Here is a 45,430-nt window from a genome sequence, read left to right as displayed (position 1 = left end):
TTACGCGGTGATTGACGCGTGCTATGATCTGCGCGCTTGGCTCTTTGACATTGTAAATTATTTTGCAGCGTATGCGAACGGCAAGAGTTCGTCGATGCGGGCCTGCGGCCAGCCGTTGGCGATTTTGGTGAAGATGTCGGTGAGATAGTCTTCCGGATTGACATCATTGAGTTTGCACGTTGTCAGGAGCGAGGCGAACCGGGCCCAGCTGTGAGCGCCCTCGGCGTTGCCGGCGAACAGGCTGTTTTTGCGCAATATTGCAATCGGACGAATCGAACGCTCGACAAAATTCGAGTCGATTTCGAGCCTGCCGTCATCGAGATAGCGCATCAGGCCTTCCCAATGATTGAAGGCGTAATTGATATCCTCCATCAGCGTTGAACGCTGGGACAGAATCTCGCTTTGCGCCTTCAGCCATTTATGGAACTCTTCCATCAGGGGCTTGGCCTTTTCCTGTCGCACATCGCGCCGGTGATTTGGCGGCTTGCCGCGTATCGGGTCTTCGACCTCATAGATCCTGGCTATTTTCTGGACCGCTTCCTTGGCGATCGATCCGTATCCGTCCTTGATCTCGTCGAAGAACCGGCGGCGCAAATGCGCCATGCAAAATGACAGCGCGATAGGGCTGTTCTTTTGAGTGTCGTTGGCGACCGCCTTGTAAGAACTAAGCCCGTCGACCTGCACGGCGCCGCTCACGCCTTCGAGCACTTCAGCCGCGCTCCCCTTGCAGCGGCCCGGCTTATAAAAATAGGCGACTGCAGGCGGCTCATCGCCAGCGTAAGGCCGCGGATCGCGCGCCAGCGCCCAAAGCTGGCCTTTCTTCACCTCGCCATTGCCGGGCGCAAGCACCGGCATCGGCGTTTCGTCGCAAAAGAGCGGCTCGGACTGCTTGATGTCCATAACGAGGCGATCATAGACGGGCTGCACTTCATAAGCCGCGCGCCCGATCCAGTTGCACAGCGTCGACCGGTCAAGATCGACGCCGCTCCTCGCAAAAATATCGGCTTGCCTGTAGGCGGGAAGATAATCGCCGAACTTTGAGACCACCACATTAGCGATCAACCGCTCCGTCGGCAGGCCGCTTCTGATGATATGCGGCGCCGCCGGCGCCTGGACCAGCGCGTTCTCGCATTTGCGGCAGCCATAGCGCGGGCGGCGGGTGCGGATCACTCGCAGCCTTTGCGGCACGATGTCGAGCCGCTCGGAGACGTCTTCGCCGATGACGTGCAGGGCGCAGCCGCAATCGGCGCAGACGTTCGCTACCGGCTCGATGACCTGGTCTTCACGAGGCAGGCTCGCCGGCAAGGCGCCGAGATTGGCCTTGCGCGCCCGCTTTTCGGCGAGCGCCGGCTCAAACGCTTCCTGCGCCTGTTGGATTTCGCCGATCGCCTGTGCGGTGTCTTCAAGCAGCAGCGCCAGCTGATCGGCGTCGAGCTTTTCGGAACGCCGTCCATATTGGGCGCGATTGAGGACCCGCACATGATGGTCGAGCCGGTCGTTTAATTCCTGCAGTGACTGGACGCGATGTTTCAGGCCGGCGATCTCTTCGTCGCGTTCCGCAAGGCTGCAGTCGCGATCGGCGATTTCCGATGTGAGTTTTTCCTTTTCGGCCTGCGCTTCGACCGTCAGCGCAGCGATGATCGCCTTCAGCGCATCTGCATCGTCAGGAAGCTGATCAAGGCGAAAATCCATGCACATTAATGTGCGCTGTTTCGCTTTCTTTCCCAACAAGTTTTTGATAAACTCAAGCGATAATTTTAGGCTTTCTCGTTCGGCGCGCCGTATGCACTTTTCTCCAGTCAATGCCTTCCACAAGCGCGCTGAACTGAACCGGCGACAGCGACATCACGCCGTCATTAATCGGCGGCCAGCGAAACGACCGGTCTTCGATCTTTTTATGCACAAGCACGAGCCCGGAGCTGTCCCAGGTCAAAATCTTCACCGCGTGTGCGTTTTTCGGCCGGAAGATGAACGCCGCGCCGGAGAACAGATCAATCTTGGTGATTTCCTGGACGATCACCGACAGGCCCTGATGGCCTTTGCGGAAGTCGACCGGCTTCGCATAGAGATAAAAGCGCTTCGGCGCATGTCCGTTGATCATGGGCTGGTCAGCGCCGCCCGCGCAGCGCATCGAGCACGATATTCAACAGCACCCGGTCCGTCCGCGGGAGAACCCGCACCGTCGCCCCGCCGACCTCTATCTCAATCGGCGAGCTGTTATCACGGTCAAAACGGCGCGCACGCCCCGAACGATAACGATCTTCGCCCCGCGGCTGGTCGCCGGCGTCATCATCCACAACGACCTCAACAAAATCTTCACGCCGCGCGCGGCGGCGATGGTCACGTTCGGGATTCCGCTCATGGTCGGAATGCGTTCTATCACTGGTCAAAATCAAATGCCTCAAAGCGGAAATTCATCAATGAGACAATGATGGCCCACGCCGACCGTCAAGAACAGGTGGGGTCCGGGCGTCGCTTACCGCCCAATTGTTGTAGACGAATTTGGACGGTTACAGCCGATAGATAAAGTTGAAGCACTGCCCGGTCGATATAAAATCTACAATTTGCAAGTGGCGGGTTTCCAAACATATATTGCAGGCGGTTATCGCGTTCATAATCAATCAACTTTGATTGAAGATTTTGATATTGATGGTGACGGGCTCGCTGACATCAAGACTCGCCTGACTTTAGGAGAGAATGGCGAATTAATAGCTGAAACGGCAACTAAAGATCCCGGCAATCAAGATAAGATTCTATACCAAAAACGAGTTCACTTAGTTGCGGACAGCGAAGGAAATAGCACCGTAATCAATATAGCTACCCGACTTTTAGGGGAAAGATTTGTTGACGAAGACAATGATGGTGTGGATGATAATCAGGAATTACGCGACGCTATACTAAATTTTGGCGACTCCGATAATTCAGCTGCGCTTTTTGACGCTATAGATAATAGGCCAAGTGAGAAACAGTTAGAGAAGCTGTTTATTGAAGCTTTTGCCGAGGATGAGGGGCGGCGGAGCGTTATCGCCGAAGGAAATGAAGTCGGCGAACAGTTTGGTTCTGAGCTTGGTAATATCGTTAGCCTCAAAAATCCTTTTCTCGACAATATTGTCGATGCTGCTCTTGTGACGCTAGGCAAAAATCTAGGTGAAATTATTGCGAATGGTGGGGTCACGGCTACCTTCGATTTGAGCGGCACGAAGGGGCAAACCTCTCCAGATGGATCGCCCATACCTGAAAGCCTTCTTGATGGCATACCGGCAGAGTTGCTTAACGGCATCGTTGACGCCACGCAGGGGCAAATCAGTTCTTTCCTTGCGACCCGCTTTGTGGCGACGCTGGGTGTTGAAGGTTTTGTCGGCGAATTTGCGGAGGGGTTGAGCGCGGCGGCGGTCGATTCTCTTATCGATTCCGCCCAGTCAATTATCGCTGTCCGAAACGATCCAGAAACGACGGATGCAGAAAAGGAAGCCGCGGAAGCGGCTCTCGTCAGTGATCTTAAATCGGCGCTGAGAGACAGCGGGGAAACTCTTCTTGTAAATGAGTTCACCGAACAGATCGACGGGCTTCTGGGGCTTTCGGGCACGGCTGAAAACTTTGCCGGCGTTATCATTGATCCGCTTATTGAAGAAGCCATTGATCGTGCGCTTGATGCGATTTACGAAGACAAGGCGGATGAGGCTTCGCTGTCGGCGAGGTTCCAGGCAGCAGCGGCTGAGGTGGCTTCGTCATATCTCAGCGAATTCATTCTTAATGGCATAGGCCTTGAGGGCGATTCTTTTGCGGAGCAATTTGGCGCCGCACTTGTCAATCAGTTTGCAACCAATGTCATAAACGGGACGCTTGGCATTGATGATGCGCAGCTATTCGATTCCGGCGGCGTCAATTTCGATCAGATATTCAATAAAATCCCTGAGATGAGCGCGCGGCTGATTATTTCCAGCCTGACAGACAAGCTTGGACTCGATGGAGTTGGCGCGGTTCTGTTCAATGAAATCGGCACTGAACTTATCACGACGATTGGCAACAACGCCATAAACGGCAATGCGGACCTGCTCGAAGGCTTTAAAGTTGATGATCTGGGCCCTAAGCTTGGGCAAGTCGCTGTCTCTTTTGCAAGCACTAAACTTGCGGCGGAAATCGCGAACAATCCTGCTGGAGAGTTAGGCGCGAAAATTGGCGGCCTTGTCGGTTCGACAATTGGCAATCTGCTCCCCGGCGGATCGCTGGTTTGGGAGCCTGTGTTAAAGATCATCGGCGCTGTGATCGGCAATCTTTTCGGCACGACGCCGCGGTCCGGCGCGGACCTTGTCTATAACCGACAGATAGGCGAATTTGTTGTCGGCGCCTCCTATAAGAAAGGCAAAGGGGACCGCGAACTTGCCGAGCAAATCGCAGGCCAGGCCGGCGAGACGCTTAATTCCGTTCTGGCCGCTGTCGGCGGCGAACTGCTCAATCCGGCTGAGATTACGCCCGGTCATTACGGCACCTACAAAGACCGTTATCAATATCGTGAGAACGGTCGCGAGGATGTCGCCGACAAATCGTTCACAAGCATTGAGGACCTTGTCTCCTTCGGCGTCTTGAACGCGCTTGAGGAGGTTGAGGTTCTCGGCGGCGACATATTCATAAAGCGCGCGTTTCATTCATCCCTGGAAGCGCAGGAAAACCCAAGCGGGCCGCGCGTCACCGGCGCTGAAGACAGCGCATTCGCCAAGACCGGAAATGACCTGTCGCTTCTGCTTGCCGATCTGACGGTCGCGGCGGACTATTCGGAGTATTTTGGCGACCCCGGCGTCATCAATGCGTTGATTACATCCGCGCCGGAAAGCGCGTTTTCGGTCGGATGGGCCATTACTTTCCAGAGGGCGCTGGAACTCGGCCTGCATCGCCGGGCGGCGTCGGACTGGACTGGCGGCTGGGACTTTTTCCTCAATGACCAGGACGCGGCTTCCGTCTCGACGCTGCAATTCGATGTGGATGACGCGACGGGCGAACGCCTGATCACCTTCACGGATTCGGAGTCGCAAACGAAGATCGTCGGCGACAATATTCCGTCTTCCGGCAAGGACGTTATTGAAGGGAGCGCCGCCGCGGACAGCATTGTCGTCAACGGCTCCATGCTCGATGCGACGCCGTCGAGCGGCGCCGTGACGGTCAATGGCGAAACGCCTGCGGAAGATTTCGATATCGACACCGCCGCTGTCATTCACGGCGGGGACGGAAACGATACGATCTATGGCGGCGACCGCGGCAATGACCTTTACGGCGACGCGGGCGACGATGTGCTCTTCGGCGGCGCCACGGCCGACTGGCTGTTCGGCGGCGAAGGGAACGACACGCTCAGCGCGAACGCTGGCGACGACGGCAATTACCTCAATGGCGGCGCCGGCGCAGACAGCCTGATTGGCGCAGAAGGCTCTGACTGGCTTTCCGGCGAAACGGGCGCCGATACGCTTCTGGGCGGGGCGGGCGACGACGTCATCGATGGCGGCGCGGATATCGATACGCTGCGCGGCGGCGCCGGCGACGATCTCTATGTCTGGGAAGCCGGCGACGGCCCTGACGATTTCCTGGAAGGGGATGCCGACGCCCAGGCGAGCGCCGATCTTGCAGCGCGCATCGGCAATCTGGCGTCGCTCGATTTCTCATCCGGCGCCGGCGCTGCCTACCGCGTCAATGGCTATGCGCGCGGCGGCGTCGATACGCTGGTGCTGGGCGAAGGGATCGGTTTCGACCATCTGCTTTTCGAGCGGGTTTCCACCGGCGCGGCTTATGACGATCTTGTCGTGATCATCGACCTTGACCGCGATCCGGGGACGGCGGATGAGGAAATTGTTCTTACCGAATGGTTCGATCCGTTAAAGCGCGTTGAGTTCCTGCAGCTCTCGGATGGCCAGAAGATCAATCTTGGCGCTTTCGAAACCTTCATCCAGGGCACCTCCGGAAACGATACGCTGTTCGGCACCTATCGCAGCGATTTCATCAATGGCGCTGAAGGCGACGACAATATTTACCTTCTGAGCGGTGATGATTTCGGTGTTGGCGGAGCTGGCGCGGATATCATCACTGGCGATGACGATGACGATATTGTCGTCGGCGGCGATGGGGCGGACCGTCTTATGGGCGGCAATGACGATGACCGGGTCATTGGCGGGCGCGGCGGAGATGACGTCTATGGCGGGTCGGGAAACGACCTTATCGTCGGCGACGAAGGCGATGACACGCTGATCGGCGGTTATGGGGATGACATCTTTAAAATCGCGCGCGGCGAAGGGCGCGACACGGTTTATGATGCTCTGACGGATAATTGGGAAGCGGTGTGGACGCAGGCAGGCGGATATGAGCCCGGGTACACTCTGTTGGATGGGAAAGTTTTTGATGCAAACGACGATGTCGTTTTCGACGGGACAAAGTGGGTCGACCGCTGGCGTTATGACTGGACGACAAAAACGCTCGAACGGCATCTAGCGGATGGCGTCAATGACGGCGCCGATCAAGGGACTGACAGAATAGAATTTGGTCTCGGGATCAATCTCACAGACCTTTTCGCCGAGCAGGTTGGGGATGACCTCGTTATCGGCATAGCGAACGGCGGCGCGCCTCAAGACATTAATGACTTTGCTGACGGATTGACCTTCAAAGACTGGTTTTCACTTGGAGCGCCGATCGAGGAGTTTGCCTTTATTGGGGCTGGGCTGATCAAGCTCCGCGCTTTGGGAGCTGATATCGCCAGCGGCGATTATGCAATTGCCGCCGGTCTTGCTGACGGTGTGATTGATGGAGATGCCGGAAATAATATCGTCTTTGGGTCTGTCGGCGACGAGACGCTGCACGGGCTTGGCGGAGTCGACCTCTTGCTTGGACAGGCAGGCGAGGATGTATTGGAAGGCGGCGCCGGAGCCGATAACTTGCTCGGCGGCGGCGGAGACGATGTTCTCGATGGCGGCGCAGGCGCCGATATTCTCGATGGCGGCGCAGGTTTCGACATTGCTGATTACAGAAACGCCACGGGCGCCGTTTCAATCAATCTCGGTGCAAACATGGCTAGTGGGGCGGAGGCGCTAAATGACAGTTTCATCGATATCGAGGGCGTGTATGGCGGTGATTATGCGGACAGTCTGACGGGTGACGCCGGAGAAAACGAACTCGACGGCGGCGATGATGCGGATACGCTCAGCGGTGGTCTCGGAGCCGATACATATCTTTATCGGCTGGGTGAGGGGGGCGACACGATTGACGATGCGGGAGACGCCACTGGCGGGGACGTCAGAGATACGCTGATCTTAGAAGATATTCTCCTCAAGGATGTCGGCTTCGCACCGTCTGGTAGTGACTTGAATCTGAGTTTTGCGGGCTCGTTGGACGCCGTAACAATTTCAGATTTCACCGGTAATGGTGGGATAGAAGAGATTATTTTCGGCGACGGCGTTTCGGTCGCGCTGGATAAGCTCGCTGCAACGGCCGGTTCGGGAGACGATTTCGTCGTTGGCTCGACTGGCGCTGATACGCTCGAAGGTCTTGACGGCGCCGATACGTTGTCGGGCCGGGGCGGCGGCGATGTTTTAAACGGCGGCTTGGGCGACGATTATCTGGCGCCCGGCGATGCGGCGAGCGAGGTTGACGGCGGGGCCGGGGTCGACACGGTCTATCTTGGCGACCTCGCCGCGGGCGTCGACATCGATCTTGGGGTGAGCGGCTCCGGCGAGGAGACGTTTGAAGTCGTTTATGCGCTGAATGTCGGCGGTCCGGAATATGTGTCGCCGGTGACGGGAATCACCTATGCGGCGCATGTCGATCCGGTCGGAGGGTCGCTGATATTGCGGGATCAGGCTTCGTCTAACCCCGATATTTTCGATACCGATGAAGATGCGCTGTATCAGACTTACGGATACAGGAATGGGGAGGGCTTCGCCTACGAGGCGCCGGTCGGCGAGGCGGGCGAATACCGCGTCACGCTTAAATTTGCGGAGCTTTTCTATAATAGTATCGGATGGAGAATTTTCGATGTTGCGCTGGAGGGGCAAACCTATCCCGACCTTACGGACATCGACCTCAGGCTCCTGTCCGGCGAAAGGGGGTATGCGTATGACATTCAGGAAAGGGTCGCGGTCACGGACGGTTCGCTGACGATCGCTTACGAACTGGGTTCGGCGGACAGCCCTGTGGCCAACGGGTTCGTGGTGGAAAAGGTCGTGCCGGCCTCCGGGAGCGCGCAATACGCCAATGTTGAGAACATCATCGGCACGGCGCTCGCCGACACTATTGCGGGCGACGCCAATGCGAACCGTCTCGAGGGCGGGGACGGCGACGACACGCTCGCCGGCGCCGGCGGCGCGGACACCATCATCGGCGGCCTCGGTGACGATGTGGTCGATGGCGGCAGTGACGGCGATGTCTTGTATGGCGATGAGGGCGCAGACAATCTGTCCGGCGGCGACGGCGCGGACCTTATTTACGGCGGCGATGGGAACGATGCGATCACGGCTGGCGCCGGCGGAACAGTCATTGAGCAGGACGGCTCCGGTCAGGATGTTACGGTTGACGTCGCCAACTCTGTTTATGGCGAAGGCGGCGACGATACGCTGACGGGCGGCGATGACAAGGACAGTCTTGTCGGCGGCGCCGGCGATGACGTACTTTCCGGCGGCGCAGGCCTTGATACGCTTGTTGCGGATGGCGGCGACGACACGCTCGACGGGGGCGCCGACAGCGATATTTTCGTCATCGCCTCAACGGCGCAAGCCGATGGCGAGACGCGCATTGTCAATGCGGCTGGATATGACACGCTCGAGCTTGCCATTGCAGGCACGCCGGAAGAATTGTGGTTTACGCTTTCCGGCTCCGACCTTGTTATTGAGGCCATTGGCGATCCGAGCCGCACTGTTGTTGTCGAAAACTGGACGACAACAGGCCAGACAGGATTGAGGGAGAACACTGCGGACGGCGTTCGCACCATTTACTTGAATGGCCAGGCGATCAGCCATGGAGCCGTCACGGCGCTGGCGGATGCGCTTGCGGCGGTCAGCGCTGTAACGCCCGAGTCTTTTGCCGGTCTGGATGCAAACCAGCAGCAGGCGGTTCTTGACGCCCATGCGGCGGCGTGGCAATCGCGCGGCTCCTATCTCGACAATGAAACCCTGACTGGCGGCATGGGCGACGATACGCTCGCGGCTGACGGCAATCTCACCGGCGGCGCGTTTATTGACGGCGCTGAAGGCGACGACAGCATGACAGGGGCTGGCGAGAACGACACTATTTTTGGCGGCGACGGTGCCGATACGCTGTTCGGGCTGGATGGCGATGACCTTCTCGATGGCGGCGACGGTTCATCTGCGTCAATCGGAGAGCAGGGGCTTACTGCAGCTTTCTTTGGACTTCCCGGCTCCGTTAACAGCATGTCGGAAATTGATTTCGAAGCGGCGCCACTAGCCACAGAAGTTGTCACGTCTATTGATTATGCAAACGGTGGCTCAGCGTTTTGGTCTGGTGGCTTGATCAACGAATTTACGGCGCATTTCACAGGCGTCCTTAATGTCACGACGGCCGGAAATTATACATTTTATCTGTCATCAGATGATGGCTCCCAATTGTCCATTGACGGGTCAGCTGTTGTTGATAACGACAGCCCCCATTCATACCGCACTCAGTCTGCTACGGTATATTTGGAGGCAGGCTCACATGCTATTGATGTCCGTTATTTTGAGAATTATGGCTCGCAAGGTTTGAAGCTGGAGTGGGAGTCTGCGGATGCCGGAATAACAAGAGAGGTGATTTCCGGCTCCTCTTATGAAACCGACGTTATCGGCACTGTGGAAAGTGATGTCATTGATGGCGGCGCAGGCGCTGATACGCTTATTGGCTCTGGTTCCGATATTGTGACGGGCGGCGCCGGCTCGGATCTTTATGAAATCAGTGAAGCGGCTGCCGGTGTTGAAATCACGGAAGCTGCGGGCGCTGCGGCGGATGAAGACGTCATCCGGCTCGGCGCAGTTGCGCGTCTTTCTGATCTCGTCGCCGGCATGGGCGGCGTTTCAGCCAGCGGCCCGGTCGCCGCTGACGATCTGGTTCTTGCAAATGGCAAAGACGGCTCTTCTCACGCCGTTCTCAAAGATCATGCGACTTCTGCGGAAACGGTCGAATATGTCGAATTGGGCGACGGAAGCCGTTTCGCTCTGTCTGCTGACGGGTCTGCACAGAATGGTGTGAACACGCTGATTGCAGGCGCCGCCGGCGCGGAAACGCTGAGCGGCGCGTCCGGAAACGATGCTGTGTTCGGCAATGACGGGGCTGACAACCTGCTTGGGATGGGTGGTGATGACGCGCTCTTTGGCGGGGCCGGCGCGGACACGCTTGCCGGCGGCGATGGCGACGACATCCTTTATGGCGGCGCCGGCGCGGATTCGCTCGAAGGCGGCGCGGGCCAGAACTGGGCGAGCTATGAAGACGCGACATCCGCCGTCACCTATGACGGAGAAACGCCTGCGAACGGCGCCGGCGACGCGCAAGGCGACATTCTGGTCAATATTTACGGTGTGGAAGGATCGGACTTCGACGATCTCCTGCGCGGGGGCGTGTCATCAGCAGACGTTTTCGACGGCGGGGCCGGCGATGACACGCTTGAGGGCCGCGGCGGCGCAGACACGCTGATCGGCGGGGCTGGCGTCGACAGTCTCGACGGCGGGGACGGTTTCGACACCGCTGTCTTCGAGGGGCTGCGCAGCGAGTACGATGTTAACACAGATACCGGTGCGGTTACGCATATCGACACTCAAGTCGCCGATGTGATTACGAATATCGAAGAGCTACAGTTTGACGATATATCAGTCGAATATGGGCTTCTGGCCAATAACCCGCCTGAGATCGGCAATGACCAGGCGCTTCCGGATCAGTCAGTTCTGGTTGGCGATTTATATTCGTTTCTATTCCCCGGAGAGCAAGATCCCGGAGCCGCGTTCATCGATCAGGATGGGGATGCGCTGACCTATAGCGCGACTCTCGCGGATGGGAGCGCGCTGCCGGCATGGCTGTCATTCGATCCGCAGACGCGCAGCTTCTCCGGCGCGCCGCCTGTGAGCGATGCGAATACAAGTCTTGCCATTCGGGTCACTGCTTCCGACGATTATGCGTCTGCATATAATGATTTCGTTTTGAGCTTGAACGCCCGAGGGGTCGAAATCGAAGGTGGAAGCGGAAACGATACGCTGTCCTCGATCGGTGTAACCGGCGCGGACGAAGATACTTTACGAGGCTTCGCCGGGGACGACACGCTCATCGGCGGATCGGGCGGCGATCTGTTCGAAGGCGGCGCCGGCGTCGACAATGTCGATTATGGTGACTCCGCCGCCGCCGTGTCCGTCGACCTCGCTGCGAATACAGCCTCCGGCGGCGACGCCGAAGGCGATATGTTCACGGAAATTGAAGGCGTTTTGGGAACCGCCTTCGCAGACACGCTCGCCGGGGACGCAGGCGATAATGTTCTCGACGGACGAGGCGGCGACGATTCCCTTTCCGGCGGCGACGGCGCGGATACTTTGACGGGAGGCGCTGGAACCGACACGCTGCTGGGCGGCGCTGGCGACGACTATCTGGCGCCTGGGGATGCGGCGAGCGAAGTGGACGGCGGCGATGGCGTCGACACGGTCTATTTGGGCGATCTCTCCGAAAGCGTCACTATCGATCTCGGGGCGAGCGGCGGCGGCGAGGAGACATTCGAGGTCGTATATGCGCTGAACATCGCCGGCCCGGAGTATGTCTCGCCGGTAACGGGGATAACTTATGCGGCGCATGCTGACCCGGTAGAAGGTGCGATATCGCTACGCGATAGGTCTTCTTCTAACCCTGATATTTTCGATACGGATGAGGATGCGCTGTACCAGACTTTTGGGTTTAAATACGGACAAGGCTTCACCTATGAAGTTCCGGTCGACGAGGCCGGCGAATACCGCGTTACGCTTAAATTTGCTGAGCTTTGGTTTAATAGTGTCGGATCGAGAGTTTTTGACGTCACACTGGAGGGGCAGAGCGATCCTGACCTTACGGATATCGACATCAGGCTCCTATCCGGCGAAAGAGGTTATGCGTACGATATTCAGGAGAGAGCCACGGTCACGGACGGCGCCCTGACGATTGCGTACGAAGTGGGTTCGGCGGACAATCCTGTCGCTAACGCGTTCGTAGTGGAAAAGGTGACGCCGGCCTCTGGAAACTCGCAATACGCCAATGTGGAGAACATCATCGGCACTGGGCTCGATGATGCGATTACGGGCGATGCGGCGGCGAACCGCCTCGAGGGCGGGGATGGCGACGACACGCTCGCTGGCGCCGGCGGCGCAGACACCATCATCGGCGGCCTCGGTGACGATGTGGTCAGTTACGCCGGCGCTTCTTCCGGTGTGAATGTAGCCATTGACGGCGTAGCCGGGACCGGGGGCGCGTCAGGCGACGAACTTTATGAAGTCGAGCACCTTATCGGCTCGGATTACAACGATACGCTGGCCGGCAATGAGTTCAACAACACGCTGGAAGGCGGGCTCGGCGATGATGCGCTCTACGGCCTTGCCGCACGCGACTATATCTATGGCGGCGACGGCGCGGACTCGCTCTATGGCGGCGCCGGCGGCGACTTCCTTTATGGCGGCGATGGAAACGACCGCATCGAGGCGGGATCCGAAGGCGACCGTCTGCACGGCGAAGCCGGAAACGACACGCTGATCGGCGGCGACGGCAATGACGTTTATTTCTTCGGCCGCGACACCGGCCAGGATGTAGTCGATAATTACGACACGGATGGCGGACAGGACGTCATCACCTACGCGGATGATGTTTCGAACACCGATCTGTGGTTTGAAAAATCCGGAAGAGATCTTGTTGTTTCTGTTCTCGGAACGTCAAGCAATATCACCGTCACCGACTGGTTCAATCCGGATGATACGCCGGCGGAAGACTTTGTTGTCGACATGTTCCTAGCGAGCGAGCGTATCGCAGGCTTTGAGGTCAACGTTCCCGTGCTGCTCGGCATCATGGACGCTTATGGCGCTGCTCCGGCCGATTTTGCCAACCTGCCGCCAAATATCCAGAGTCAGATTGAGGCTGCCTGGGGCGCCGGTGCGCCGCCGACGATAATGACCACTGACGACCTCACCAACATCATCATCAGTGAAGACGATCCTAATCCGCCGGTCCTGACATTCACCGTCGGGGATGCCGAAGATTCAGCTGACCATTTGACGGTTACCGCATACACCACCGCTTCGGTTTTGCCGCAGCAGATCAGCGCCCAATATGTTGACCCGACAACGAGGCAGATCACCCTGGCGCCGCTCGCCGACGCTTTCGGCACGGCGGACGTCACGGTGGAAGTGGAGGATCTCAGCGGCAAAACTGACACGATCGATTTTACTGTAACGGTGGATGAAGCCGCCGATGCGCCGGATTTGATTTCGATTTCTTCTCCCGGAGGGAATGAAAACACAGCCATTGCTCTGAATATTGATGCCGCGCTTACGGACATGGGTGGAACGGAAGCTCTGGAAATCCAGATCGACGGGCCTGATACCGGTTGGACCCTCAACAATTTCCGCACCGACCTCGGCAATGGCGGCTACATCCTCGACCCCGAGGACCTTTCGGGCCTGACAATCACCCCGCCGGCGGACTCCGGCGCAGACATAGACCTGACGGTGACCGCGCGCTCAACCGTGCCGGCGAGCATCGATAATTCAAACGATACTGCGGAAACCTCAGATACTTTTACAGTCGTAGTGAACGGCGCGCCGACCGGGATTACGCTTAGCAATAATACAATTCAGGAGGGGATCGAAGGCGATACCGCCACCTATGGCGGCGTTGTCGGCGTGCTCTCTTCAGCCGATCCGGATGGCTCGGATACGTTTGGCTATTCAATTCAAGGCGGTCCCGACGCGGCGAACTTCGAGATCGTAAACAATCAGTTGAAGCTGAAAGACACGGTTTTCCTGGATTACGAAAATCCGGCGGATCAGGTTCAAGAGCTCACGATCCGGACAATGGATCAGGGCGGACTTTCCTTCGACGAGGACGTTACGGTCAATGTGACGCCTCGAGATGAGAAGCCGAGGCAGCCCTCTGCGGCGTCCGGGACAATAGCGGAGAATGACGCCGGTCTTGGGCTGGCGTTGACCGGTTCAACTGATCCTGATGGCGACGATGTCGATTACGCCTTTGTCCAGGGCGGCAATGCCGGCGGGTTCTTCGAAATCACGCAAGGCGCCGGCGACACGGCGACGCTCGGCCTCAACCAGGCGCTGGATTATGAGTATGTCCGAAATAACCTAGCAAGCCTCAGCTATATTAAGAGCGATGCGGGCGGCTATTATCTTGAGGTCGAATATCTTGCTACCGACTATGACGTAACGGCGCTTGATCAGGAATATCAGGTGACGGATGGGCGCGTTTCTACGCCCCAGACCGCGAAAGTCTATGTTACAGATGAAAATGAAGCGCCGGAGAACTTAGGCGTTTCAGATACTACGCACACTACAATCACCAGTTCATCCGGCGCGGGCGTGACGCTTTCTATGGATGAAGACAAAGCGAAACTTAATTGGGATATCGCTTATCTCAGTTCGGACGATCCCGATGTTTATGCGGCGGATACATCGTGGACGACTTCAGAATATTACTTCAAGAGCACAGCAGGAAATTTTTCCACAATCAGTCCTGACGGACGCTTCAAGATCATCAACAACAGAATAGAGGTAGCGAAGACGGCGTTGAATTACGAAACGCCCGGCGACAGATCGAACACCTATACGATTGCCGTGAAAGATGCAGCCGGTGAATATGATTCCGCCCAAGACAAGCAATTGACGGTTAATATTGAGGACGTAAATGAAGCGCCGGTAATCAACGACCAGTCCGTTTCCGTTAGCGAGAACACACCCGGGCCAGGTGTTGTGGGATCGTTCACTTTTTCCGACCCGGAAGGAGACGCCCTGACATTTACTAAGCTGCCAGCGGGGGACACTGAATTTGATGTCAATGATGATGGAGACATCATTTATACAGGAAGCGATCCTCTCGATTACGAAACTGACTCCTCTTATTCAATTTCCGTTGAAGTGAGTGACGGCAATAATGATCCTGTTATAGCGGCTATTACGATTAACATTATTGATGGAGATGATCTAATAGCAGTGCCTGGCCAACCATTATTCGATTTGTCATCAGAGGCGGTTTCCCAAGGTTATCACGAGGTTTTTATCAGTGATAACAGACGAATACGCTATAAATTAACGGACCCTGGCGGAGCTGATGTTGCCTATGCTGATGATGTTTTAGCTCTATGGGCGAATATCGCACCTGGATATTATCAAAATTCTACAACAGAATACCTTTATCGATCGGCTGGGACTGGTTTCCCGATAGTTATCGATCTTGGCTCTGAAGGAATTACGATAACACCTATAGGCGCTCAATTTATTGCATTCGACATCGATAATGACGGCTCCCGCCAGCGCACGGACTGGGTAGGCGCTGATGACGGTCTTCTCGTTCTCGACCGCAATGGCGACGGCGTCATCGATAATGGTTCCGAGATATCTTTCGTCGACGACCTTGCCGGCGCGACGACGGACCTTGAAGGGCTGGCCGCCTACGACTCGAATGCGGACGGGGTCTTCAACGCCGCCGATGAGCGCTTCAGCGAGTTCCAGATATGGCGCGACGCCAATCAGGACGGCGTCAGCCAGGCGGACGAGCTCTTCAGTCTCGCCGAGATGAACATCGCGTCGCTCGATTTAACCGGAACGCCCACGGGTATCGAGGTTGGCGATCCTGTCGACGCGCTGATCCTCAATACGGCGACTTTCACGCGGACGGACGGAACGACAGGCGAGCTTGCGGACGCCGTCTTCCGCTATTCGAGTTTCGAAGAAGAGGAAGATCCCTCGACGCCTGCGTCATTGCTCTCGGACTTGAATATTACGACGCAGGAGGAAGAGAACTTTACCCACGAAACCGGCGACGCCAAAGGGCCGGACCGCCGTGAGGGAAGGCGTTTCAATCGCCCTGCTGATCTCTCCGGTCCGGAAGCGGGGCGGAAGCGTTATGATCTTGACGGCATGCTGGCGGATTTGCGCCGGTTCACCGCGACCGATCCGTTTGAGGTCCATAAGCCGCTGATTGAGGCCGCCAAAGAGGCCACCACAGCGGCGCTTCAGACCGGCGCCGAGAGCGGCGGGCTCGATGCGTCGTTCTCCCGGCTCGTCCAGGCCATGTCCTCATTCGATAAGAGCATCGGTTATGACGGCGCGCATCGCTTCTACGGCAAGGACTCTGCAGCCTCGGAGCACGTCAATTTGACCGCTTCCTCAGTTTGATGCTTTGGGTAGGGCGTGGCGAAATGATCGCCGAGTTCTGCCACGGCTTGGCGAAGGCCCCGTGTTGCTGCACAATCCTTGCCGGTTTCTGCGGCGCCTTCAGGCAGCGTTAAGTCATGCGCATCCTCTTTCTGCACGATAATTTCCCCGCGCAATTCGGCGCGCTTGGAAAATATCTCGTTCATGAAGGGTGGGAGGTTTGGTTCGGCACGCAAAGAAAAGGGGCGTCTTTCCCGGGGTTTAACGTTTTCACCTATTCGCCGCACCGTGCGGTCACGAAGTCCGTTCACCCTTATGCGGCGAATTACGAACGCGCAGTGTTGGCAGGGCAGGCTGCGGCGCGCGCCGGGCTTGCACTAAAAAAGAAAGGTTTTATGCCGGACATTGTCATGGCGCATTCGGGGTGGGGACCTGGCCTTTTCGTCAAGGACATATGGCCGGACACCGCCTATATAGGTTACTTTGAATGGTATTACAGCGCCCAGGCGCCGGATGTCGCTTACCTCGCCGGGACGGGGCGCGATGCGGACGACGACTTGCGCGCGCGGGCGCGCAACGCCGCCATATTAATGGACCTTGCGCATTGTGACGGCGCCGTTTGCCCGACTGAATTTCAAAAAGCGCAGTTTCCTTCCTGTTTTCAGGAAAAGCTTGAAGTCTTTCACGATGGTATTGATACGGATTATTACAGACCGGCTTCCGGCGTTCGATTAAGACTAGGCGCCTTAGACCTAAGTCATACGGATAAAGTCATCACTTATGTCGCCAGAGGCATGGAGCCTTACAGAGGTTTTCCGGCCTTCATGAAAGCCTTGGAAAGAGTTTTAAAAGAAGAGCCCGAAGCGCACGCTGTGATTGTCGGCGAAGATCGCGTGGCTTACGGCAAGCAATTGCCGGCGGGAGAAAGCTACAAGCAAAAAGCGTTGAAGGATTGCAACCTTGACTGGGAGCGTGTCCATTTTACTGGCCTTTTATCCCGGGGCGATTACCTTAAGGTGCTGCAGTCCTCAGCCGTTCACGCTTATCTGACCATTCCTTTTGTTTTGTCCTGGTCCATGATGGAGGCAATGAGCGCCGGCTGCGCTCTTGTCGCTTCGAACGTGGCGCCGGTCAGGGAAGTCCTCTCGGAGGGGGAGGCGCTGTTAGTTGATCATAGAAACACGAATAAGATTGCCGATGAGATCATCGGGCTGCTTCGTTCTCCGGAATTGCGCGCGCGCCTGGGGGCGAACGCCCGCAAGAAAATTCTCGAAGGTTATGCGGCGAAAACGCTTTATCTGCTAAAACGAGACTGGCTTGAAAAAATGGCGGCTTCCGCTTCGCCCGGCCGGGCGAAAAAATTTCACTAAGGCCGGTTCAGGTTATTGCCTTTGCGCGGGCGGGCTTTTCGTTCGGATTGTGAACGAAGAGGGCGAGGAGCGCGAGAAGGCCGGCGCCGGTTCCGTAGACGAGGAAGATCGGCGAGAAGCTGCCGAAGGCGTCGCCGGTGACGCCCGTCAGCACGGGGCCGAGCATGGCGACCGTGGCGAAGAGATTCATCGCGCCGAGAATCGCCGGGGAGTGTTTGATGCCGAAATATTCGATGGCGAGCACTGTTGTGGCGAACAGCGTCATGCCGAAGGCGTAGCCTTCGAAGAGCGCGAAGATGACGGCGATGTTCCGGTCATGGGCGAAAGAAAGGGCGAGCATGCCCACGGCCTCCGCCGCAAGGCCGGAAATCAGGAGGTAGCGCGCGCGAAAGCGTTTTACGGCGACGCCGCCGGCGGCGCGCGCGAGGGCGTTCGATCCGGCGTGAAGGCTCAGCATGGCGCTGGCGAAGCCGGCGGAGAGCCCGAGCCCCGTCAGATGTGTGACCGCCCAACTCGACACCGAGACGCCGCAAAAGTAAGCGGCCATCAGCGCCGCGCCGATGAGGTAGAAACCGGGCGCGCGCAACGCCTCGCTCAAGGTCCAGTCGCGCGGCGCGGCGCGGTCCGCCTGGGGGTCGGCTTCCGGCGCCTGCGCCGCCGCGCTCCCCCCATGGCGCCCGCCCATGAACCGGCTGTCGGCGAAGAACAGAAAGGCGGCCGCCAGCATCAGCATCAGGATGGCGGCGAGGCGCCAGTAAAGCCGCCAGTCTTCGCCGCCGTCGATCAGCGAATGCGCCATCAGGGGACCGGCGACGCCGCCGGCGCCGCCCGCCGCAAGATAGGCGCCGATAAGGAAGTTGCGCCGGCGCGCCGAGACCGTCTGCGCGATGACATAAGTGCTCGGCACATTGGCGAGCAACGCGAAGCCCGCGCCCAGAAGCGAGCAGGCGATGAGATAGGCGGGAAGCGCCGTCGCCGCGCCGAGCAGGAAAAAGCCCGCCGCCATGGCGCCGGCGCCCGCCGCGTAATTGCCGCGAAGCCCCAGGCGTTTGAGGCTTTCCGCGGCGACCGGGCTGAAAAGCCCGGTGAAAAGCGCCAGCGCGGTGAAGCCGAAGCCCGCTTGCGTCCAGCTCCATTGAAGCTCCGCGCTCATCGCCGGCAGGACGACGCCGAGCGAGGCGAAGGTCGAGGCCGTGATGTGAAAGAAGATGAGGCAGAGGACGATATAGAGCCCCGCGGCCCGTTTGCTGACGAACATGGTTTTATTCCGGAGCGATTGTTTCGGGATTCAGGCGCGCCATGCCCCCCACCCGAAATTTTTTGCAAAAATTTCGACCTCCCCTCGAGGGGGAGGTGGAACGCTGTATACGCCGCAGGTCTGCCTCCCCCTGGAGGGGAGGCCGAAACTGCTGGCGCAGTTTCGGGAGGGGGGAAGACAGAAAGCACATCATCTAAAATGCAGCCTTGAGTGTGATGGTGAATTCGCGCCCGCGTCCCGGCAATACGCCGACTTCTTCATAGACATTCTGAACGGGCAGGAAGTGACGCTTGTCGAAAAGATTGTCGATATTGGCGATGAGCGAAACGTGGCCACGTTCGTAAAAGAACGCCGCCTTGGCGAGGACGTAATCGGGAAGACGGATGGCGTTCTCGATCTTGCCGCCGGTCTCGCCCACATAAACCCCGCCGAGCGATGCGCCGAAGGCGCCGAGTTTCGTTTGCGGGCCTGTGTAAGTGACGAACCCGGAGGCGAGCCATTCCGGCGCGGTGTTGCGCTGGTAGCCGTTCTGCAACTCCGCGAGGCAGGAGGCGTTGAGCGCCGCGAAAAGCCCGCCATAACCGTCTGCGGGCGCGAGCCCTGCGCGCGTTGGCGGGATAACCACGAATTCGCCATTGCCCGAACCGCACGCGCCCGGCGCGCCGATGCGCGTTTTCTGCCAGGTGACGGCGGCGTTGACGGAAAACTCGTCGGAGAGGAGATATTTCACCTCCGCCTCGACGCCTTTCGAGGTTTCCTCGTCGAGATTGCCGAAGGGGTCCGACCGCTGGCGCGTCTGGCGATAGAAAGCGAGAGAGCCGGCGAGGTCGCGGCGCGAGAGTTTCATGCCCGTCTCATAGAGATTGGAATCGGCGATGAAATTTTGCTGGTCGATGCGGTCGACTTCAATGCCGCCGCCGTCATTGGTTTCGAGCGCGTTGTTCTCCGCGAAGGTCCCGTAGATAGAAACCGCATCCGTCGCATCGTAGCGCAGGGAGATTTCGTAGCTTGGCTGGAATTCGTCGTCCTTGAACCGTGCGAACCCAAGCGCCGGATTGAAGATCGTATTCCCGGTATTGATCGCAGAGGCGGTGAACCGGTCTAGGCGCGCGCTCGCAAGCAGGTGCAGGCGCTCGTAAAAGGCGATGTCGCTGACCGCGAAAAAGGCGAGGTCGGTGGTTTTCGATGAGAGATCGGTGTCCCAGCCGATGCCGTTCGGCTCCTCAGAAAACGGATCGTCGAAAATATCGCCGCCTGTGGGCCCGGCGGTGAGGTCGCGGCGGTCGACGGCGAGATAGCCGGACAAAAACGTCTGGCGGGTTTCATTGTCGTAAGCGCGGTAAGAGGCGCCGAGCAGCGCGTCGATTGCGACCGGCCCGGCGCTGACGTCGAAACTGTAACTGCCGCGCAGCTCATAGACATCGGCGACATATTCCGCCGCGAACCCGTAGCTGACGTAAAGGTCGCTATCCATGGAGTCGTAAAAGCCCTGCAGGCGCAGCGTGTCGTCTCCAAGCGACCAGGCGAGATCGGCGTATGCAGTGACGGTTTGCGCGTCGGCGATGTCTTCGTCCGCGATGTAAACAGTGCGCGGGGACAGCGTTGCGGTTCCGAGGCCGTCATCGAGCGCAAAAGCGGGCGAGGGGAAGACGCCGTAATCGACGAGCTGGCGGATATTCGAGGTTCCAAAGAACGTGCCGACTGCCGCGTCCACTTCGTCCGGGGTCAGCTTGCCGTCGCCATTTGCATCCGTCAGGTCCGCATCCCGCCCGGTGATGTAAGTTCCGCTGTCGATGAGGTCCTGGGTGACGCGGTTCCAGCCGATGGTCTGCTTATAGCCGTTCGATGAAAAGTAAGCGCCGCCGAGCTCCGCGTCGAAATTGTCTTTCGACAGGGTGAAGGCGGATTGAACGAGCGTTCGTTCCGGCGATATGCCGCGATAGAAACTGTCGGAGTTTTCGTATTCCGCATGGGCGTAAAGTCCGGCGTCATAGGCGCCGAGATCGAAAGCGGCGCCGGCGTCGCCGCGGATGATGCGCTTGCCGTATGAGCCGAGCGTTCCCTCGAGCGACAGGAGACGGCCTTCCGCGGCAACCGCTTTCGCCGTGCGCGCGGTCAGCGGCGTGATGTTCAAAAAACCGCCGACGCGGCCCGCGCCATAGACCGCCGGGGTCGGGCCCTTGACGATTTCGATGCGTTCGCTGGCGCCGAGCGGCGTCGGAAACGTGCCGGGATTTTCGACGCGCTTGAAGCCTTTGAAATAGGTGTCGGCGCGGTTGCCGCGGAGCGAGACCGACCCCGGCACGCCGAAGAAACTCCCCGTAAAGGTTCCGGGCGCAAAGGCGGCGAGATCGTCCACGGTCTCGATGGAAAAGCGTTCGATCAGCGCATCGGCGATCACATTCACCGAGCGCGGCGCATCCGCATAGGAAAGATCGAGCCCCATCACCGCGCGGCTGTCTTCAAGCTCCACGAGCTCGAGCGGGTCTGCGGTGACGATAATCTCGTCAACGGGCTCTTGCGCCAGCGCCCCGCTCGACAGCAACGCCGCTATGGTGAAACTCAATCCCGCCTTACGCATCGCAACTCTATCCCCTGCGCCAAAGAGCGCTAAATCAAATTTGCCCAAAGGGCGTCGTCAAAACCGCGCCTTTAGGGGGCGCATTCCGAAATCGGGGATGGAGGAGGGAAGGCGGGCGAAGGCCCGAATCGACGCATGTCATCCATGCAGCGGAACGGAGTCCGCCTCACACGCATGGCTGAAAGGCAGGCGCAAATGCACTGTCCTTTCCGCGTCAATCTTCTCTCATCCGGACTATGACCGTCGGCTCCGGGCTCTCACCGGAATCCTGCTTTGGCGTTTGAGGGCGTCCGCCCTTGCTTCGCCTCGGCTCGCGGGCTCGTCGAAAGAGTAAATCTTTCGCATTACCGCCGGTGGGGACTTTCACCCCGCCCCGAAGATTTCTATGTCGCGGATTGCTCCGCGAGGCCTATATAACCCTGAGACCGCGCCGCGGCAATGACCGTCATACAGTTAAGGACCTGCTCATGCTCTCATCCCGCCGCCAGCCAGCCGAATGGGCCCTCCATGACGCCGTCTGGATCGGCTGGCCGAGCGCCGCCGATCTCTGGGAGGACGATCTCGGCCCCGCCCGGGCGGAGGTCGAGGATTTGATCCGCGCCGTTCTCTTCCCAGGCGGAGACGGATCCGGGGCGCGCGGCGAACCCGTTCATCTGCTCGCCCGCGGCGCCGACGCCATCGCCGCGGCGGAAATCATGCGTGAACGCCTGCCGGAGCCGGCCCTCCTGACAATCCACGATGCGCCCATCGGCGATATCTGGCTGCGCGATACGGGCCCGGTCTTCGTGAAAGAGGAAAGCGGCGCGCTCGCCGCCAGCGCCTTCGCCTTCAACGGCTGGGGCGGGAAATACCGCCTGGCGAAGGATGACGAGATCGCGAGGATCGTCGCCGAACTGGCGGGCGTGCGGCTGCGCCGGTTCGATGAGTTCACCGGCGAGGGCGGGGCGCTCGAAACCGACGGCGAGGGGACGTTCATCACCACACGCCAATGCCTTCTCAACGCCAACCGCAATCCGGGCCTGAGTGAAAAAGACGTCGAGGCGGTGCTGAAAGCCGCGCTCGACGCCGAAAAAGTCGTCTGGCTCGATGAAGGCCTCGCCGGCGATCACACTGACGGCCATGTGGACAATCTCGCGCGTTTCGTCGCGCCGGGCAAAGTCGTGTGCATGCGCCCCTGTGGCGAAGACGACCCCAATGCTGACGTCCTTGCGGCGATCGAGAAAACGCTCGCCGCCGCGACCGATGCGGCCGGCCGCAAGCTCGAGGTCGTCACTGTTCCTTCGCCGGGCCGGGTCGAGCTCGACGGCGAACCCGCCGCGGCGAGCCACATGAATTTCTACATCGCCAACCAGTCAGTCGTGATGCCGGTCTATGAAAAGCTTACCGGCAAGGCCGCGCCGGGCCACGATGCGGCGGAGATTTTAAAGGAGCTCATTGACCGGCCCTATTTCTGCGCCGTCGATTCTTCGCACATCCTGACCGGCGGCGGATCTTTTCATTGCATCTCCCAGCAGCAGCCTTCGCGGCAGGAAGATCGGATCAGGCGGTGAAGCGTTCCAATCCTGCGGCGAAGCGTTGCGGCGGCGGCCATTCCCGCTTGCCTCCCGCTCCGCAGCCTCGCAGGATGCGCCCAAATAGGGGCCGCCCGGCGTTTTCCCGGCGGCCGGCCCCCTGTCGACTTTCGGGGGAAGCCGAGTGACCGGATCAAGAAAGGAGCCGCGGCGCATGCGGATAGAAACACTTATATCGACTCTGGCCCTCATGACTGTGCTGAATGGGTGCGCACAGAAAGAGACGGTCGAGACGAAAGCAGAAGACGATAAAGCAGTGGAAATGACCGAACAGGTGAACGAAGACATTGGCGACCTTTTCGCGGACATTCCGCGCGCGAAAACGGACAATGCGGCGGCGAATGTTTTGCTGGCGCCTTTTTCCGGGCCTTATGACGGCGCGCCGCAATTCGACGACGCCGAGCTTTCCGGTCTGAAGCCGGCGATGAAAGCGGCGATGGAAAGAAACCTCGCCGAAGTCGACGCCATCACGGACAATCCCGAGCCCCCGACATTCGCCAACACGATTGTCGCGCTTGAAAAAACCGGCGAAGCGCTCGGCCGGGTTTATTCCTATTGGGGCATCTGGTCGTCCAACATGTCGACGCCGGAATTTCGCGACATCCAAGAGGAAATGGCGCCGAAGCTTTCCGAATTCTTTTCAAAGATAAACCAGAACGAAAAGCTCTTCGCGCGCGTGAAGGCGGTTTACGAAGGCGAGGAGATGGAGCGCCTTTCGCCGGAACAGCAGCGCCTCGTCTGGCTCGTCTATGACGGCTTCGCCTCCAACGGCGCGACCCTGAAAGGCGAAGCGAAAGAACGCTACGCCGCGATCAACAAGCGCCTCGCCGAGCTGCACACCAAATTCGCCAACAATGTGCTTCACGACGAAGAATCCTATGCGGTCTATTTCGATGAGGACGAGGCGGGCGGCCTGCCGTCGGACTTTCTGGCCGCCGCGAAAGACGCCGCCGAGCGGATGGAAGGCGAAGGCGACTACGCTGTCACCAACACGCGTTCGTCCATGGACCCGTTTCTCACCTTCGCGGACGACCGCGACCTCAGGCGCCAGGTCTGGGAGATGTATTACAGCCGCGGCGATCATGGCGGCGAGTATGACAACAACGCCCTCATCGCCGAAATCCTGCAGTTGCGCGATGAGCGCGTGAAGCTTTTAGGGTATGACAATTACGCCTCATGGCGCTTGCAGAACCGCATGGCGAAAACCCCGGAAAACGCGCTCGCGCTCATGGAGGCGGTGTGGCCGGCGGCGGTCGCGCGCGTCCATGAAGAAGTCGCCGAGATGCAGGAGATCGTCGACGCGGAAGGCGGCGATTTTAAAATCCAGCCCTGGGACTACCGCTATTACATGGAGAAAGTCCGCAAGGCGAAATACGACCTCGATTCCGACGAGGTGAAGCAATATCTCCAACTCGGCAAGCTGCGCGAGGCCATGTTCATGGTTGCGGGCGAGCTCTTCAATTTCAAGTTTACGCCGATTGAAGACGGCGTCGTGCCGGTCTGGCATGAAGACGTTCATGTCTGGGAAGTGACGGACAGGACCTCGGGCAAACATATCGGCCTGTGGTATCTCGATCCCTTCGCGCGGCCCGGCAAGCGCTCGGGCGCCTGGGCGTCGGGCTTTCGCAGCCACGACACGCTCGACGGCGTCGAGAAGACCGTGCTCGCCACCAACAATTCGAATTTCGTCGAAGCCGCCCCGGGCGAGCCGGTGCTGATTTCATGGGACGACGCGGAAACTTATTTCCACGAATTCGGCCATGCGTTGCATTACCTCTCGTCAAATGTGGATTATCCGACCTTGAACAGCGGCGTGCGCGACTACACCGAATTCCAGTCGCAATTGCTCGAACGCTGGCTGTCGACCGACAGGGTCATCGACAATTATCTTGTCCATCACGAAACCGGCGAGCCTATGCCGGAAGAGCTGGTGAACAAGATCAAGGCGGCGGCGACCTTCAAGCAGGGTTTCGACACCACCGAATATCTCGCTTCGGCGCTCGTCGACATGCGCTATCACACGGTCGATCCGGCCGGCATCGATCCCGACAAGTTCGAGCGCGAAACGCTCGCCGAGCTCGGCATGCCGGACGAGTTGCCCATGCGTCATCGCTCGACGCAGTTCGGCCATATCTTTTCCGGCGAAGGCTATTCCGCCGGCTATTACGGCTATATGTGGGCGGACGTGTTGACCGCTGATGCGGCGGAAGCCTTCGCCGAGGCGCCGGGCGGATTCTATGACAAGGAGCTGGCGAAAAAACTCGTCGATAAGCTTTTCGCCCCGCGCAACGCCATCGACCCCGCGGAAGCCTATCGCAAGTTCCGCGGCCGCGACGCCAAAATCGATGCCCTGATGCGCGATCGCGGCTTTCCGGTCCCGGGCGGCGGCGACGGCGAATCGACGATTGAGTAGGGCGTATTTTATCTCTCCCTGATGGGGAGAGGTGGGAATTCGTTTACGAATGCCGGGTGAGGGGGAAGGGCGGTCGCTTTTTGCACCTTCGCATCTCCCTCATCCGGCCCTTCGGACCACCTTCTCCCCAACGGGGAGAAGGTATTTTTGTTAATGCCCGCCCCAGACTTCTTTCACTCTATGGTCGCGCCCGCAGGAGTGGCGGTAAAAGCCGTAGCGGATTTTGTTCTTCTTGTAATAATCCTGATGATAGCCTTCGGCCTTCCAGAATTGATTTAGCTCCACAAGAGGCGTCACAACCGGTTTGCCCAGTTCTTTCTCCGCCGCTTCTTTCGCGGCTTTCGCGGCGCCGTATTCGTCCGCATTCGCATAAAAAACGGCCGTCGTATAGGAATGACCCCGGTCGCAGAACTGGCCGCCATCGTCGAACGGATCGATATGACGGAAGAAATAGTCGACAAGCTCGCGATAGCTCACGACTTGCGGGTCGTAAGGCACGCGCACCACTTCCAGATGGCCTTCATGATTGCGATAGGTGGGGTTTTGTTTGACGCCGCCGGCATAACCGGAAACCACGTCGCCGACGCCGTCGAGTTTTTCAAAATCGGCCTCCATGCACCAGAAACAGCCGCCGGCGAAAACGGCGCTGGCGGTCTTTGAACCGTCTTCTGCAAAAGCATTGCTCTGGCCGAAAAGAACGGCGACAGCGAGAGTGATGAGGGCGTTTCTCATAAAGCCGATCTCCTTTGCGCTTTCCCATATGCGAAAAGCCGACGCGCCGCGCCAGTCACGATCCGCGGCCTCGCGGGATTGTTACGGCGCCGCTTTCGAGGTGGTATAAAAATCTGTTAAAAAACAAACACCTCTGGCGATTGCCTCAGCCATGGCGCCCGGTCTATGTCTGGGCGGTTAGCCATCATGAGAGCCATTCATGAACCTACGAATTTTCTGCGCCGGCGCTGCTCTGGCCGCGCTCGCCGCCTGCAACCAGAACCCTTCCGCCGATCAGCAACCGAGTAAAGAAGAGAGGCCCATGTCCGAGCGCGACCCCTTCGCCGAAGCGCGAACCATTGAGGCGCCCGCCGTTGAGAAACGGCCGGTCGAGACCACCCAGCACGGGATCACACGCGTCGACAATTACGCCTGGCTGCGCGACGGCGAATGGCAGGAGGTCTTGCGCGATCCCTCGACGCTCGAGCCGGACATTCGCAAAGTGCTGGAAGCGGAGAACGACTATTACGCCGCGGTCACCGGCGATCTTGAACCCTTGCGCAAAAAACTCTTCAAGGAAATGCGCGGGCGCATCAAGGAAGACGACAGCACCATTCCGGCGAAAGACGGCGACTGGCTTTACTGGAAAAAGTTCCGCGACGGCGGCGAATATCCGGTGTTCATGCGCAAACCTGTCGCCGGAGGAAAAGAGCAGACGCTCTATGACGGCGACGCCGAACGCGGGGAGTCGGCGTTTTTCTCTATCGGCAGCGTCGAGCACAGCCCCGATCACAAGCTGGCGGCGATTGCGACGGACCGGCTTGGCTCGGAATATTATTCCATCGCCGTGCGCAATCTCGAAACCGGCGAAGACCTGCCCGACCGCATCGAGAGCGCGGATGGCGGCGGCGCGGTCTGGACCGCAGGCTCCGACGCCTTTTTCTATGTGGAGCGCGACGACAATCAGCGCCCCAAACGGGTGAAGCTGCACAAGCTCGGCGACGATCCGGCTACGGACGCCGTCATCTATGAAGAGCCCGACGACGCGATGTTCCTCGCCATCGATAAGAGCCAGAGCGGGGACTATGTCTTCATCACCTCCGCCAGCCAGGTCACCTCGGAAGTGCGCTTCGTAAAGGCGGACGCGCCGGACGCCGCGCCGCAGCTCATCGCGCCGCGCGATAATGGCGTTGAATATTACGCCGAGCATCATGGCGATGAGTTTTTCATCATGACCAACGCCGACGATGCGGTCGATTTCAAGATCGTCACCGCGCCGGTCGCATCGCCGGGCCGGGCGAACTGGAAAGACTGGCTCGCCCACAAAGCCGGAAGCCAGATCGTCACTTTCACCCTCTACAAAGATTACCTTGTGCGCCTCGAACGCGAGAACGCCCTGCCGCGCATCGTCATTTCGACTTATGACGGCGCGAGCCATACGGTGTCTTTCGGCGAAGCGGCTTATGCGCTCGGCATGGAAGCCGGTTACGAATACGACACGGATGTCTTCCGTTTCACTTATGAATCGCCGTCAACGCCGGAACAGACTTACGACTACAATATGGCGAGCGATAAACGCACGCTCCTGAAGACCCAGGAAGTGCCGAGCGGTCACGATCCCTCGCTTTACGTCGTCGAGCGCATCGAGGCGGACGGCGAAGGCGGCGCGAAAGTCCCGGTGACGATCCTGCGCCTTAAAACGACGCCGAAAGACGGCTCCGCCCCGGCGCTGCTTTACGGCTACGGCTCTTACGGCATTGCGAGCGCTGCGGACTTCTCCACCAACATCCTGTCGCTCGTGGACCGCGGCGCGGTTTTCGCCATCGCTCATGTGCGCGGCGGCGCCGACAAGGGCCGCGGCTGGTATCTCGACGGCAAGCTGGCCAAGAAGATGAACACCTTCACCGATTTCAATGCGTCGGCGCAGGCGCTGATCGACAATGGCTATGCGTCGAAAGGCAGGGTCGTCTCTTACGGCGGCAGCGCCGGCGGGCTTCTTGTCGCCGCATCGGTGAATTTAGAGCCCGATCTTTACGGCGGCGTCATCGCCGCCGTGCCGTTCATCGACGTCATTAACACCATCTCCGACGCCGATCTGCCCCTGACGCCGCCCGAATGGGAGGAATGGGGCAACCCGATCAAAAGCGCCGAGGAATATGGCTGGATCGCGGAATATTCGCCTTACGAGAATATCCAGCATACGGACTATCCGCCGATCATGGCGACGGGCGGGCTCACCGATTACCGCGTCACCTATTGGGAGCCGGCGAAATGGATCGCGCGCCTGCGCGATGATGCGAGCGGCGGGCCGTTCGTCCTGCGCATGAATATGGGCGCCGGCCATGGCGGCTCGGCGGCGCGTTTCGAGCGTCTCGACGAGCGGGCGCATCTTTACGCCTTTGCGCTGAAGGTCTGGGGGCTCGAGACGGCGGAGCCGGTGAAGCACGGGAAGTAGTTTCCGAACCGCTCATCCCCGCGCAGGCGGGGATGAGCGGAGAAGCTAACCCCGCCGCGGCTTGGCGTTCGCCTTGCTGCGCCTTTTCTTTTTGTTTGCCGGTTTGTCTTTGGCCGCCTTGGCGCCTTTTCCCTTTGACGCGCCGCGCTTCTTCGCCGCCGCTTTCCGGCCGTGGCCCGGCTTCGACGGTTGGCCGACCGTGCCTTTGCGTTTCGGCGCGCCGGGCAGGGGATCGGAGAGCATCTCGAAGCGAAGACCGCCGGTCAGCGGCGCGGCCTCCTCTAGCCTCACCTTCACCGCCTGGCCGAGGCGGTACATCCCGCCCGTGGTCTCGCCGATGACGGCGTGGTCTTTCTCCTCGAAACGGTAGCGCTCGGCGCCGATGGAGCGCATGGGGATGAAGCCGTCGGCGCCGCTCTCGTCCAGCATGACGAAGAGGCCGAATTTGGTGACGCCGCGAATGCGCGCTTCGAATTCGGCGCCAACGCGGTCTTCGAGATAGCCGGCGAGATAGCGGTCGTTCGACTCGCGCTCCGCAGCGATGGAGCGGCGTTCGAGATCGGAAATCGTCTCGGCGATCTTGGGGAGCGCCTTCGCCTCTTTTTCGGTCTGGCCGTTGGGGCCGAGCTTGAAGGCTTTGACGAGCGAGCGATGCACGGTGAGGTCGGCGTAACGGCGGATGGGCGAGGTGAAATGCGTGTAGCGCCCGAGATTGATGCCGAAATGGCCAATATTTTCCGTGTCGTAGATCGCCTGTTTCTGGGAGCGTAAGACGACTTCGGAGACCATTTCTTTCTGGTCGCGCTCTCCGGCGATTTTCAAAAGCTGGTTGAAATTCGCCGGCCGCACCGCACCCTTTGAAAGCGAGTAATCGAGCGTGTCGAGATAATCGCGCACGGACTCAAGCTTCTCTTCATCCGGCTCGTCATGCACGCGATAGATCAGCGGCGTCCTGGCGCGCTCAAGCGCTTCGGCGGCGGCGACATTGGCGAGGATCATAAACTCCTCGATCACCCGGTGCGCGTCGAAGCGCTCGCGCTTGACGACTTTTTCAACGTCGCCATTGTCGTCGAGAATGATCTTGCGTTCGGGCAGGTCGAGATCGAGGGGCGCGCGTTTCGCCCGTTCTTTCATGCGCGCATGGAACGCGTCGTAAAGATGCGTGACGACGCTCTTCAGCTCTTTCGAAGCCTTGCCGCCTTCGCTGATCGCCTGCGCGTCCTCATAAGAAAGCCGCGCATGAGAGCGCATCATGGCGCGCATGAAACGGTGGCTTTTTTTAACGCCGCCTGCCGTGATCACCATCTCGACAGCAAGGCAGGGCCGGTCCACATCCGGTTTTAAGGAACACAGATCGTTTGACAGCCGCTCTGGCAGCATCGGCACGACGCGGTCGGGCAGATAGGTTGAGTTGCCGCGTTTCAGCGCCTCCTTGTCGAGAGCGGAGTCCGGCTTTACGAAATAGCTCACATCGGCGATGGCGACGGTGACGCGAAAGCCGCCTTGATTGTCCGGATCGTCGTCGGCTTTCGCGAACACCGCGTCATCATGGTCTTTCGCATCCGCCGGATCGATGGTGATCAGAGGCGTTGCGCGCAGGTCGGTGCGCTCGCCGAGATCGGGAAGCTTCGCTTTTTCTGCTTCTGCGAGAACTTCGGGTGGAAAATCCGTGGGGATGCCGTGATTGGCGAGGGCGATCAGGGAAAAAGCGTGCTTGTCGTCGATATGCCCGGCGATGGAGCGGATGCGCGCTTTTTTCGGCCCATAGCCGCGCTTGTTCTTGGTTTCCACCCAGACGAGATCGCCATCCTTGGCGCCGTGAGCGTCGCCTTCGTCGATGGTGAAAGTGTCGCGCGCCCGGCGCTCCACCGGTTCGGCGACTCCGCCGCGCCGTCTTTCGCGATAGACCGCAAGAAAACGGTGCGCGCCTTTGCCAATGGCCTTGATGACGCTGGCGTCGTAACCGTCGTCGCCCGCCGGGAAGAGCCGTGCGAGAAGGCGGTCGCCGACGCCGGGGGGCGGCTTTACTTTCGCCGCGCGCCGCGCCGACAGGCGGATCATGGGCGGCTCGGTTTCGCCGCGCCAGTTCGCCGGCATGCACAGAAGATCGCCGTCATCGTCGACGGACATGACGTCGATGGGCGCCACGGGCGGCAGCGTGTCCGCGCGTTCGATGCGCTTGCCGCCTTTCACATTGATCGATCCGTCCGCGTCCATCTCTTTGAGGAGGGCGCGCAGGTCGGCCCGCGCCTCGCCCTTGACCCCGAACGCCCGCGCAATATCGCGCCGCGCGGTTTCGCCATCGGCGTTTTCCAGATAGGCGATGATGTCTTTTTTCGAGGGAAGGCCGCCGGATTTGCGGGGCGAAGAGGGTTTTGCGCGTTTGGCCAAATGACGTCTTTCATAGAGCGTTTATAGAAACACCCATTCGGTAGCATGGTTTGGCAGGCAGCGCGAACGCTATTACCCTCCCACAGTCAAAGGGTTGTGGCGCTTGCCGTCGACAATGATCTCGTAATGGAGATGCACCGCCGTGGCGTTGCCGGTGTCGCCGGTGCGCCCGATGGGCTGGCCGAGCCGCACCCGCATGCCGGGTTTAAGGCCCCGCTCATAACGGGAGAGATGCGCATAGCGGGTTTTCACCCCGCCGCCATGATTGATGAGGACCGTCCGGCCATAGCCGCGCAGGGAGCCCACAGACTCGACGACGCCGTCGCCGCCGGCGCCAATGAGCGCCGGACGCCCGGTGTAAAGATCGAGCCCGTAATGGAAGGACCCCGCGCCGCCGCGTCGCGGCCCGAAGCCGGAGGAGACGCAAGACTTGACCGGCGCGCGCAAGAGCCGCTTTCCCCTGACGCTTGCTTGCGGGTCGAAATTCGCAATGCGCCGGCTCGTGTCCGTTGCGGGCGCGTTGGAAATGACGACGCCGCGGCACAGGGAGAGCGAGGAAAACTGATCGGGAAAGGCGCCGCCGCGCGATGACGGGGACGAGGCGCAGGCGGCGGCGAGCGCCGACAACGCGCCTGCGGCCCAGAAACGGGCGGCGACATTTACGATCCGCCTCATGCTCATTCCCCGGATGCTACGCAATCGATCCGGTTAAAGCGAGAGAAGGATACGGGAGTCTTAAAGCGGCCGCGGAAAATGCGCCGATCCTTCGAGACGCAAAAAATCCTTCACCCTGAGGAGGCGCTTTGGCGCCGTCTCGAAGGGCGAAGGATTTTTTGCTCCTCAGGATGAAGCTTTGGTGGCTTTTCCCGCCGCCGGAAAGGCTTTGATTTAACTCGAATAATCGTCGGAAAGGACAAGCAGCTCCCCGTTTTCGGCGATCTCGATGTCGACAGCCGCGCCATCAACGTCGCCTTCGAACTCGTATACGTAAACGCCGCCGCCATCGCGAACGGAGAGTTCGATGTAGTCGGCGCGGAATCCGGGCGCTTCTCTTTGCAGTGTTGTTGCAACGGCCTCCGGAACGTCTTCCATGGAGACTTCCATTTCGATTTCTTCGAGTCGGCCGTCTTCGGTCACGTCGATTTCGATGTGGCATCCATTGTGGTCTTTCGCTTCGAATTCATAGATGGCGACGCCGTTTTCGACTTCGATGCTGACGCGGTCGAAGTCGACGCCGGGCGCGGTGTTCATGGCCGTGTCGAGGACGAGATCCGGCACGTCCTCCATGGCGATTTCGGTCCCGTCCTGCGCGAAGGCAGGCGCGCAGAAGGCAAGAGTTGAGATGAGCGTTAAGGCGCGGGGCATGGGCAAACTCCTCAGTCGGGTTTGATCAAGTGAGACGGCCAAACGAGGCAGTCGGGGCGTGCCGTCTCGCCGCGCGGGATAGGGGGAATTGATGACGGTTCGGCGATAGTTTCGCGAACAGCGTGTGAATTTTTCTGGCCTGCGTGAGTGGGATAAATTCAGGAGTAACAGCAAGTTAGGATATGTGAGGCCGGCGCCTTGAAGAAATTCGAAAGCACTCTGTCACAAACGGCCGCGCCGTCTCGTCTTGTTCTCAAAATGGAGGCGAAGATGGTGAAGAAATGGCTTGCCGCGGCGCTTGCCGCGACGGCGATCGGCAACGGGCTTTTCATGATTGCGAACGCCGGCGGCTGGTACGAAACCGCGCCGGGAGCATCGGACACCGGTCCTTTCAATCCCCATTTCATCTGGGATGTGGGTATTGCGTTTTCCGTGGCCGGGCTGGGGCTCGCGGCGCGCGCCTGGCGCGCGCGTTATTGGCCGGCGGCGCTCGCCGGCGCCGGTTTTCTTGCCGGGCACGGCGCCGTCCATGTCGCCGGCCTTTTGGGCGGACATGCTCATTATCCTTTGTTCGAACTGGCCGGCATTGTCATTCCGGCGTTTCTTTCCTTGTGGGTTGCGCTGCCGGGAAAAGGAGAAAATCATGCTTAAATTTCTGGCGTCGAAAATGATAAGCCGCTTCGAGCGTCGATATGATTATGACGTTTCCTATATGCGGTACTTGCTGGATGTGTCCCCGGCCGCGTTTTTCAGATTCAATCGCGTCGGCGCCATGGCGCGGCAGGGCGAAAGCGCGCCGGCGGAAGCGTTGTTCGCGGCGCGCTTATGCGGCGTGCTGGCGGAGGATTGCGGGCCGTGCGTTCAGCTAATCGTAAGCATGGCGCAAGACGCCGGGGTCGATGCGGCGGATCTTTCGGCCATATTGCAGCGAGACGCCGACGCCATGTCGCCCGCCGTGCGCATCGCTTTTGATTTCGCCGATGCCGTGCTTTGGCGAAATGGCGGGGACGACGCCGCTCGCGAGGCGGCGCGCCGTGAATGGGGCGACGCCGGCATCGTTGATTTGACCTTTGCGCTGCAGGCGAGCCGGCTTTATCCCATGGTCAAGGCCGGTCTTGGCTTCGGAAAAACATGTCGTCAGGTGACGGTGGAAGGCGCGCCGGTGGAGGTTGTCAAACACGCAGCATGACGCGCCGGGAAGACACATTCGTTTCACATCGCGGCCGGTTGCTGGGGCTTGCCTATCGCATGCTCGGCTCGATGAGCGACGCGGAAGACACCCTTCAGGATGCGTGGCTCAGATTCTCGCAGGCGCGGGAAACCGATATTCGCTCCGCCGAAGGCTACCTCGTCACCATCGTGACGCGTTTATGTCTCGACCGCTTAAAGTCGGCGCAAAGACGCCGGGAGCGTTATGTCGGCCCCTGGCTGCCGGAGCCGGTCGTCGACACCGACGCCATGACGCCGGAAACCATGCTGGAGTTTGCGGACGATCTTTCATTCGCGCTTCTCTTGACGCTCGAAAGGTTGTCCCCGCCCGAACGCGCGGCTTTTCTCCTGCATGATGTTTTCGGCGCGTCATACGGCGCCGTCGCCGAGGCGCTGGACAAGACGGAAGCGGCCTGTCGCCAGCTTGCTGCCCGGGCCCGCAAGGCGGTTCGTTCGGAGCGCCCGGATTCTAAGGCGCCTGCCAAGCAGCACGAGGCCTTGCTGGCGCAGTTCGCGGCGGCCACGGCGAGCGGCGACATTACGGCGCTGAAGCATATGCTCGCCGACGACGCCGTGGCCTATGCCGACGGCGGCGGAGTGAAGATTGCGGCGCTCAATCCTATTTACGGCGCCGAACGAGTCGCCCGGTTTTTCGCGGGCGTTTTCAAAAAAGCGAATGCCGAAGGCATTTCCATGCGCGCCGAGTTTGGCCGCATCAATACATTGCCCGCCATACTGACTTATGCAGACGGAACGCTGGACCAGACCATGAGCATCGACGTGAAGGACGGAAAAATCGCCGCCCTTTATGTCGTGCGCAATCCGGAAAAGCTTAGCGCGGTTGCGGGGCGCGACGGCGCCTGAACGTAAAGCACGTGAAGCCGAGAGTCAGGCTTTCTTTTTCGTGGTTTTCTTTTTGGCGGGGGCTTTTTTCTTCGCGGGCGCCTTCTTGGCCGCGGTTTTCTTCGTCGCCGCTTTTTTCTTGGTCGCGGTCTTCTTCGTCGTCTTTTTCTTGGCCGCTTTCTTCTTGGCCTTTTTCTTCGCCGGCTTTTTCTCTTTGGCGGCGATCAGCTCCAGCGCCTGTTCCAGGGTGACTTTTTCAGGCTCGGTTCCGTTCGGCAGGGTGGCGTTGGTTTTCTGGTGTTTCACATAAGGCCCATAACGTCCGTTCATGACGTTCACCGGATCGCCGGTTTCCGGATGTTCGCCGAGTTCTTTTAAGGGCTTCGCCGCCTGGCCGCGCCCGGCGCGGGGATTGGCTTTCTTTTCCGCGATCAGGGTCACGGCGCGGTTGAGGCCGACCTCGAACACATCGTCGATGCTCGGCAGGTTCGCGTAGATCTTGCCGTGTTTCACGAAAGGCCCGTAGCGGCCGAGCCCGGCCTCGATGACTTCCCCATCTTCCGGATGCGGGCCGACTTCGCGGGGCAGGGACAGCATCATCAGCGCTTTTTCGAGATCCACGTCATCGACGGACCAGGTCTTCGGAAGCCCCGCGCGTTTCGGTTTTTCCTTCGAGCCTTTTTCCTGCTCGCCGAGTTGGAAGTAAGGGCCGAAGCGGCCGACTTTCAGCCAGACATCCATGCCGGTGTCTGGGTCCTGTCCCAAAAGCTTATCGCCGGATTCGGTGCCGTCTTCGCCTTCGCCGAGCGCGGAGAGCTGGCGGGTGTATGTGCAGTCCGGATAGTTCGAACAGCCGATAAAGGCGCCGAACTTGCCGGTCTTCAAAGACAATTGCCCGTTGTCGCATTGCGGACAGGCGCGCGGATCGGAGCCGTCTTCCTTTTTCGGAAAGATCAGCGGCCCGAGGGATTCATTGAGGGCATCGAGCACTTCGGAAATGCGCAGATCGCCGATGTCTTCGACGGCGGCGTGAAACTCAGACCAGAAGGCGCGCAGAAATTCTTTCCAGTCGCCTTCGCCCGCGGAGATTTCGTCGAGGCTTTCCTCGAGGTCCGCGGTGAAGTCGTATTCCACATATTTCTTGAAATAGTTTTCGAGAAAGGCGGTGACGATGCGGCCCTTCGAATCCGGGATGAAGCGGTTCTTGTCCATGGTGACATAACCGCGGTCGCGCAACACCGAGAGGATCGAGGCGTAGGTCGAGGGCCGGCCGATGCCGAGTTCTTCAAGGCGTTTGACGAGGCTCGCTTCGGAAAAGCGCGGCGGCGGCTGGGTGAAATGCTGGTCCGCCGCCACCTCGGAAACGCCGGCTTTCTCGCCTTTGGTCAGCTTCGGCAACACGCCGCCGCCTTCTTCCGCTTCCGGATCGTCCCGGCCTTCTTCGTAAAGCGCGAGAAAGCCGTCGAAGAGAATGACCGAGCCGGTGGCGCGGAGCCCTGTCTTCTTGTCCGCGGAGAGAAGATCGATGGTGGTGTTTTCAAGCCGCGCCGATTCCATCTGGCTCGCGATGGCGCGCTTCCAGATCAGTTCGTAAAGTCTGTATTCGTCGTCGCTAAGCCCGCGCACCTTGTCCGGCGAGCGGTCGAAAGCGGTGGGACGGATGCATTCGTGGGCTTCCTGCGCGTTCTTGGCTTTCGACTTGTAAACCCGTGCGGAGTCCGGGACGTAGTCCTTGCCGAATTTCGAGCCGACGGCCTTTCTTGCATCGGAAACGGCTTCGGGCGCCATGTCGATGCCGTCGGTCCGCATATAGGTAATGAGGCCTGTGGTCTCGCCGCCGATCTCGACGCCTTCATAAAGGCTTTGCGCCGTGCGCATGGTGCGCTGGGCGTTGAAGCCGAGTTTCCTCGAGGCTTCTTGTTGCAGGGTCGAGGTGGTGAAGGGCGGCGGCGGGTTGCGCCGGCCTGGCTTGGCCTCGACCGCGTCGACCGTAAAGCTCGCCGCCTCGACCGCCTTTTTGGCGCCCATGGCCGCGGCTTCGTCGCCGAGGGTGAATTTCTGGACCTTCTCGCCTTCATGAAGGACAAGCCGCGCTTCGAAGGGCGATGAATCCCCGGAAACCGCCTGCGCCTTCACCGTCCAGTATTCCTGAGGGATGAACGTCTCGATCTCGAGTTCGCGGTCGCAGATGAGCCGCAGCGCCACCGACTGCACGCGTCCCGCCGAGCGCGAGCCCGGCAGCTTGCGCCACAGCACCGGCGACAGCGTAAAGCCCACGAGATAGTCGAGGGCGCGGCGCGCGAGATAGGCGTCGACCAGGTTTTCGTCGATTTGGCGGGGATGGGCCATCGCCTCTTCGACCGACTTCTTGGTGATGGCGTTGAACGCCACCCGGTCGATTTTGATGTCTTTCAGCGCTTTTTTGTCAGCCAGCGTTTCGAGAAGATGCCAGGAAATCGCCTCGCCCTCGCGGTCGGGGTCAGTGGCGAGCACCAGCCGGTCCGCGCCTTTCACGGCGGCGGCGATGTCGTTCACCCGCTTTTTCGATTTGGCGTCGAGCTCCCAGACCATCTCGAAATCCTGGTCCGGCTTCACCGACCCGTCCTTCGAGGGCAAGTCGCGAATGTGCCCGTAAGAGGCGAGCACTTTATAGCCGGACCCCAGATATTTGTTGATGGTCTTCGCTTTGGAGGGGGATTCGACGATGACAACTTGCATGAGGGGCGGCGTCTCCGGGCGAAGATTGGCGAAACCAATGTGGGCGCGCCCTATGGGGCGGGCTCATGGCTCCTGTCAACTCTGACGGGAATGATCCTCGCCTCAACGTGGTAAACGATTTGTAAGGCTCCGCCAGGTTAGCGTGCCGTGCAAGGAAGCGCGCAAGAGGCCGCGAGAAGCGGCCGGGCGAGAGAGAAAATGGCGAAAAAACAGAGATTTAACCCGGATTATCTGGCTGCTGCTGCGGCCGCGGCGTCCAGCGAGGCGGCCTCGACGGCTTCCTATATCGCCGATCTCGCCGGCGAGCTGGAAAAACTTGCAGATGAGAACGGGATCGACGCGCTGGCCGATACGCTCCGGGCCGCGCGGATCGAAGCCCTGCGGTTTTCCGCGTTGAAAGTCGCCTGATCCGGCCTAATCCGTATTCAGAGCCTTTCTCCTCAGCTTGCGACAACCTTCGGGACGGGATGGACAGATGTTCGCCTGCGACAGGCCCGATGCCTCTAAGGCTCTGATTCTTACAGAGTAGAACCGGAAGCGTATCGGTTCGCATAAACGAACGTCTGATCTTTCTCCTTTCGGGGGACGGGGGTGTTTCTCACTCGGCTCTAAGCGAAAATCTCCCGCCTTCATGCTCGCTCGCCTCGCCGGAAAGGACGAGATCGAGGAGAATGTCGGCCACAAGCCCCGGCGGGGCGTCCGCCTCGCGCAGGATTTCATCCCGGTGGATCGGGGTGAAGCTTAAAATCTCCAGAATCTGACGGCGCAGAGAGGCCAGCGCCGCCGCATCGGGCTCGCCCATGCCATCCCCATCCGTCCAGTCGAAAAGATCGCGCCCGCCGGCCGCGACGCCGCGCGTTCTCTGCGCCAGCCCGTCGATAATGTCCTGCGCCGTCTCCACCAGCATCGCCCCGTCGCGGATCAGCCGGTTCGCGCCCTGACAGCGCGGGTCAAGGGGCGAGCCCGGCACCGCGAACACTTCGCGCCCCTGATCGGCCGCGAAATTGGCGGTGATGAGCGTGCCGGAGCGCGCCGCCGCCTCCACCACGACAACGCCCTGAGACAGCCCGGAGATGAGGCGGTTCCTTTTCGGAAAGTCCCGGGCCGTCGGCTGCGCGCCCATGGCGCATTCGGAAACGACCGCGCCTTCATGGGCGATGCGGGCCGTCAGCGTTTCATGTTCGGGCGGATAGACGACGTCGACGCCCCCGGCGACCACGGCGATGGTCCCGGTCTTGAGCGCGGCGTCATGGGCCGCGCCGTCAATGCCGCGGGCGAGGCCGGAGACGACGGCATAGCCCGCGCTTCCGAGATCGCCGGCGAGATTGCGCGCGATCTTGCGCCCGACGCCGGACGCGTTGCGCGCGCCGATGATCGCGACCGCCGGCTTGTCGAAGAGGCTCGCATGTCCGCGCAGATAAATCAGCGGCGGATGATCGGGGACGGCTTTCAGCGCCGCCGGATAATCCTCTTCGCAGGCCGCGATGAGGCGCGCGCCGTGTTTTTCCGCTTCTTTCAGTTCGCGCTCGCAGGCGCCGCGATCCGCCGGCTTCAACGGCGCGGCGCGGCCCGATTTGCGCGACAGCTCGGGCAGAGCCTTCAGCGCCTCTGCGGCGGTTTTGTATTTGGAGAGGAGGCGGTGGAAAGTGACCGGCCCGATAGTCTGGGTGCGGATGAGCTGCAGCCAGTCTAGGCGCTCCGCGTCAAGCACCGGCTTCCGCCGTTTTCTTGTCCGCGCCGATCTTCGGCTCCTCGCCGGAAAGAAGGCGCGCGATATTGGTTCTGTGACGGATGAAGATCAGGAGCGTCATGAAGAGCGCAGCCAGCGCATAGAACGGCTTGCCCATGGCGAACATGACGAAGGGCGTCGCCGATGCGGCGAAGAGCGCGGAGAGGGAAGAATATCGTCCGATAAAAGCGACGGCGAGCCAGGTCGCGCCCGCGAAAATCCCCGCCGGGAAATGCAGTGCGAACACCGTGCCGATAAAGGTGGCGACGCCCTTGCCGCCCTTGAAGCCGAGCCAGACCGGATAGCAATGGCCGAGAAACGCCGCCGCGCCGGCGACTTCCGGACGCCAGCCGAGGCCGTAAGCGATGATCACCGCAATCGCGCCCTTGCCGCCGTCGAGAATGAGCGTCGCCAACGCAAGGTCTTTCCGGCCTGTGCGCAATACGTTGGTTGCGCCGATATTGCCGGAGCCGATGGCGCGGATGTCGCCGAGCCCTGCGGCCCTCGTGATCACGAGCCCGAAGGGGATCGAGCCAAACAGATAGCCGAGAACGAGGGGGAGAAGGATGGTCATCGGAGCGGCCCAAACTACGAAGCTATTCCCTCTCCCCGTTGGGGAGAGGGCTAGGGTGAGGGGGATATGTCTATCCTATCGCTCTTGATATTTCTTCCCCCTCACGCGGATTTTCTTTGAAAATCCGACCTCTCTCCGAAGGGGAGACGTGAAGGATGGGGGCGCTACTCCTCGCGCGTCAACAAAGCGTCGAGGCAGGCCATGCGCATGGCGACGCCGTAAAAAACCTGCCTGAGGATCAGCGACAGATCTTCGTCGTCGGCGAGCTTGCCGCAGATCTCGACGCCCCGGTTCATGGGGCCCGGATGCATGACCCGCGCGCCCGGCTTGGCGAGCTTCAGGGTCTCGTGCGTGAGGCCGAATTCGTCGAAGAAGCCCTGCGCCAGTTGTTTGCCGTCGCCTTCCATGCGTTCGAACTGCATGCGGAGCGCCATGGCGACGTCGGCGCCCTCAAGACCGTCTTTTAGGTTGTCGAAGCGGGGAATGTCCGTGAACTGATCGTCCGGCGGCATCAGATGTTTCGGGCCGACAAAGCGCACCTCGGCGTTGAGGCGCTGGAAGAGCCGCGCATCGGAGCCGGCGACGCGGGAATGCTTGATGTCGCCGCAAATGGCGATGGTCAGCCCCTCGAGCGTGCCGAATTCGGAGCGCACGGCGGCGGCGTCCAAAAGCGCCTGGGTCGGGTGTTCGCGCTTGCCGGCGCCGCCATTGACAACGGGGCAGGGCAGGACGTCGTCGAGTTCGTAGTGCAGCTCTTCTTCCTTGGCGCGCACGATCATCACATGGGCGCCCATGGCCGCCATGGTCTGCGCTGTGTCGACGGCCGTCTCGCCCTTGTGCACGGAAGAGGCGGCGACGGGGACATTGATGACGTCGGCGCCGAGCTTGCGGCCCGCAAGATCGAAGGAAAGATTGGTGCGGGTCGAATCCTCGAAAAAGAGATTGATCTGGGTCTTGCCCGCCAGCCGCCGCGGGGCCGGCGCGGCGCGGCGCAGGAAGCCGGCGTAAAACTCCGAGAGTTTCAGCAGATAGCGGATATCGGCGTCCGTCAGATCGTCGATGGAGATCAGGCGGCGCGCGGTGAAGCCGCCTTTCGGCGGCGCGGGGCGTTCGGCGTTTGTCATTAAAGCCGGAGCTTTACTCCCGCCGCGGCGAGTCGGCAATGGGCCTGAGAGTGGATTTGGCCCGGCGGGTCGTCTATTAAGGATAAAGGGGGCCGCCAAACCTCAAGGGAGGGGAGCCATGTTGTTCGGCGTCAGGATCTTATCCGTATTGACGGCCTTCGCCGTCGTCTTGCTCGAAGTCTATTCCGGCGTGATCAAGGGCCCGCTCTGGTGGGTGCTGCCGGGGGCGCTGGTGCTGGCGCTGTTGACGGCCGTTTCCCTGATCGATCCCATAAACCAGAATGTCGCGCCGCAGCCGAAAGGCGGCTTCGCCGTCTTCGTGCAATGGGTGCTGATTATCGTCATGGCGCTCGCCGTCGCCTGGTTCTCGAACTATTTCGGCCGCGAGCTTATTCCGGAGCTCGTCAAGAACCCGATGCCCCAGAATTAGAGTCGGCCATAAGCCCGCGCAGCCTGTCGATGGCGCCCTGAAGGATGTAGGCCGCGGCCATTTCGTCGATCTTGTCCGCGCGTTTCGCCCGGCTTGCATCGAGCCCGACAAGCGCGCGCTCCATGGCGGCGGTGGAAAGCCGCTCGTCCCAGAAGGCGACGGGCAGGTCGAGCACTTTCGGCAGGTTGCGGGCGAAGGCGCGCGCGCGCTGGGCGCTTGGGCCTTCCGTCCCGTCCATATTGAGGGGCAGCCCCAGGACGATGCCGACGATGTTGCGCTCGGCGGCGAGGGCCGCAAGCCGTTCGGCGTCCGGGGTGAATTTCTTGCGCCGGATGGTCTCCACCGGGGTCGCAACCATGCGGGACGGGTCGCAGACCGCGACGCCGATGGTCTTTTCGCCGATATCGAGGCCGAAAAGCGCGCCCGCCGCCCCGAAGGCTGCGGCCTGCTCTACGAATGACTCTTTCATGGTCGGATGGTAACAGGTTGGGTCAAGTCCGGTCGATGGGAACTGGCATAGTGAAGCCTTCCCCGCGCAGGCGGGGATTCGGAAATGCTTGACCGACAGGGATGGATTCCCGCCTTCGCGGGAATGATCGGATAGTATTTTGTCGATGATGCGTTTTTTATTTCTTCTCAGCCTTTGCGCCGCCTTGCTCGCCGCCTGCGCCAGAGAGGTGGGGCCGGAAGCGCGCATCGCAATCACGCAGAGGCCGGGCGCCGTGCTCGAGGTCGTCTATGAGCTGCGCCGCGCGCAGCCCGGCATCGCCTTCCATGAAATCGAAGGGGATTATCGCGCCGCGCGGTGGGACCTGCCGCCCGGCTTTGAAATCCGCAAAAAGGACGGTGCGGAGGTCATCGCCCGGCGCGACGGCGCGCGGTTCAAGACGCTGGTCCTGACGGCGCATCCGGCGCAGGGTCGTCTGCCCAAGGAATATCAGCCCGTGGCGCCTTATGGCGAGGGCGGCGTCCTTGTCTATACGGGGCATTTCTGGCCGCTGACCAAAGCCCAAGCGCGCGCCGATGTCGTTTTCGACCTGACGCCGGCGCCGGGCGGCCATGCGGTGGCGTTCGGGGACAACGCCATGGCGCTCCACGACTGGCAAAGCCCCATGGCGCATCCTGCCTTCGTTTATCTGGGACCGCTTGAGCCCATCGAGACCGGCGCCGTCATGGCGGTGATCGACCCGCAAACGCCGGGCTGGATTGTGGAAGAGTTCAAGCGCCTCGTGCCGGAGAGCTTTGAAAAACTGTCGGCGATGTTCGGCGCGGCGCCGGAGACGAAGCCCAATCTCTTCCTCGCCGCCGTGCCGGGAAAACCGGCGCAATTGAGCTATGCCGGCGACGCCCTGCCGGCGCAGTTCCAGATCATGCTGGAAGGCGGCGTCTGGGCGAAGCCGAACGATCAGGCGCGGGGCGTCTTCCTCCAGTCGACCGTGCATGAGGCGGTGCATCTGTGGCAGGCGGCGGCCCGGCCGGGCGCCTCGAAACCCCCGGAATGGATCCATGAAGGCGCCGCCGACGCCATCGCGGCGGAGATTTTGGCAGCGCTCGGGGAATGGGACGCGGCGGCCTTCGAAGCGGATGAACGGACCGCCCGGACCGACTGCGCCCGGGAGCTCGACAAGGGAACGACGCTCAACGGCGCGCGGGCCAAGGGCTATTACCGCGCCCTCTATGCCTGCGGTCATGTGATCGCCTCGGCGGTGGCCCGGGCCGAGGGGGCCTCGACCGCCGATTTCTGGCGGGCTTTCATCGACCGGGCGGGGCCGGAGGGCTATTCGGAGGACATGTTTTACGACCTCGTCGCCGAGCGCACCGGTGATCCGGACTTCGCCGGCGCCGTCAGGGATTTCGCCCGCAAGCCGCTGGCCCGGCCCGAGAGGGAGATCGACGGGCTTTTCGCCGCCGCCGGCGCACTTGCGCGGGAGCGGGGGCGTTGATAGGTCCATTGGCTGCTTCAGACAGTCAAAGAGAGCCTCATGTCCATCGATAAGGAGACCGTGCGCAAGGTCGCAAAGCTCGCGCGCATCGCCGAGCCGGAACAGCGCCTCGAGCCGCTGGCCAAGGAGCTCTCCGGCATTCTCGGCTGGATCGAGCAGTTGAACGAGGTCGACATCGAGGGCGTCGAGGCCATGGCCTCGGCCGTCGACGTGAAGCTCCCCATGCGCGAGGACGTGTTGCAGGACGGGCCCACGGGCGGCGGCCAGCCGGAAAACGTCGTCGCCAATGCGCCGAAGACCGAAGACCACTTTTTCGTCGTGCCGAAGGTGGTGGAGTAGCCGTTTGGCGCGGTTAAGTTCCCTCTCCCCTTTTGGGAGAGGGTTAGGGTGAGGGGGAAGGGATGTTGATCGTTGAACGCGATAGCTGCGTTTCTTCCCCCTCACCCGAAATCATAGATTTCGACCTCTCCCCGAGGGGGAGAGGTGAGTGTTACGGACATTTGGAAAGATAGATGACCAACCCCGCCGATCTCACGCTCGCCCAATTGCGCGATGCTTTAAAAGCGAAAGACGTCTCCTCGCTCGAAGCGACGGACGCCTATCTTACGCGCATCGAAAAGGCGAAGGCGCTGAACGCCTATGTCACCGTCACGGCGGACAAGGCCCGCGACATGGCGAAAGCCTCCGATGCGAAGCTTGCGAAAGGCGAGGGCGGGCCCATCGAAGGCGTGCCGCTTGGCATCAAGGATCTGTTCTGCACCGAAGACGTGCTGACGACCGCCGGCTCGCACATTCTCGACGGTTTCAAGCCGCGTTATGAATCGACCGTGACGAGCCAGCTCTGGCGCGACGGCGGCGTCATGCTCGGCAAGCTCAATATGGACGAGTTCGCCATGGGCTCGTCCAACGAGACGAGTTTTTACGGCAATGTCGTCAATCCATGGCGGCGCGAAGACGGCGGCAATACGGATTTGACGCCCGGCGGTTCCTCCGGCGGGTCGTCGGCGTCGGTGGCCGCAAGGCTCTGCGCTGCGGCGACGGCGACGGACACGGGCGGCTCGATCCGCCAGCCGGCCTCGCTCACCAACACCGTCGGCGTCAAACCGACTTACGGGCGCGTCTCGCGCTGGGGCGTCGTCGCCTTTGCGTCCTCGCTCGATCAGGCGGGACCGATCGCGCAGGACGTGCGCGATGCAGCGATCATGCTGAAGTCCATGGCGGGGCACGACCCGAAGGATTCCACTTCCGTCGACCGGCCGGTGCCCGATTACGAAGCTGTTCTCGGCCAGTCCCTGAAAGGCCTCAAGATCGGCGTGCCGAAGGAATATCGCGTCGACGGCATGCCGGACGAGATCGAAAAATTATGGGCGCAAGGCATCGAATGGATGAAGGATGCCGGCTGCGAGATCGTCGACATCTCGCTCCCGATGACCAAATACGCGTTGCCCGTCTATTATATTGTCGCGCCGGCGGAAGCTTCTTCCAACCTCGCGCGCTATGACGGGGTCAAATACGGTCTGCGCGCCAAGGAATACACCGACATCACCTCGATGTATGAGGAGACGCGCGCGGAAGGCTTCGGCGACGAGGTGAAGCGCCGCATCCTCATCGGCACGTACGTTCTCTCCGCCGGTTACTATGACGCCTATTATCTGCGCGCGCAGAAAGTGCGCAAACGCATCTTCGACGAGTTCACCGACGCCTTCTCCAAGGTCGATCTGATCCTCACCCCGTCGGCGCCGTCGGCGGCCTTTGGGCTCGGGGAAAAGACGAACGATCCGGTGCAGATGTATCTGAACGACGTTTTCACCGTCACCGCGAACCTCGCGGGGCTTCCTGGCGCCTCGGTGCCCGCCGGCTATGACCGGCAGGGCCTGCCGCTGGGCCTGCAGCTTCTGGCCAAGCCTTTTGACGAAGAGACCATGTTCAAGGGGCTCTTCGCACTCGAACAGGCGGCCGGGGCGAACAAGCGTCCGAATGAATGGTGGGCTTGAGGGGTTAAGCGTGCGCGCCTGAGCCGGCGGGGAGGGCGGCTTTTTCATCGCCGGGATAATAAATCCGCGCGCCGGCGTCTTGCAGGAATCTCTCCGACTTTCCGAAGACGCGCTCCAGCGCATACCAGGGAATGCCCGGGACGAGATGATGGATCAGGTGGTAATTGTGAAAATTATACGCCCATTTCATCAGCCAGCCGCGCAAGCCTTTTGACGGCACCACGATAAAAGTCTGTTTCATCGGATCGCTGTGATCGCCTTCATAATGGTGCGGCAGCCAGTCAATGCAGAAGCTGACAAGGGCGAAGGTCAGGATCGTCGGAATGACCGACAGCATCAGGACTTCGCGCCAATAGCCCATGAGCGACAGCGTGATGATGATCGCGAAAGGGACCGCCGTTTCCAGAACCG

General features: G+C 60.3%; 28 protein-coding genes and 1 riboswitch (1 of these 29 running past the window's edge). Of the genes, 14 read left to right on the top strand and 14 right to left on the bottom strand.

Going from position 1 to position 45,430, the window contains the following annotated elements:
* Positions 1–57: 57 nt before the first annotated feature.
* The gene (tnpC, locus tag CW354_RS22785) at positions 58–1,692 is read right to left on the bottom strand and encodes an IS66 family transposase (protein WP_104828937.1); all 1,635 of its coding nucleotides are present in this window, start codon (positions 1,690–1,692) and stop codon (positions 58–60) included.
* 52 nt (positions 1,693–1,744) lie between these two features.
* Entirely contained in the window at positions 1,745–2,101 is a 357-nt protein-coding gene (gene tnpB, locus CW354_RS22780) for an IS66 family insertion sequence element accessory protein TnpB (protein WP_104829984.1), read from the bottom strand.
* On the opposite strand from tnpB, the gene CW354_RS23250 reads away from it, so the two are divergent.
* The 3 genes from CW354_RS23250 to CW354_RS22740 all read left to right on the top strand — a co-directional run bounded on the left by CW354_RS23250 (position 2,100) and on the right by CW354_RS22740 (position 17,710).
* Positions 2,100–2,432: a hypothetical protein gene (locus tag CW354_RS23250; protein WP_104830365.1), complete on the top strand. Its 333-nt coding sequence runs from the start codon at positions 2,100–2,102 to the stop codon at positions 2,430–2,432. The two genes, tnpB and CW354_RS23250, sit on opposite strands and share 2 nt — an antisense overlap.
* Positions 2,433–3,266: 834 nt before the next feature.
* The gene (locus tag CW354_RS22840; RefSeq protein WP_108723972.1) at positions 3,267–16,361 is read left to right on the top strand and encodes an SPM autocatalytic domain-containing protein; all 13,095 of its coding nucleotides are present in this window, start codon (positions 3,267–3,269) and stop codon (positions 16,359–16,361) included.
* A 116-nt stretch (positions 16,362–16,477) separates the two neighbouring features.
* On the top strand, positions 16,478–17,710 hold the full coding sequence (locus tag CW354_RS22740; RefSeq protein WP_104832384.1) for a glycosyltransferase: 1,233 nt from the start codon (positions 16,478–16,480) through the stop codon (positions 17,708–17,710).
* Between the two features lie 7 nt (positions 17,711–17,717).
* Here the strand turns inward: CW354_RS22740 and CW354_RS22735 are convergent, their stop codons facing one another.
* The gene (locus CW354_RS22735) at positions 17,718–18,968 is read right to left on the bottom strand and encodes an MFS transporter (RefSeq protein ID WP_104832383.1); all 1,251 of its coding nucleotides are present in this window, start codon (positions 18,966–18,968) and stop codon (positions 17,718–17,720) included.
* Positions 18,969–19,161: 193 nt separating this feature from the next.
* On the bottom strand, positions 19,162–21,549 hold the full coding sequence (locus CW354_RS22730; protein ID WP_104832382.1) for a TonB-dependent siderophore receptor: 2,388 nt from the start codon (positions 21,547–21,549) through the stop codon (positions 19,162–19,164).
* 213 nt (positions 21,550–21,762) lie between these two features.
* Positions 21,763–21,934, bottom strand: a riboswitch (FMN riboswitch).
* An 82-nt stretch (positions 21,935–22,016) separates the two neighbouring features.
* Between CW354_RS22730 and CW354_RS22725 the strand changes: the two genes are divergently transcribed.
* On the top strand, positions 22,017–23,099 hold the full coding sequence (locus CW354_RS22725) for an agmatine deiminase family protein (protein ID WP_104832424.1): 1,083 nt from the start codon (positions 22,017–22,019) through the stop codon (positions 23,097–23,099).
* 175 nt (positions 23,100–23,274) lie between these two features.
* Positions 23,275–25,533: a M3 family metallopeptidase gene (locus CW354_RS22720; RefSeq protein ID WP_207764961.1), complete on the top strand. Its 2,259-nt coding sequence runs from the start codon at positions 23,275–23,277 to the stop codon at positions 25,531–25,533.
* A 150-nt stretch (positions 25,534–25,683) separates the two neighbouring features.
* On the opposite strand, the gene msrA is transcribed toward CW354_RS22720, so the two are convergent.
* Positions 25,684–26,265, bottom strand: coding sequence for a peptide-methionine (S)-S-oxide reductase MsrA (gene msrA / locus CW354_RS22715; RefSeq protein WP_104832381.1), 582 nt, complete (start codon positions 26,263–26,265; stop codon positions 25,684–25,686).
* A 199-nt stretch (positions 26,266–26,464) separates the two neighbouring features.
* Here msrA and CW354_RS22710 point away from each other — a divergent pair, with 199 nt between their 5' ends.
* Positions 26,465–28,699, top strand: coding sequence for a S9 family peptidase (locus CW354_RS22710; protein WP_207764960.1), 2,235 nt, complete (start codon positions 26,465–26,467; stop codon positions 28,697–28,699).
* A gap of 45 nt (positions 28,700–28,744) precedes the next feature.
* Here the strand turns inward: CW354_RS22710 and rnr are convergent, their stop codons facing one another.
* From rnr to CW354_RS22695, 3 genes are all read right to left on the bottom strand, one after another.
* On the bottom strand, positions 28,745–31,090 hold the full coding sequence (rnr, locus tag CW354_RS22705; protein WP_104832379.1) for a ribonuclease R: 2,346 nt from the start codon (positions 31,088–31,090) through the stop codon (positions 28,745–28,747).
* A 72-nt stretch (positions 31,091–31,162) separates the two neighbouring features.
* On the bottom strand, positions 31,163–31,765 hold the full coding sequence (locus CW354_RS22700) for a M23 family metallopeptidase (RefSeq protein WP_165793909.1): 603 nt from the start codon (positions 31,763–31,765) through the stop codon (positions 31,163–31,165).
* Positions 31,766–31,978: 213 nt separating this feature from the next.
* The gene (locus tag CW354_RS22695; protein WP_104832377.1) at positions 31,979–32,455 is read right to left on the bottom strand and encodes a PepSY-like domain-containing protein; all 477 of its coding nucleotides are present in this window, start codon (positions 32,453–32,455) and stop codon (positions 31,979–31,981) included.
* Between the two features lie 270 nt (positions 32,456–32,725).
* On the opposite strand from CW354_RS22695, the gene CW354_RS22690 reads away from it, so the two are divergent.
* From CW354_RS22690 to CW354_RS22680, 3 genes are read left to right on the top strand one after another with little or no spacing between them, the layout of a single operon-like run.
* On the top strand, positions 32,726–33,106 hold the full coding sequence (locus tag CW354_RS22690; protein WP_133162422.1) for a hypothetical protein: 381 nt from the start codon (positions 32,726–32,728) through the stop codon (positions 33,104–33,106).
* Positions 33,099–33,644 (top strand): carboxymuconolactone decarboxylase family protein, encoded by a 546-nt coding sequence (locus CW354_RS22685; RefSeq protein ID WP_104832375.1) that lies wholly within the window; start codon positions 33,099–33,101, stop codon positions 33,642–33,644. Before CW354_RS22690 ends, CW354_RS22685 begins: the two co-directional genes overlap by 8 nt.
* The gene (locus CW354_RS22680; RefSeq protein WP_104832374.1) at positions 33,641–34,528 is read left to right on the top strand and encodes a sigma-70 family RNA polymerase sigma factor; all 888 of its coding nucleotides are present in this window, start codon (positions 33,641–33,643) and stop codon (positions 34,526–34,528) included. Before CW354_RS22685 ends, CW354_RS22680 begins: the two co-directional genes overlap by 4 nt.
* A gap of 24 nt (positions 34,529–34,552) precedes the next feature.
* On the opposite strand, the gene topA is transcribed toward CW354_RS22680, so the two are convergent.
* A complete protein-coding gene (gene topA / locus CW354_RS22675) occupies positions 34,553–37,225 on the bottom strand; it encodes a type I DNA topoisomerase (protein WP_104832373.1) in 2,673 nt (890 codons plus the stop codon).
* 198 nt (positions 37,226–37,423) lie between these two features.
* On the opposite strand from topA, the gene CW354_RS22670 reads away from it, so the two are divergent.
* Positions 37,424–37,633 carry a hypothetical protein gene (locus CW354_RS22670; RefSeq protein WP_104832372.1) on the top strand — a complete coding sequence of 70 codons (210 nt, stop codon included), beginning with the start codon at positions 37,424–37,426 and terminating at the stop codon, positions 37,631–37,633.
* A 190-nt stretch (positions 37,634–37,823) separates the two neighbouring features.
* On the opposite strand, the gene dprA is transcribed toward CW354_RS22670, so the two are convergent.
* From dprA to CW354_RS22655, 3 genes are all read right to left on the bottom strand, one after another.
* Positions 37,824–38,936, bottom strand: coding sequence for a DNA-processing protein DprA (dprA, locus tag CW354_RS22665; RefSeq protein ID WP_104832371.1), 1,113 nt, complete (start codon positions 38,934–38,936; stop codon positions 37,824–37,826).
* Positions 38,929–39,528 carry a glycerol-3-phosphate 1-O-acyltransferase PlsY gene (gene plsY, locus CW354_RS22660; RefSeq protein WP_104832370.1) on the bottom strand — a complete coding sequence of 200 codons (600 nt, stop codon included), beginning with the start codon at positions 39,526–39,528 and terminating at the stop codon, positions 38,929–38,931. The genes dprA and plsY overlap by 8 nt, the downstream gene beginning before the upstream one ends.
* A 164-nt stretch (positions 39,529–39,692) precedes the next feature.
* A complete protein-coding gene (locus tag CW354_RS22655) occupies positions 39,693–40,652 on the bottom strand; it encodes an aspartate carbamoyltransferase catalytic subunit (protein WP_104832369.1) in 960 nt (319 codons plus the stop codon).
* Positions 40,653–40,770: 118 nt separating this feature from the next.
* On the opposite strand from CW354_RS22655, the gene CW354_RS22650 reads away from it, so the two are divergent.
* The gene (locus CW354_RS22650; RefSeq protein ID WP_104832368.1) at positions 40,771–41,082 is read left to right on the top strand and encodes a hypothetical protein; all 312 of its coding nucleotides are present in this window, start codon (positions 40,771–40,773) and stop codon (positions 41,080–41,082) included.
* Here CW354_RS22650 and ruvX read toward each other — a convergent pair.
* A complete protein-coding gene (gene ruvX / locus CW354_RS22645; RefSeq protein WP_104832367.1) occupies positions 41,057–41,551 on the bottom strand; it encodes a Holliday junction resolvase RuvX in 495 nt (164 codons plus the stop codon). The two genes, CW354_RS22650 and ruvX, sit on opposite strands and share 26 nt — an antisense overlap.
* A 145-nt stretch (positions 41,552–41,696) precedes the next feature.
* Here ruvX and CW354_RS22640 point away from each other — a divergent pair, with 145 nt between their 5' ends.
* The 3 genes from CW354_RS22640 (at position 41,697) to gatA (ending at position 45,019) form a co-directional block, all read left to right on the top strand.
* Positions 41,697–43,025: a hypothetical protein gene (locus tag CW354_RS22640; RefSeq protein WP_104832366.1), complete on the top strand. Its 1,329-nt coding sequence runs from the start codon at positions 41,697–41,699 to the stop codon at positions 43,023–43,025.
* 39 nt (positions 43,026–43,064) lie between these two features.
* A complete protein-coding gene (gene gatC / locus CW354_RS22635; protein WP_104832365.1) occupies positions 43,065–43,364 on the top strand; it encodes an Asp-tRNA(Asn)/Glu-tRNA(Gln) amidotransferase subunit GatC in 300 nt (99 codons plus the stop codon).
* A gap of 173 nt (positions 43,365–43,537) precedes the next feature.
* Positions 43,538–45,019, top strand: a complete 1,482-nt coding sequence (gene gatA, locus CW354_RS22630) for an Asp-tRNA(Asn)/Glu-tRNA(Gln) amidotransferase subunit GatA (protein ID WP_104832364.1) — start codon at positions 43,538–43,540, stop codon at positions 45,017–45,019.
* 4 nt (positions 45,020–45,023) lie between these two features.
* On the opposite strand, the gene CW354_RS22625 is transcribed toward gatA, so the two are convergent.
* A protein-coding gene (locus CW354_RS22625) for a fatty acid desaturase family protein (protein WP_133162421.1) crosses the window boundary here: on the bottom strand, positions 45,024–45,430 show its end. The gene runs 508 nt beyond the window's last position; the window shows 407 of its 915 coding nt (coding positions 509–915); its start codon lies beyond the right edge, outside the window — the gene reads right to left on this strand; the stop codon is at positions 45,024–45,026.

Origin of the sequence: Hyphococcus luteus, assembly GCF_002943565.1 — a bacterium.
GTDB lineage: Bacteria > Pseudomonadota > Alphaproteobacteria > Caulobacterales > Parvularculaceae > Hyphococcus > Hyphococcus luteus.
The sequence above is the reverse complement of the archived record's forward strand: the minus strand, read 5'-3'. Positions and strand labels throughout refer to the sequence as shown.

Coding starts and splice junctions, on each gene's coding strand:
- CW354_RS22720 (WP_207764961.1), top strand. CDS start 23,275: ATGCGGATAGAAACACTTATATCGACTCTGGCCCTCATGACTGTGCTG.
- CW354_RS22650 (WP_104832368.1), top strand. CDS start 40,771: ATGTTGTTCGGCGTCAGGATCTTATCCGTATTGACGGCCTTCGCCGTC.
- ruvX (WP_104832367.1), bottom strand. CDS start 41,551: ATGAAAGAGTCATTCGTAGAGCAGGCCGCAGCCTTCGGGGCGGCGGGC.
- CW354_RS22690 (WP_133162422.1), top strand. CDS start 32,726: ATGGTGAAGAAATGGCTTGCCGCGGCGCTTGCCGCGACGGCGATCGGC.
- CW354_RS22730 (WP_104832382.1), bottom strand. CDS start 21,549: ATGCGTAAGGCGGGATTGAGTTTCACCATAGCGGCGTTGCTGTCGAGC.
- plsY (WP_104832370.1), bottom strand. CDS start 39,528: ATGACCATCCTTCTCCCCCTCGTTCTCGGCTATCTGTTTGGCTCGATC.
- msrA (WP_104832381.1), bottom strand. CDS start 26,265: ATGAGAAACGCCCTCATCACTCTCGCTGTCGCCGTTCTTTTCGGCCAG.
- CW354_RS22640 (WP_104832366.1), top strand. CDS start 41,697: ATGATGCGTTTTTTATTTCTTCTCAGCCTTTGCGCCGCCTTGCTCGCC.
- CW354_RS22710 (WP_207764960.1), top strand. CDS start 26,465: ATGAACCTACGAATTTTCTGCGCCGGCGCTGCTCTGGCCGCGCTCGCC.
- CW354_RS22670 (WP_104832372.1), top strand. CDS start 37,424: ATGGCGAAAAAACAGAGATTTAACCCGGATTATCTGGCTGCTGCTGCG.
- CW354_RS22740 (WP_104832384.1), top strand. CDS start 16,478: ATGCGCATCCTCTTTCTGCACGATAATTTCCCCGCGCAATTCGGCGCG.
- CW354_RS22685 (WP_104832375.1), top strand. CDS start 33,099: ATGCTTAAATTTCTGGCGTCGAAAATGATAAGCCGCTTCGAGCGTCGA.
- CW354_RS22655 (WP_104832369.1), bottom strand. CDS start 40,652: ATGACAAACGCCGAACGCCCCGCGCCGCCGAAAGGCGGCTTCACCGCG.
- CW354_RS22735 (WP_104832383.1), bottom strand. CDS start 18,968: ATGTTCGTCAGCAAACGGGCCGCGGGGCTCTATATCGTCCTCTGCCTC.
- CW354_RS23250 (WP_104830365.1), top strand. CDS start 2,100: ATGGGCTGGTCAGCGCCGCCCGCGCAGCGCATCGAGCACGATATTCAA.
- CW354_RS22695 (WP_104832377.1), bottom strand. CDS start 32,455: ATGCCCCGCGCCTTAACGCTCATCTCAACTCTTGCCTTCTGCGCGCCT.
- CW354_RS22700 (WP_165793909.1), bottom strand. CDS start 31,765: ATGAGGCGGATCGTAAATGTCGCCGCCCGTTTCTGGGCCGCAGGCGCG.
- tnpB (WP_104829984.1), bottom strand. CDS start 2,101: ATGATCAACGGACATGCGCCGAAGCGCTTTTATCTCTATGCGAAGCCG.
- topA (WP_104832373.1), bottom strand. CDS start 37,225: ATGCAAGTTGTCATCGTCGAATCCCCCTCCAAAGCGAAGACCATCAAC.
- gatC (WP_104832365.1), top strand. CDS start 43,065: ATGTCCATCGATAAGGAGACCGTGCGCAAGGTCGCAAAGCTCGCGCGC.
- tnpC (WP_104828937.1), bottom strand. CDS start 1,692: ATGGATTTTCGCCTTGATCAGCTTCCTGACGATGCAGATGCGCTGAAG.
- CW354_RS22725 (WP_104832424.1), top strand. CDS start 22,017: ATGCTCTCATCCCGCCGCCAGCCAGCCGAATGGGCCCTCCATGACGCC.
- CW354_RS22680 (WP_104832374.1), top strand. CDS start 33,641: ATGACGCGCCGGGAAGACACATTCGTTTCACATCGCGGCCGGTTGCTG.
- gatA (WP_104832364.1), top strand. CDS start 43,538: ATGACCAACCCCGCCGATCTCACGCTCGCCCAATTGCGCGATGCTTTA.